The 57223-nt window shown below is 72.5% G+C and carries 47 protein-coding genes and 3 pseudogenes (2 of these 50 only partly in view); 26 read left to right on the forward strand and 24 right to left on the reverse strand.

Features of this window, described 5'->3' with window-relative positions:
* From AB0399_RS10910 to AB0399_RS10930, 5 genes are all read right to left on the reverse strand, one after another.
* Positions 1–1440: the 5' portion of an AarF/UbiB family protein gene (locus AB0399_RS10910; RefSeq protein WP_366411031.1), read on the reverse strand. 66 nt of this gene lie to the left of the window's left edge; the window shows 1440 of its 1506 coding nt (coding positions 1–1440); it begins with the start codon at positions 1438–1440; its stop codon lies off the left edge, out of view.
* A gap of 204 nt (positions 1441–1644) precedes the next feature.
* Complete coding sequence (locus tag AB0399_RS10915) at positions 1645–2241, reverse strand: hypothetical protein (RefSeq protein WP_366411032.1); 597 nt, start codon at positions 2239–2241, stop codon at positions 1645–1647.
* A 117-nt stretch (positions 2242–2358) separates the two neighbouring features.
* Entirely contained in the window at positions 2359–3123 is a 765-nt protein-coding gene (fabG, locus tag AB0399_RS10920) for a 3-oxoacyl-ACP reductase FabG (RefSeq protein ID WP_329370004.1), read from the reverse strand.
* Positions 3113–4546, reverse strand: a complete 1434-nt coding sequence (locus AB0399_RS10925; protein ID WP_366411033.1) for a radical SAM protein — start codon at positions 4544–4546, stop codon at positions 3113–3115. The genes fabG and AB0399_RS10925 overlap by 11 nt, the downstream gene beginning before the upstream one ends.
* A gap of 83 nt (positions 4547–4629) precedes the next feature.
* The gene (locus tag AB0399_RS10930) at positions 4630–8808 is read right to left on the reverse strand and encodes a beta-ketoacyl synthase N-terminal-like domain-containing protein (RefSeq protein ID WP_366411034.1); all 4179 of its coding nucleotides are present in this window, start codon (positions 8806–8808) and stop codon (positions 4630–4632) included.
* Positions 8809–9538: 730 nt separating this feature from the next.
* Between AB0399_RS10930 and AB0399_RS10935 the strand changes: the two genes are divergently transcribed.
* The 4 genes and pseudogenes from AB0399_RS10935 to AB0399_RS10950 all read left to right on the forward strand — a co-directional run bounded on the left by AB0399_RS10935 (position 9539) and on the right by AB0399_RS10950 (position 13987).
* Positions 9539–11056, forward strand: coding sequence for a pyridoxal-dependent decarboxylase (locus tag AB0399_RS10935; RefSeq protein WP_366411035.1), 1518 nt, complete (start codon positions 9539–9541; stop codon positions 11054–11056).
* Entirely contained in the window at positions 11053–11715 is a 663-nt protein-coding gene (locus tag AB0399_RS10940; protein ID WP_366411036.1) for a hypothetical protein, read from the forward strand. The genes AB0399_RS10935 and AB0399_RS10940 overlap by 4 nt, the downstream gene beginning before the upstream one ends.
* A 412-nt stretch (positions 11716–12127) precedes the next feature.
* A pseudogene (locus AB0399_RS10945) lies at positions 12128–13399 on the forward strand (glycoside hydrolase family 71/99-like protein); the annotation flags it as partial.
* Positions 13400–13474: 75 nt separating this feature from the next.
* On the forward strand, positions 13475–13987 hold the full coding sequence (locus tag AB0399_RS10950; RefSeq protein ID WP_329370012.1) for a GNAT family N-acetyltransferase: 513 nt from the start codon (positions 13475–13477) through the stop codon (positions 13985–13987).
* A 38-nt stretch (positions 13988–14025) separates the two neighbouring features.
* Here the strand turns inward: AB0399_RS10950 and AB0399_RS10955 are convergent, their stop codons facing one another.
* Complete coding sequence (locus AB0399_RS10955; RefSeq protein ID WP_366411037.1) at positions 14026–15042, reverse strand: Gfo/Idh/MocA family oxidoreductase; 1017 nt, start codon at positions 15040–15042, stop codon at positions 14026–14028.
* 107 nt (positions 15043–15149) lie between these two features.
* On the opposite strand from AB0399_RS10955, the gene AB0399_RS10960 reads away from it, so the two are divergent.
* From AB0399_RS10960 to AB0399_RS10970, 3 genes are read left to right on the forward strand one after another with little or no spacing between them, the layout of a single operon-like run.
* On the forward strand, positions 15150–16502 hold the full coding sequence (locus AB0399_RS10960; RefSeq protein WP_366411038.1) for a multidrug effflux MFS transporter: 1353 nt from the start codon (positions 15150–15152) through the stop codon (positions 16500–16502).
* A gap of 17 nt (positions 16503–16519) precedes the next feature.
* Entirely contained in the window at positions 16520–16714 is a 195-nt protein-coding gene (locus AB0399_RS10965; protein ID WP_328463400.1) for a hypothetical protein, read from the forward strand.
* Positions 16680–17906 (forward strand): serine hydrolase domain-containing protein, encoded by a 1227-nt coding sequence (locus tag AB0399_RS10970; protein WP_366411039.1) that lies wholly within the window; start codon positions 16680–16682, stop codon positions 17904–17906. The genes AB0399_RS10965 and AB0399_RS10970 overlap by 35 nt, the downstream gene beginning before the upstream one ends.
* 49 nt (positions 17907–17955) lie before the next feature.
* On the opposite strand, the gene AB0399_RS10975 is transcribed toward AB0399_RS10970, so the two are convergent.
* Positions 17956–18627: a TetR family transcriptional regulator gene (locus AB0399_RS10975; RefSeq protein ID WP_366411040.1), complete on the reverse strand. Its 672-nt coding sequence runs from the start codon at positions 18625–18627 to the stop codon at positions 17956–17958.
* Positions 18628–18718: 91 nt separating this feature from the next.
* Between AB0399_RS10975 and AB0399_RS10980 the strand changes: the two genes are divergently transcribed.
* Together AB0399_RS10980 and AB0399_RS10985 are read left to right on the forward strand one after the other, a co-directional pair.
* Positions 18719–19657, forward strand: a complete 939-nt coding sequence (locus AB0399_RS10980; RefSeq protein WP_366411041.1) for an aldo/keto reductase — start codon at positions 18719–18721, stop codon at positions 19655–19657.
* Positions 19658–19809: 152 nt separating this feature from the next.
* Positions 19810–20541 (forward strand): CDP-alcohol phosphatidyltransferase family protein, encoded by a 732-nt coding sequence (locus tag AB0399_RS10985; protein WP_329370024.1) that lies wholly within the window; start codon positions 19810–19812, stop codon positions 20539–20541.
* On the opposite strand, the gene AB0399_RS10990 is transcribed toward AB0399_RS10985, so the two are convergent.
* Positions 20513–21019, reverse strand: coding sequence for an adenylyltransferase/cytidyltransferase family protein (locus AB0399_RS10990; protein WP_366411042.1), 507 nt, complete (start codon positions 21017–21019; stop codon positions 20513–20515). The two genes, AB0399_RS10985 and AB0399_RS10990, sit on opposite strands and share 29 nt — an antisense overlap.
* 225 nt (positions 21020–21244) lie before the next feature.
* Between AB0399_RS10990 and AB0399_RS10995 the strand changes: the two are divergent.
* The 3 genes and pseudogenes from AB0399_RS10995 to AB0399_RS11005 all read left to right on the forward strand — a co-directional run.
* Positions 21245–22432 (forward strand): annotated as a pseudogene (locus tag AB0399_RS10995) (glycosyltransferase); the annotation flags it as partial.
* An 817-nt stretch (positions 22433–23249) separates the two neighbouring features.
* Entirely contained in the window at positions 23250–24935 is a 1686-nt protein-coding gene (locus tag AB0399_RS11000) for a lipopolysaccharide biosynthesis protein (protein ID WP_366411043.1), read from the forward strand.
* A 317-nt stretch (positions 24936–25252) separates the two neighbouring features.
* A complete protein-coding gene (locus tag AB0399_RS11005; protein WP_366411078.1) occupies positions 25253–26527 on the forward strand; it encodes a hypothetical protein in 1275 nt (424 codons plus the stop codon).
* A gap of 16 nt (positions 26528–26543) precedes the next feature.
* Here the strand turns inward: AB0399_RS11005 and AB0399_RS11010 are convergent, their stop codons facing one another.
* Entirely contained in the window at positions 26544–28730 is a 2187-nt protein-coding gene (locus AB0399_RS11010; protein WP_366411044.1) for an MMPL family transporter, read from the reverse strand.
* Between the two features lie 127 nt (positions 28731–28857).
* Here AB0399_RS11010 and AB0399_RS11015 point away from each other — a divergent pair, with 127 nt between their 5' ends.
* A complete protein-coding gene (locus tag AB0399_RS11015; RefSeq protein ID WP_366411045.1) occupies positions 28858–29448 on the forward strand; it encodes a TetR/AcrR family transcriptional regulator in 591 nt (196 codons plus the stop codon).
* 18 nt (positions 29449–29466) lie between these two features.
* Here the strand turns inward: AB0399_RS11015 and AB0399_RS11020 are convergent, their stop codons facing one another.
* The 6 genes from AB0399_RS11020 to AB0399_RS11045 form a co-directional block, all read right to left on the reverse strand.
* Positions 29467–30960 (reverse strand): hypothetical protein, encoded by a 1494-nt coding sequence (locus tag AB0399_RS11020; RefSeq protein WP_366411046.1) that lies wholly within the window; start codon positions 30958–30960, stop codon positions 29467–29469.
* 176 nt (positions 30961–31136) lie between these two features.
* Positions 31137–31619: a VOC family protein gene (locus tag AB0399_RS11025; protein WP_329370035.1), complete on the reverse strand. Its 483-nt coding sequence runs from the start codon at positions 31617–31619 to the stop codon at positions 31137–31139.
* Between the two features lie 151 nt (positions 31620–31770).
* A complete protein-coding gene (locus AB0399_RS11030; RefSeq protein ID WP_366411047.1) occupies positions 31771–35082 on the reverse strand; it encodes a glycosyltransferase family 2 protein in 3312 nt (1103 codons plus the stop codon).
* A gap of 94 nt (positions 35083–35176) precedes the next feature.
* Positions 35177–36319 (reverse strand): DUF6596 domain-containing protein, encoded by a 1143-nt coding sequence (locus tag AB0399_RS11035; RefSeq protein WP_366411079.1) that lies wholly within the window; start codon positions 36317–36319, stop codon positions 35177–35179.
* Positions 36320–36327: 8 nt separating this feature from the next.
* Positions 36328–36735 carry a YciI family protein gene (locus AB0399_RS11040; protein ID WP_328463373.1) on the reverse strand — a complete coding sequence of 136 codons (408 nt, stop codon included), beginning with the start codon at positions 36733–36735 and terminating at the stop codon, positions 36328–36330.
* Between the two features lie 118 nt (positions 36736–36853).
* Complete coding sequence (locus AB0399_RS11045; RefSeq protein WP_366411048.1) at positions 36854–38179, reverse strand: alpha/beta hydrolase-fold protein; 1326 nt, start codon at positions 38177–38179, stop codon at positions 36854–36856.
* A 243-nt stretch (positions 38180–38422) separates the two neighbouring features.
* Here AB0399_RS11045 and AB0399_RS11050 point away from each other — a divergent pair, with 243 nt between their 5' ends.
* The 5 genes and pseudogenes from AB0399_RS11050 to AB0399_RS11070 form a co-directional block, all read left to right on the forward strand.
* Positions 38423–39577 (forward strand): glycosyltransferase, encoded by a 1155-nt coding sequence (locus tag AB0399_RS11050; protein WP_329370041.1) that lies wholly within the window; start codon positions 38423–38425, stop codon positions 39575–39577.
* A gap of 125 nt (positions 39578–39702) precedes the next feature.
* A complete protein-coding gene (locus tag AB0399_RS11055) occupies positions 39703–40848 on the forward strand; it encodes a DUF4185 domain-containing protein (protein WP_329370043.1) in 1146 nt (381 codons plus the stop codon).
* A 99-nt stretch (positions 40849–40947) separates the two neighbouring features.
* Positions 40948–41127 (forward strand): CopG family transcriptional regulator, encoded by a 180-nt coding sequence (locus AB0399_RS11060; RefSeq protein WP_328463365.1) that lies wholly within the window; start codon positions 40948–40950, stop codon positions 41125–41127.
* A 1-nt stretch (position 41128) separates the two neighbouring features.
* Positions 41129–41473: a VOC family protein gene (locus AB0399_RS11065; RefSeq protein WP_329370045.1), complete on the forward strand. Its 345-nt coding sequence runs from the start codon at positions 41129–41131 to the stop codon at positions 41471–41473.
* A 31-nt stretch (positions 41474–41504) separates the two neighbouring features.
* A pseudogene (locus AB0399_RS11070) lies at positions 41505–41618 on the forward strand (SAM-dependent methyltransferase); the annotation flags it as partial.
* 211 nt (positions 41619–41829) lie between these two features.
* Here the strand turns inward: AB0399_RS11070 and AB0399_RS11075 are convergent.
* Complete coding sequence (locus tag AB0399_RS11075) at positions 41830–42384, reverse strand: GNAT family N-acetyltransferase (protein ID WP_366411049.1); 555 nt, start codon at positions 42382–42384, stop codon at positions 41830–41832.
* A 227-nt stretch (positions 42385–42611) separates the two neighbouring features.
* On the opposite strand from AB0399_RS11075, the gene AB0399_RS11080 reads away from it, so the two are divergent.
* Positions 42612–43379 carry a DUF899 family protein gene (locus AB0399_RS11080; RefSeq protein WP_329370049.1) on the forward strand — a complete coding sequence of 256 codons (768 nt, stop codon included), beginning with the start codon at positions 42612–42614 and terminating at the stop codon, positions 43377–43379.
* A gap of 163 nt (positions 43380–43542) precedes the next feature.
* Here AB0399_RS11080 and AB0399_RS11085 read toward each other — a convergent pair whose 3' ends face one another.
* The 4 genes from AB0399_RS11085 to amcB all read right to left on the reverse strand — a co-directional run bounded on the left by AB0399_RS11085 (position 43543) and on the right by amcB (position 46987).
* On the reverse strand, positions 43543–44691 hold the full coding sequence (locus AB0399_RS11085; protein WP_366411050.1) for a nucleic acid/nucleotide deaminase domain-containing protein: 1149 nt from the start codon (positions 44689–44691) through the stop codon (positions 43543–43545).
* A gap of 138 nt (positions 44692–44829) precedes the next feature.
* The gene (locus tag AB0399_RS11090; protein WP_366411051.1) at positions 44830–45516 is read right to left on the reverse strand and encodes a pentapeptide repeat-containing protein; all 687 of its coding nucleotides are present in this window, start codon (positions 45514–45516) and stop codon (positions 44830–44832) included.
* Between the two features lie 80 nt (positions 45517–45596).
* Complete coding sequence (gene amcA / locus AB0399_RS11095) at positions 45597–45788, reverse strand: multiple cyclophane-containing RiPP AmcA (RefSeq protein ID WP_329370054.1); 192 nt, start codon at positions 45786–45788, stop codon at positions 45597–45599.
* Complete coding sequence (gene amcB, locus AB0399_RS11100; RefSeq protein WP_366411052.1) at positions 45785–46987, reverse strand: cyclophane-forming radical SAM peptide maturase AmcB; 1203 nt, start codon at positions 46985–46987, stop codon at positions 45785–45787. Before amcB ends, amcA begins: the two co-directional genes overlap by 4 nt.
* A 152-nt stretch (positions 46988–47139) precedes the next feature.
* Between amcB and AB0399_RS11105 the strand changes: the two genes are divergently transcribed.
* Positions 47140–47670 (forward strand): NUDIX domain-containing protein, encoded by a 531-nt coding sequence (locus AB0399_RS11105; RefSeq protein ID WP_366411053.1) that lies wholly within the window; start codon positions 47140–47142, stop codon positions 47668–47670.
* Between the two features lie 8 nt (positions 47671–47678).
* Here the strand turns inward: AB0399_RS11105 and AB0399_RS11110 are convergent, their stop codons facing one another.
* Positions 47679–48803 carry a hypothetical protein gene (locus AB0399_RS11110; RefSeq protein ID WP_366411054.1) on the reverse strand — a complete coding sequence of 375 codons (1125 nt, stop codon included), beginning with the start codon at positions 48801–48803 and terminating at the stop codon, positions 47679–47681.
* Between the two features lie 572 nt (positions 48804–49375).
* Between AB0399_RS11110 and AB0399_RS11115 the strand changes: the two genes are divergently transcribed.
* From AB0399_RS11115 to AB0399_RS11140, 6 genes are all read left to right on the forward strand, one after another.
* A complete protein-coding gene (locus AB0399_RS11115) occupies positions 49376–49822 on the forward strand; it encodes a MarR family transcriptional regulator (protein WP_329370060.1) in 447 nt (148 codons plus the stop codon).
* Positions 49815–51230, forward strand: coding sequence for an MFS transporter (locus tag AB0399_RS11120; protein WP_329370062.1), 1416 nt, complete (start codon positions 49815–49817; stop codon positions 51228–51230). Before AB0399_RS11115 ends, AB0399_RS11120 begins: the two co-directional genes overlap by 8 nt.
* Before the next feature lie 11 nt (positions 51231–51241).
* Positions 51242–51790, forward strand: a complete 549-nt coding sequence (locus tag AB0399_RS11125; protein WP_329374349.1) for a cysteine hydrolase — start codon at positions 51242–51244, stop codon at positions 51788–51790.
* Positions 51791–51815: 25 nt separating this feature from the next.
* Positions 51816–52124 (forward strand): alpha-L-rhamnosidase C-terminal domain-containing protein, encoded by a 309-nt coding sequence (locus tag AB0399_RS11130; protein ID WP_366411055.1) that lies wholly within the window; start codon positions 51816–51818, stop codon positions 52122–52124.
* Positions 52125–52288: 164 nt separating this feature from the next.
* Positions 52289–54328, forward strand: coding sequence for a LamG-like jellyroll fold domain-containing protein (locus AB0399_RS11135; RefSeq protein ID WP_366411056.1), 2040 nt, complete (start codon positions 52289–52291; stop codon positions 54326–54328).
* 249 nt (positions 54329–54577) lie between these two features.
* Entirely contained in the window at positions 54578–55351 is a 774-nt protein-coding gene (locus AB0399_RS11140; RefSeq protein WP_366411057.1) for a glycosyltransferase family A protein, read from the forward strand.
* Between the two features lie 18 nt (positions 55352–55369).
* Here the strand turns inward: AB0399_RS11140 and AB0399_RS11145 are convergent, their stop codons facing one another.
* From AB0399_RS11145 to AB0399_RS11155, 3 genes are all read right to left on the reverse strand, one after another.
* Positions 55370–56251, reverse strand: a complete 882-nt coding sequence (locus AB0399_RS11145) for an NAD(P)H-binding protein (RefSeq protein WP_329370068.1) — start codon at positions 56249–56251, stop codon at positions 55370–55372.
* Between the two features lie 100 nt (positions 56252–56351).
* Positions 56352–57176 (reverse strand): glycosyltransferase family 2 protein, encoded by an 825-nt coding sequence (locus AB0399_RS11150; protein ID WP_329370070.1) that lies wholly within the window; start codon positions 57174–57176, stop codon positions 56352–56354.
* On the reverse strand, positions 57173–57223 hold the 3' portion of the coding sequence (locus tag AB0399_RS11155) for a hypothetical protein (protein WP_366411058.1). It continues 729 nt past the right edge of the window; 51 of the gene's 780 nt are visible here — the last part of the coding sequence; the start codon falls outside the window, past its right edge; it ends in the stop codon at positions 57173–57175. Before AB0399_RS11155 ends, AB0399_RS11150 begins: the two co-directional genes overlap by 4 nt.

The raw sequence follows: 57223 nt of genomic DNA on the forward strand, positions 1-57223 counted from the left end.
GGCGGAGGGGGAGCGCCCGCCGCCGCGGGCGCGGGGCAGGCGGGTGCCGTGCATGCGGACGGTGAGGTCGCGGTTGGCGCCGTCGTTGGCGACCGCGCGCCACTGTTCGAGCGCGGCGGTGCTGCCCAGCAGCAACTCGGTCAGGTTGGCGGCCAGTTGCTGCGGGGAGGCGTACTCGGCGAGCATGTGCCGCAGGATGCCGTTGACCTCCGTCTTGAACACCTCGCCCACCACGATGCCCGGGTAGAGGTGGCGGACGGAGCCTTCGAGGTTGCCGAAGGACTTGCCGAGCAGCGAGGTGGAGGGAGCGGAGGCGATGCCGCGCCGGGACGCCTTCTCCAGTACGGAGGTGAGCGCCCCGCCGAAGTTCAGCTGCTCGAGGCTGGCGCCGGACAGCCGCGGGGTGAGGGCGGCCATGTCCGAGGCGAAGCCGGTCAGATCGGCCCACGGCGTGGCGTGGCCCATCGCGGTCCAGGCGTTGGCCAGGCTGTAGCCGTCGTTGCGGGCCATGGCCATCAGCACCAGCGCCAGGTGCATGCTGGTGCGCTTGTCGATCCGGCCGACCATGCCCCAGTCGATCAGGGTGGCCCGGCCGTCCGTGGAGACGAAGACGTTGCCGGGGTGCGGGTCGGCGTGGAAGAAGCGGTCGACGAAGTAGCCCCGGTACATGAACCGCAGCAGGTCCTTGCAGATCTCCTCGCGCCGCCGGGCCGGGATCGCGTCACGGTCGACGTGCCGGATCGATTCGCCGTCGGCGAGCGACTGCACCAGCACCCGGGGCGTGGCGTGCAGCACCTCCGGCACTCTCAAGGTGCGGTACGAGCCGATCGCGTCCCTGGCCCGGTCCATGTTCGCGGCCTCGCCGGTGAAGTCGAGTTCGGGCTCCATCGCGTCGAAGAGGCTGCCGAGCATCGCGTCGAGGTCCATCACGGCGCTGAACCGCGGCGCGGCCCGGCCGAGCAGCCGCGCGGCCCTGCGCATCAGCGCCATGTCGGCGGCCACCGAATCCCGGATGCCGGGGCGCTGGATCTTCACCACCGCGGGCCGCCCGTCCGACAGCGTCGCCCGGTGCACCTGCGCGATCGAGGCGGTGCCGAGCGGCGTGACGGTGTCGAGGTCGTCGAAGCGCAGCTTCCAGTCCGGGCCGAGGTCCTGCTCCAGCACCGGCTCCAGCAGGTAGAACGGCAGCGCCTCCACCTTGTCGTGCAGGTGCTCCAACTCGGCGGCCAGCGCCGGCCGCGCCAAGTCCGGCCGGGTGGCCATCATCTGGCCCAACTTGATGTAGAACGGGCCGAGTTGCTCCAGCGCCTCCCGCACCGCCACGGCCCGCCGCCGCTCGGCGTCCGGGTGCTCGCGGGTCGCCTTGCGGGTCTCGTTCACCAGCAGGGCGCCCAGCACCCCTGTCACCGTACGAAGACGGTTGCGGATGGCACCCGCCATACGGTCGCGCCTCGCCTTCCGGGTGGTGGTGGGGTTCCCCGCGCCCCTCGGCGGTCGCCGTCCTCGCGCGGAAGCGGAGGAGGCGGCAGGAGCCGTAGGGGCAGGGGCGCGGGGGAGCCGCACGGGGGCAACCCGACTGGTCGGGGCCCTGTCGGGAGCCTGATCGGGCGCCCGGTGGGGGTCGGGTGGGGGTCGGGTGGGACGTCAGCCCTTACGGGCACCGGTGACCGTGGCCGCGCCCGGGAGCACGTCCAGCAACTTGGTGACCGCCTCGGTGAGTTTGGCGATCTGGCCCGGGAGCGACAGCAGGGTCTCCGCGAGGTTCGCGGTGCTGCCGGCGGCCCCGGCGATGCTGCCGAGGGCGTCCAGACCCGGCAGCCCGCCACCCGCCAGTGCGGCGAGCGGGTTGGCGGCTCCGGCGCCCCCGGCGAGTGCGGCGAGCGGGTTGGCGGCGCCTGCGCCCCCGGCGAGTGCGGCGAGCGGGTTGGCGGCGCCTGCGCCCCCGGCGAGCGCGGCCAGCGGGTTCGCGGCGCCCGAGATCAGGCCGGCCAGGGCCGGGGCGGCGGGGCCGGCATCCACCAGGGCCTGCACGGTTCCCAGCGGGAGCCCGGCCAGCCCGGGCAGCTTCGCCAGGGCCGACAGATCGGCACCGCCGCTCTTCCGCTTGTTCCTGGACTTCCGGTTGCCGCGGTCGTCGTCATCATCGTCGTCGTCCCGGTCGAGGAACTCGTCGACGGCTTTCTTGTAGTCGTCCGTGACGTCGCCGATGAGGTCTTTGAAGGTGTCGAACGTGGAGGCCATGGGTTCTCTCCTCGGAGGTGGGTCGTAGGGGCGGGGAAGTGGGAGGGGAAGGCGGGGGAAACGAGGTGCAGGGGGAGCGGGAGGCCCAGGCGGGCGGGGAAGGCCACCGGGAGCGGATCAGAGGGTGAGGCCGCCGGACATCTCGATGACCTGCCCGGTGATGTAGCGCGCCCGGTCCGACGCGAGGAAGCACACCAGCGCGGCGACGTCCTCCGCCGAGCCGAACTCCCGCGTCGGGATGAGGCTCTTGACGCGTTCGAGCTGCGGCTCGGGCATCGCGGCCGTCATGTCGGTGGCGATGAAGCCGGGCGCGACCGCGTTCACCGTCACCCCGAGGCCGCCGACCTCCTTCGCCAGCGCCTTGGTGAAGCCGATCACCCCGGACTTGGAGGCGGAGTACGCGGTCTGGCCCGGCGCGCCGTGGATACCGGAGGCGGAGGTGACGTTGACGACGGTGCCGCGCCGGCGCCGTACCAGCGGCATCACCAGCGGCCGGGTCACGTTGAACATGCTGCCGAGGTTGGTCTCCACCACCTCGTCCCACTGCTCGCGGCGCATCCGGGCGAAGCTGACGTCGTGGGTGACGCCCGCGTTGTTGACGAGGACGTCCACCTCCCCGTCGAGCGCGCGCAGCGCGTCCGCGGCGAACCGGCTCGCGTCCGCGGTGTCGCCGACCCGGCCCGGCAGCGCGGTGCACTGCTGGTCGGGGTAGGCGGCGCTCATCTCGTCGGACAGTTCGGCGGCGGCAGCGGCGCTGGAGTGGTAGCCGAAGACCACGTGGGCGCCCTGCGCGAGCGCGAGCCGGACCACCGCGGCGCCGATCCCTCGCGCGCCGCCGGTGATCACGCACTTGCGCCCGCTCAGCGGCAGGTCATCGGCCACTGCCGGCCCCCTCCCCGGCCATCACGAGCTTCGCCTTCTTGTTGTCGACCTCCCGCTCGCGCAGCGCGCGGTACCGCTCCTCGGCGAGCAGCGTGGAGACCATCGGGGTGTAGAACGGGCCGTCGCCGACCAGGGTGATCTTCTCCGGGGTGATCTCGGCCAGGCCGCGCGAGGCGAGCCCGTCCCAGACGGTGGCGAACTCCTCGTACACGTCGACGCCCATCGCGGCGCGCAGCCCGGTCCGGTCCAGTTCCATGCCGAGCAGGTGCCGGAAGACGGTGGCCAGCACCCAGTCGTCGGACTGGTAGCGGAAGGCGCGTTCCACCGGCAGCCGGCCCTCGTCGACCGCGGCCTTGTACAGCGACAGGTTGCGCTGGTTGATGTACGACCAGGAGCGGCCCGGGCCGAGGGTGGCGGCGCCGAAGAACGAGATGGCCGCGTAGCCGAGGCCTACCGCGTCGGCGACGTCGTGGAGTTGGGGCCGGTAGCCCTCGCGGAAGTCCCGGCTGGTCGGGTCGCCGGGCTTGCGGAAGCTGTACGCGCCGTGCTGCTCGTAGCCCTGGTCGAGCAGGTAGTCCCGGCCGACCCGGTACATCTCCAGGTTGCTGAGGGTGCTGGGCAGTTCGTGGAAGCGGTTGAGCGCGAAGTCGGTGGGGCCGCCGACGTTCAGCTCGTAGTGGGTGATGTCGTAGACGTCCCAGGAGACGAGGGTCTTGAGGTCCTCCAGCATGGTCTCGACGGTCTGCTGCGGCCAGCCGAAGATCACGTCGACATTGGCGGCGAGGCCGAACTCCCTTGCCCAGTCCAGGCTCTGGACGACGTGCCGGGTGGTCTGCTTGCGGCCGCTGAGGCTGTTCAGCCGCTCGTTGACCTGCTGGACGCCCATGCTGATCCGGTTCATCCCGGAGTCGCGGATGGCCTGCATCTTGTCGCGGGTGAAGAGCTGCGGGATGCCTTCGAGGGTGAGGTCGGCGCCCTCGGCGATGTCCGGGACGAGCCGGTTCACCAGCTCCATGATCTTCAGGTAGTGCGCCGGGCGGTACAGGTTGGAGGTGCCGCCTCCGAAGTACGCGGAGCCGAGCCGGGCGCCGGCCAACCGGTCCCGGTACAGCTCCGCTTCCCGCTCGACGTAGCCGTAGTAGTCCTCCAGGGCGTCGTTGCCCTTGAACTCCTCGACCGGGAACAGGCAGTAGCCGCACTTCCCCGGGTCGGTCTTGATGCAGTACGGCACGCCGATGTACAGGAACAGGTCGGGCGCCTGGCCGGCCTCCCGCAGCTTGCGGCGGTCCTCGCTGATCTCGTCGGCGGCGATGGTGGGTTCGGTCCAGTAGCGCGGCGACGGGAAGCCGTGCTGGATCTTGTTGACCTGGCGTTGTTCGAGGTGGCTGTCGATGTAGTCCGTGACGTACGTGGAATCCAGCATGGTCCGGCTCATTCCTCCGGGAGGTTTTCGCGGGTTCTGGGCGCTGGGGCGCGCCGGGTACGGCTGCGTACGGGCACGGGGGATCAGGCGGGCGCGGCGGCCGGTTCCAGGGCCAGCACCCGGTCGAGGAGGAAGTCCGCGAGCCCGTCGATGGTCTGGTAGTCGAGGGCTTCCATCGCCTTGTAGCGGAACTCCAACTTCTCCTGGATACGGCGCTGGAGCGCGGTGACCCGGAGGGAGTCCAGGCCGATCTCCAGCAGCGCGAGGGACGGGTCGATGCCGTCGGCGACCGAGTCCATCTCGGCGGACGCCTTGCCCAGCGTCTCCCTGACCTCCTCGGCGAGCCACTCGATCACCGTCTGCTTGCGGTCCTCGGGGCCGAGCGGTGCGAGCGCCTCCAGCAGCTCCCGGCGGTTGCGGCCCGGGCCGTTGCCGGCGCTCTCGCCGGGGTCGGGCAGGTCGTCGCCGGCCAGCGCGCCGGCGTGCCGGAACTCGACACCTTCGAGGTCGGCGACGATCCGGCCCTCGGCGTCGGTCAGCCGCAGGTCGACCACGAAGCCGGTCCGCGCGTCGTGCGGGCGGCGCCGCACATGCGCCCAGACCTCGCCCGGCAGCGGCCCGGCCAGGGTGAGCCGGCGCAGCGCGACCGGGATGTAGCCGCCCGCCAGCAGGGAGTTGGCGGGCTCCGTGCCGCCGGTCTCCGCGCCGTCTCCCGCGGTCGGGGCGGACGCTCCCGCGGGGGTGAGGAAGAGGGCGGCGGCGAGCTGGAGCGCGCCGTCGAGCACGGTGGCGAGCCGGTACGGGTGCGGCTCGGCGGGCGCGCCGTCGGGCGCGGAGGTGATCCGGCCGAGGGCCTCCTCGCGGCCGGGGTCGGCCAGCCGCAGCTCGCGCACGGTGGCGAAGTGGAAGCCGTGTTCGAGACCGCCGTCGCGCAGCGTGCCGTAGAGCTGGGCGGGGCGCAGCTCGTGGGGTGCCTCGGCGCGCAGCGCGTCCGGCAGCCGTCCGGCCCGCTCGGAGTGCGGGGCCGGTGCGATGGTGCCGTGGCAGTGCTCGGACCAGTTGCTGCCCGAGCTGCTGCCGGTGACGGTGAAGCGGCGCTCACCGCCCGGCTCCGGCGCGGTCAGGGTGACCCGGGCGGTGGTCGGCACGCCCGGTGGGAGCACCAGCGGGCGGTTGAACTCCACGTCGCTGAGGGCGAGTCGGCCGCGACCCTGTCCGTTGGCCGCGCCACCCGCCTCGGTGAGCGCGCGGACGGCCAGGTCGAGGTAGCCGGTGGCGGGGAAGACGGTCGCGCCGTGCACCCGGTGGTCGGACCAGGGCGCGGCGGCGGTGAGGCGGTGGTCGTGGATGCTCGCTTCGGGGCGCTGCGCGGGGATCGCGGTGGCGGGCGCCGGCGCGGCGGTGGTCGGGGTGGTCGCGGCGGCGGTCGGGGCCGGTGCGCTCACGGTTACCGGCGGGGCCGGGGCGATGGTGGCGGCCGCACCGGCGGCGTTCTCGGTCGGCGCGGACGGGTCGCCCCACCAGTAGCGGTCCTTGCGGAAGGGGTACTGCGGCGCGGCCGAGGTGCGCCGGTAGCGGTCACCGCGGTAGAGCCGGGACACGGCGAGGTCGGCGCCCGCGGTGAACAGGGCGCCGGCGGCGGTCAGTACGCGCCGTACGTCCTGCCGGTCGCGGTCGAGGGTCGGGATGACGGTCACCCCGCGGTCGGCGAACGCCTCGGCGATGTGCGAGGCCAGCGCGGCGTGCGGCCCGATCTCCACCACGAGGGTGCAGCCGGAGTCGACGGCGGTGCGCACCGCGTCGTGGCAGCGCACGGTCTCGCGGGCCTGGGTGGTCCAGTACTCCGGGCCCTCCTCGCCGGTGAGCGGGCGGCCGGTGGCGCCGGAGATCACCGCGCACTCGGGCCGGTTCGGCCGCAACTCGGCCGCGTGCTTGTGCAGTTCGGGCAGCGCGGGGTCCATCAGCGGGGAGTGGAAGGCGTGCGAGGTGTGCAGCCACGCGGTGTCCACCCGGGCCTTCGCGGCGAGTTCGGCGATCTCCTCGACGGCGTCGGCCGCGCCGGAGACGACCACGCTGCGCGGTCCGTTGACCGCGGCGAGCGCGACCCGCTCCTCCCGCCCGGCGAGCCAGCCGGCGACCGTGTCCGGGCCGGCGCTGACCGCCAGCATCCTTCCCTCGCGGGGCAGTTCGGACATCACCCGGCCGCGCTGCACGCTGAAGCGGGCCGCGTCCTCCAGCGTCAGCATGCCGCCGACGCAGGCCGCGACCAGCTCGCCGATGCTGTGCCCGGTCACCGCGGAGGGGCGCACGCCCCAGGAGCGCAGCAGCTCGGCGAGGGCGTACTCGACGGCGAACAGCGCGGGCTGGGCGAAGCGGGTGTCGTGGATGTCGGGGGCGGCGACGCCCTCGGCCTTCTCGGCGCCCTTCGCTCCCGCGGCGCCCTTCGCTCCTGCGGTGCTCTTCGCTCCCGCGGCCGGCTTGGCCCCCTCCGCGCCCTCACCCGCGTCGCCGAACAGCACGTCGCGCAGGGGCACTTCGAGGGTGCCGTCCATCGCCGCGGCGCAGCGGTCGATCGCGTCGGCGAACGCCGGCTCCCGCTCGTACAGTTCGCGGGCCATCCCGGGGTACTGGGTGCCCTGGCCGGAGAAGACGAAGGCGACCTCGGCGGTGCCGCGCGGGTGTCCGCTGGAGACGGCGGCCGAGGCGCGGCCGGTCTGCCACTGGCGCAGGCTGTTGGCGAGCTGGCTGCCGCCGCGGCCGGTCACCGCGATCCGGTGCCGCAGCGCGGCTCGTCCGGCGGCGGCGGTGAACACCGCTGCGGGAAGATCCTGTTGCTTGGTGCGGGACAGGAAGTCCGCCCAGCGGCCGGCGAGTTCCTGCAAGCTGTCGGCCGACTTCGCCGAGAGCACCAGCAGTTCGTCGGTACGCGACGGCGCGGCGGCCGGCGGCTGCGGATCGGCCGGCCGGGGCCGGGGTGCCTCGCGCAGCAGCGCGTGGGCGTTGGTGCCGCTGTAGCCGAAGGAGTTGACCGCGGCCATCCGCGGGGTGTCGCGGCGCGGCCAGCTCACCGGTTCGCCGGGGATCTGCACGGGGCTGCCGGCCAGGTCGATCTTCGGGTGCAGCCGGTTCAGGTGCAGGCTCGGGTAGATCGTCTCGCGGTCCAGCGACAGCGCGGCCCTGACCACCCCGAGCAGGCCGGCGCCGGCCTCGATGTGCCCGACGTTGCTCTTGCCTGAGCTGACGTAGAGCGGCTGGTCGGCGGGGCGGGCGGCGCCGTAGGTGCGCAGGATGGCGTCCATCTCGATGGGGTCGCCGACCGGAGTACCCGTGCCGTGCGCCTCCACGTAGTCCACCTGGGTGGGCTGCACGCCGGCCCCGGTCAGCGCGGCCCGGATCACCCGCTGCTGGCTGCTGCCGTCGGGCGTGGTGAGGGTGCGGGTGCGGCCGGTGTGGTTGAGCGCGGTGCCCACCACGCTGGCCAGGATCGGGTCGCCGTGCTCCTCGGCGAGCGACTGCCGCTTGAGCAGCACCGCCACGCAGCCCTCGCTGCGGACGTACCCGTCGGCGTCGGCGTCGAAGGTGCGGCACTGGCCGGCCCGGGAGAACAGGCCGAGCTTGGAGAAGGAGATGTGCACGTTGGGCGCGAGGATCGCGTTGGCGCCGGCCACGATCGCGGAGTCGCACTCGCCGGTGAGGATGGACTGCCGGGCCAGGTGCAGCGCGACCAGCGAGCCGGAACAGGCGGTGTCCACGGTCAGGCACGGGCCGCGCAGGCCGAGGAAGTGCGCGACCCGGCCCGCGGAGATGCTGTCGGTGTCCATCGCCTCGTAGGCGCTGATGTTCTCCAGGCCGCCGCGGTTCTTCATCGTGGAGTAGTCGTAGGACATCAGCGCCATGAAGACGCCGGTGTTGCTGCCGGAGAGCTCATCGGGGTTCTGCCCGGCGTTCTCCAGGGCGTGCCACACGGTCTGCAGCAGCATCCGCTGCTGCGGGTCCATGTGCACGGCCTCCACGTCGGAGATGCCGAAGAAGGCGGCGTCGAACCGGTCGATGTCGTCGACGAAGCCGCCGTGCCGGACGTAGGTGTGGCCGGGGCTGAGCGGGTCCGCGTCGTAGAGCGCATCGACGTCCCAGCGTTCCGGCGGGACCTCGCGGACGCAGTCGCGGCCCTCCTCGAAGACCGCCCGGGCCTCCTCCAGGGTGTGCACGCTTCCGGGCAGGGTGCAGCCGACGCCGACGACGGCGATGGGTTCTGTTTCCAACTGGAGTGCTCTCCTTCGAAGACGGGGAAACGGCGCGGATTTCCGGTGATCCGCGCCGCGTTGTCGACGGCCCGGCGGCCGGAGGATTCGCGCGCCCGGCGGCGTGGCGAATCGCCCGCGACGCGATTTCTCGACAGAGGTGCCGACCGGTGCCGGCGTTGTCGCCGACGGATCGGACGGAAGTGGCTCCGCGGGTACGGGAATTCGGGCCGGCGGAGCGGAATTCGGTCGGCGGATCGACTTTGTCGGCGTCCGGTGAACGGTATTCACCCGGACCGGTAACGGAATCTGGCGGTGATCGGCACTGCTCGGCGTGGCTCGGTGGTCGAATGCGTGCTCGGAAGAACCGGTGCTGGTTCTGCTCGGAACCGACCGGATGCCACCAAGTGAAGCAGCCAACCGCACCACCTACGCAACCCGTCGCGGCGACATCACCCGAACGGGTCCAACTACCTGGATTCGTCCGCGGATTGGGCGGTCCCGTGACATCGGACCGGCGTTCGGGGCAATTATGCGGCACCGCATAATTGCCCCTACGGGTGCATTGTTGCGGCCCGGATATTCCCGCCGTTCCGCATACGGGCACGGTGCCGGACTCCACCGGGTTATCACCGGATCGGCACACGCTGTACCTCGTTGGAATGAATGACACTTCCCTGGTGGGCGGGTCGGAAACAGCCGCCTTACTGTTCAGGGCGCAGTACGCGAGACGGCAGAGAGGGCGTAAGACGTGAGAGGACAGCAGGCGGTGACGGCCCACCCGTTCGCCAGGCCGAGGAACCCGTCCGGCCACGAGCCCGGCCAGGAGCCCCGCGGTGTGCTCGCCGAAGTCGCCGGCTACGCGGAGACGTATCTGTCCGCCGACCGCCCGGTGCGCGCCCACGACCCCGGCCGGCTGGCCGACCTGCTCGGCGGCCCGCTGCCGATCGCCGGCCACTCCGAACAGGCCACCGTGCAGCGGCTGATCGCGGCAGGCGAGGCCGGGGCGCTGGCCTCCGGCGCGGCCCGCAGCTTCGGCTACGCGGTCGGCGGCGCGCTGCCGGTCGGCGTCGCCGCGGACTGGCTGACCAGCGTGTGGGACCAGTGCGACGTCTTCCACGACCTCAGCCCCCTGTCCGCGGTCGCCGAAGAGGTCTGCGAGCGCTGGCTGGTGGAGCTGCTCGGGCTGCCGGACGGCACCGTGATGGGGCTGACCTCCGGCTGCACCACCGCCAACCTGGTCTGCCTGGCCGCGGCCCGCGAGCACCAACTCCGGCGGGCCGGCTGGACGGTCAACGAGCAGGGCATGTCCGCCGCGCCGCCGCTGACCGTACTGGTCGGCAAGGAGACCCACATCTCGGTGCTGCGGTGCCTGCGGCTGCTGGGCCTGGGCGGCGCGATCCGCTACGTGGAGGCCGACGACGAGGGGCGGATGGCGGTGCCCCACCTGCGCGAGCTGGCCGCGGCGGCGCCCGGCGGGCTGATCGTGTGCGGCCAGGTCGGGTCGATCAACTGCGGCTCGGTCGACCCGCTGCGGGCCGTCGCCGAGGTCACCCACGCGTACGGCGGCTGGCTGCACCTCGACGGCGCGTTCGGGCTGTGGGCCGCGGCCACTCCGCGCCGCCGGCGGCTGCTGGACGGCGCCGACCTGGCCGACTCCTGGTCCTGCGACGGCCACAAGTGGCTCAACACCCCCTACGACAGCGGGCTGGCGTTCTGCGCCCGGCCCGAGCCCTTCCACCAGGCCGTCGGCATCCACGCCGACTACATCCACAGCACCGAACGCACCGGCCGCGACCCGATGAACTACCGGGTGGAGATGTCCCAGCGGGCCCGTTCGCTGACGCTGTGGGCGGTGCTGCACCACCTCGGCCGGCAGGGCATCGCGGACCTGGTCGACCGCAACTGCGCCGCCGCCTGCCGCCTCGCCGTCCGGCTCGCCGCGGAACCCGGCATCGACCTCCTGGCGCCGGTCCGGCTCAACCAGGTGCTGCTGCGGATCGGCGACGACGCGCACACCAACCGGGTGGTGGAGCGGCTCAACTCCGAGGGCACCTGCTGGGTGACGCCCACCCAGTGGAAGGGGCGCGGCGCCGTACGGCTGTCGGTGTGCAGCTGGCGCACCGACGAGGAGGCGACCGGACCCGCGGTGGCCGCCTTCCTCGCCGCCCACCGCGGCTCCGGCTCCGACGACGGCATCCCCCGTACGCCCGGCGCTTCCCGTGCGCCCGGCGCTTCCCCCGACGAACGACAGGAGACGACCCCGTGACATTCGAGTTGGAGCCGACCGAGGATGTCGACGAGGTGGCCGACATCCTCACCTCGGCGTTCCACGAGGACCCGGTGATCGGTTGGATGGTCCCGCACGAGCTGCCCGGGCGGGACGCGTACGTGAAAGGGTTCATGCACGCCTGGGTCCGCTTCATGCTCGACCACGAGGGCACCGCGCTGATGTCGCCCGGCCGCGACGCCACTCTGGTCTGGGAGCCCTCCGAGCGCGAGCCCATCACTGCCGCGGACCAGGAGGCGTTCGAGGCGGCGATCACCGCGGTGACCGGTCCCGCGGCCGGCCGCTGCCGGCAGCTGATCGACCTGCTCGACGCGCACTACCCGACCGACCTGCCGCCGCACGTCCACGGCGCGCTCGCCGCGGTGCGCCCCGGCAGCAGCAGCCCGGGCGCCTTCGTCCGGCTGGCCGGGGCGATGATGCTGCACCTGTACCGGAACGGGCTCGGGGTGTACTGCGAGGCGTCCTCCGAGTCCAGCTCGGCGCTGTGGCAGCGGTTCGGGTCGCTGCCGATCCGGCCGCCGATCCTGCTGCCGTGCACCGACATCGCGCTGACCCCGCTGTACATGAGCATCGAGGACATCACCCGGCACCCGGCGCTGCCGGTGCTGCTCGGCGACCATCAGCCGTTGACCGCGTGACCGCGTGACCGCGTGACCGCGTGACCGCGTGACCGCGTGACCGCGTGACCGGGAGGCCGGGAGGCCGGGCGGGCACGGCCGGCCGTCGGACTCCGAACCCGGTCATCCGATCTTTCATCTCCGGAGGGAGCGCTCAACACCCCATGAATCCCCGTCGATTCGGGCAAAGGGCACGGAACTCCGGATCTGGTCTGGACCCTTGACGGGATGTTTGGTTCAGCAGTTGAATCCCCGGTGTTCGGGCAACCGCATTACCCAACAGTGCTCAGCGTGGCGTGAGTGGCGAGACTGCACGCCAACCCCCACCGCAAGCATGCGCAAACCTCGCGGAAACACACCGGCGAGCCGCGACACACACGGTATGTCCTGCCATGGGGCCTGAGTTCAACCACTGAACATCGGAGTCATCGACATGGGTGTGTCACGTCGTACGTTCCTCACCACCGTCGCCGGCGGTTCGGCCGCCGCGGGGATCGCGGCCGTCGGGCTGGGCGCGGGGACCGCGGGTGCGGCCACGACCGAGCCGGCGGCCGTACGGCCCGCGGCCAGCGGCGCCGGCGACGTCGTCGGCAAGATCACCGTGGGCTACCAGGGCTGGTTCGCGTGCGCCGGGGACGGCGCGCCGATCAACGGCTGGTGGCACTGGAGCCAGAACTGGGGCCAGGCGCCCTCCACGTCCAACAACGCCATCAAGGCGTGGCCGGACATGCGCGAGTACGCCAAGGGGTACCAGACCGGGTACGCGAACCTCAACGGAGGCGGGGCCGCCACCCTCTTCTCCTCCTACGACCAGCAGACCGTCGACACCCACTTCGCGTGGATGAAGACCTACGGCTGCGACGCCGCCGCCCTCCAGCGCTTCAACCCCAACAGCAGCGAGGGCCCGACCCGCGACGCGATGGCGCAGAAGGTGCGCAACTCCGCCGAGTCCAAGGGCGTCAAGTTCTACGTCATGTACGACGTCTCCGGCTGGACGAACATGCAGTCGGAGATCAAGGACGACTGGACCAACAAGATGAAGGCGCACACCGCGAGTTCGGCGTACGCCCGGCAGAACGGCAAGCCGGTGGTGTGCATCTGGGGCTTCGGCTTCAACGACGACAACCACCCGTTCAGCGCCGACGCCTGCCTGGACGTCATCAACTGGTTCAAGGGTCAGGGCTGTTACGTCATCGGCGGGGTGCCGCGCGAGTGGCGCACCGGCACCGGCGGCTCGCGGGCCGGGTACTCCGGCGTCTACCACGCGCTCAACATGATCTCGCCCTGGATGGTCGGCGCGATCGGCAACGCGGGTGACTCGGACAACGCGTACACCACCTACACGGTGCCCGACCAGGCGGACTGCAACGCGAACGGCGTCGACTACCAGCCGTGCGTGCTGCCCGGCGACGTCTCGGCGCGGCAGCGCGCGCACGGCGACTTCATGTGGCGGCAGTTCTACAACATGTGCCGGGCGGGGGTGCAGGGCATCTACATCTCGATGTTCGACGAGTACGGCGAGGGCAACCAGATCGCGAAGACCGCCGAGAACGCGTCCATGGTGCCCTCCGGGTCCGGTCTGTGGGCCCTCGACGAGGACGGTACGGCCTGCTCCTCGGACTACTACCTGCGGCTGACCGGTGACGGCGGCCGCATGCTCAAGGGCCAGATCGGCGTGACCGCGACCCGGCCCACCCCGCCGGTCGCCTGACGCCCACCGGTCTGACGCGCGGTACGCACGGTACGGCCGCTCGGCGCGGGACACCGTAGCCTCTGCGGTATGAACGACTCCGTACACGTGCGTACCGCCACTTCAGAGGACATCGAGGGCATTGTCACGTGCAGCGTGGCGCTGCTGACGGAGGACGCCGCGGTCCGCGACCCCCGGGTGGAGCCGCTGTGGACGCTGCGGCACGGCAAGGAGTCGTTCGCGGCGACCCTCGCGGACCCGTCGTGCCTGCTGCTGGTGGCCGACGACGGGGCCGGTGCCGTCGTCGGCTACCTGCTCGGGGTTCTCGCGGAGCCGGTCGGGGTGCTGCCGATCCGCAGCGCCACGCTGCGCGCGCTCTACGTCGCGCCCGAGCACCGCGGCGGCGGCACCGGCGCCCGGCTCACCGCGGACTTCTTCGGCTGGGCCCGCCGGCGCGGCGCCGTCCGCGCCGAGGTCAACGCGTACGCCGCCAACGAGGCGGGCCGCCGCTTCTACGAGCGCCAGGGCTTCACCACCCGCGCGGTCCGCCTCGACCTGGACCTCCCCCCGGCCCCCGATGCGGAGGACCGCCGCGACGGCTGAGCGTGACCCCAGCCGACCGGACGGGGCGGCCGGGCGGGTCAGTCCACCCCTGGGTAGCGGACGTCGATGCGCTCCCGGATGCGGTCCAGCGTCCCCATGATCGAGAGGGAGCCGTCGAGCGGGACGAGGGGCGACTCGGTCTCGCCGGCGCGCAGCGCCCTCATGACCTCCGCGGCCTCGTGCCGCATGCTCCCGCGGTCATGGTCGTCGCTGATGTCGGCCAGCCGCACCGTCTGCGGCGCGAGCCCCTCCCGATGCACGGTAAACCGATCCGCGTTGAAGAACCCGTCGGGAATCTCGATCCGCCCCCCGGTCCCGGCGATCGCCGCCGGTGCCCCGATATCCGCGGTGAACCCGCAGCTCAACGTGGCGACGGCCCCACCGTTCCAGCCGAGCACGATCCCGGTCGCCGCGTCCACCCGCTCGGGCGTCAACTGCGCCCACGCCTCGACCGTGTCGGGTTCCCCGAGGAAGAGCTGCGCGAAGGACACCGGGTAGACCCCCAGATCGAGCAGCGCGCCCCCGCCCAGCTCGGGATCGCGCATCCGGTGCTCGGGCGGGAAGTCGTTGAAGAACCCGAAGTGCGCGCTGATGTGCCGCACTTCACCGATCACACCCTCCTGCACCAGCGCCAGCAGATGCAGGATCAGCGGGTTGCAGTACGTCCACATCGCTTCCATCAGGAACAGGTCGCGCTCGCGGGCGATCCCCACCAGCTCCCGCGCCTCGCGGGAGTTGATGGTGAACGCCTTCTCGCACAGCACCGCCTTCCCGGCCTCCAGGCACAGCCCGGCGGCGGCCCGGTGCGCGGAGTGCGGCGTGGCCACGTACACCACGTCCACCTCCTCGTCCGCGGCGAGTTCGGCCCAGGTGCCGTACGCGCGCGGGATGCCGTACCGCTCCGCGAACGCCTTCGCGCTCTCGGTGCTGCGGGAGCCGACCGCGACCACCTCGGCGTCCTCCGGCAGCGACAGCAGGGCCTTCGTGAAGCTGGCGGCTATCCCGCCGGTGGCCAGGATGCCCCAGCGAATCCTGCCGGTCGTGTGCTCGCTCATCGTCCGTACGCCCTCGCTCGTTGCGGACCTCACATCTCGGTCCCCGGATATTCGTGCTCCGTGCTCCCCGCAGACTGAAAGGATAGGCAACGCTTCAACGACTTCCGATGGAGAGTGCCGCCGTGCAGGACGCCGGGCCGGATACCCCCGCCCAGTTCACCGCAACCCCCGCCCCCACCCCCACCCCTTCCCCGACCTCGACCCCGATCCCCGCTCCCCGTAGCGGCGGCCCTCGCGGTCCCCGCCCGGCGCAGGCCCGCGCCGGCTTCGTCGTCACCCTCGCCCTCGGCGGCCTCACCGCGCTGCCGCCGCTGTCGATGGACATGTACCTGCCCGCGCTGCCGCGGGTCTCGCAGGCCCTGCACGCGTCGTCCGCGACCGCGCAGATCTCGGTGACCGCGTGCCTGGCCGGCATGGCGCTCGGGCAGCTCGTGGTCGGCCCGCTCAGCGACCGCTGGGGCCGGCGCGCCCCGCTGCTGACCGGCATGGTCATCTACGTGCTGGCCACCGTGGCCTGCGCGTTCGCCCCCACGGTCGCGCTGCTGATCGCCTTCCGGCTGATCCAGGGGCTGGCCGGCTCCGCGGGCATCGTGATATCCCGCGCGGTGGTCCGCGACATGTACGACGGCCTGGCGATGGCCAGGTTCTTCTCCAACCTCCAGCTCATCTCCGGGGTGGCCCCGATCATCGCCCCGGCGATCGGCGGCCAGGTCCTGCGGCTGACCGACTGGCGCGGCATCTTCGTGCTCTGCGCGGTGGTCGGCACCCTGCTCACCCTGGTGTGCTGGCGCCGCCTGCAGGAGTCGCTGCCGCCCGAGGGCCGCCACGCCGGCGGGCTGACCTCCACCTTCGGCTCGATCCGCGGGCTGGTCGCGGACCGGGTCTTCACCGGCTACGTCCTCGCGGCCAGCTTCGCCTTCGCGGCGCTGTTCACCTACGTGTCCGCGTCGTCGTTCGTCGTCCAGGACATCTACGGCGCGTCCCCGCAGACCTACGGGCTGCTCTTCGGCCTCAACTCCGTCGGCCTGGTGGCCGTCGGCCAGTTCAACGGCAAGGTGCTGATGGGCCGGGTGGAGATGAACAAGGTGCTCGGCGTCGGGCTCGCCCTGATCACGCTCGCCTCCACCGCGCTCGTGCTGCTGACCACCGGCGTCCTCGGCCGGGCCACGCTGCCCGAGATCGCGGCCGCGCTCTTCGTGCTGATGGCGTCGATGGGCCTGGTGATGCCCACCGCGAACACCAGCGCGCTGCTGCGCACCCGCCGGCACGCGGGCGCCGCCTCCGCGCTGCTCGGCACATCCTCCTTCCTGGTGGGTGCCGTCCTGTCCCCGCTGTCGGGCGTGGCGGGCGACGGCACCGCGGTCCCGATGGCCGTCACGCAGCTCGGCTGCGTGCTGGTCGCCGTAGCCTGCTTCGTCGGGCTCTGCCTGCGCGGTCGGCGTACGGTGGAGGGACCGTAGACCCTCGGGAGGTTGCGATGTCCGACGATCCGGAGAAGACCTGGGCGTTCAAGACAGCCGACAGCTCACTGCACACGGGGTCGGAGCACTCCGTGGACCCGGAGGACCTGGTGATGGCCTCCGGCCGGGACTGCACCCCGGAACTGATCGAGCAGGCCCGCAAGGCACTGGAGGAACATGGCCCCGCCGCTGTCGAGAGGTTCCTGCCGTGAGGCCGACCTCGACACCGACGAATTGCACCGGATCGTCCCCGAGCTGACCTCCTGGCTGGAGCCCGGCCCCGACGCCGACCGCCCGCACCCCTGGTGCGCGGGCGCCGTCGTCGTGGCCGGGCGCGGCCGCACCGTGGCGCTGCACGAGGCGGTCGGCTGGGCGGTCCGCTACGCGGCGTACGACGAGCACGCCGACCGCGGGGTGGAGCTGCCGCGCGAGCAGTGGGTGCCCGCCCGGCCCGACACCGTCTTCGACCTCGCGTCGGTCACCAAGCTGTTCACGGCCGTCGTCGCCGTCCAGCAGATCGCGCGCGGCACGCTGCGCCTGGACGCGCCGGTCGCCTCGTACGCGCCCGAGCTGACGGCCGCCGCCGCGCACGGCATCACGCTGCGGCACCTGCTCACCCACACCTCCGGGCTGCGGCCGGAACTGCCGCTCTACGACGAGCCCGACGCGGCCGCCCGCGCCGCCCGGCTCGCCGCCGAACTCCCGCTCGCACCGCCGGGCAGCGGCCGCACCTACTCCGACCTGAACCTGCTGCTGCTCCAGACCGTGCTCGAACGCGCCACCGGCCGCACCGTGGACCGGCTGATCGCCGACCACGTCACCATGCCGCTGGGGATGGCCGACACCCGCTACAACCCGCCCGCCTCCTGGCTGCCCCGGATCGCCGCCACCGAGGACCAGCGCAGGCCGTGGGGCAAGCTCGACCGGGGCATGGTGCACGGCACCGTCCACGACGAGAACGCCTACGCGATGGGCGGGGTCGCCGGGCACGCCGGGCTCTTCTCCACGGGGTGGGACCTGGCGCTGTTCTGCCGCGCGATCCTCGACGCCGCCGCGGGCACGTCGGACACGCTGCTGTCGGCCGCGGGGGTGCGGCTGCTGCTCGGCGGTGACGCCGAGGGCGACGGCTCCGACGGTGAGGGCGGCGCCGACGGTGACAGCTCTGACGGTGGCCGTGGCGCGGCGCTCGGCTTCGAGCGCGATCAGCCGTGGTTCATGGGGGAGTTGGCCGGGCGCGGCGCCATCGGGCACAGCGGGTTCACCGGAACCAGCCTGGTGCTGGACCCGGCGACGGACTCCTTCCTGGTGCTGCTCACCAACTCCGTCCACCCGGTGCGCAGTTGGCGGGACGGCAGCAGGCCGCGGGCCGAGGTGGCGACCCGGTTGGCGCGCGCGGTGCGGTAGTTCGGCGCGGGTGCTCCGCGCGGCGGTTCGGCGGTGGTTCAGCGGCGGTTCAGCGTGAGGGCCCGGCCGGCCGCGGCCGCAGCGCGTCCATGACGAGCTCGATCAGGCGGTCGGCCTGCTCCGGGCTGTCCGAGGTGGCCGCGGTCATGAAGATCCCGAGGAGCATCATCGTGACGTCGTCCGCCGCGACGTCGCCGCGGATCGTGCCGTCCTCCGCGCCGCGGGCGAGGAGGGCGCCGATGGCCGCGCCGATCCGCCGGCGCGTGTCGGGGGTGGCGATCGCGCCGGAGGCCCACCCGGCGCGCAGGACCCCGGCCATGCCGCGCTTGGTGGCGACGAAGGCGGCGTAGCGCCGCATCCACGCGCGCAGCGCCTCGGCGGGCGCCAGTTCCTCCAGCAGGCGCGGGACGCTGCCGGTGACGGCGTCCAGTTCCGCCGCGTACACCGCTTCCACCAGCGCCTCGCGGGTCGGGAAGTGCCGGTAGAGGGTGCCGATGCCCACGCCCGCGGCACGGGCGATGCCTTCGAGCGCGGCGGTCTCGCCGGTGGCGGTGAAGGCGACGCGGGCGGCGTCGACGAGCTTGTCCCGGTTGCGCAGGGCGTCGGCGCGGGAGGCGCGCTTGCGTGCCGCGGGTGCGGGCCGTGGCTCGGGTGCGGACGGGGGGACGGACCCGGGTTCGCGCGCGTGCGCGGGGTCGGGTGCGGAATCGGCGCCGGACAAAGCGGAGGGACCTCCGGTAAGGCTGCTACAGTGGAAATGCGGAGGCTCCTCCGCTTACCTCATCGTCTCATGAGTGAGGACATACCCTTCCATGGCTGAAATCCCCGCCCCGCACGCGGGCGGCACCGCCGACCTCGGCGGCCTCGCCGTCTCCCGCATCGGCTTCGGCGCGATGCAGCTCGAACGCCTCCACGGCGACCGCGACGCGGCGATCGCCCTCCTGCACCGCGCCGTGGAACTGGGCGTGAACCACGTGGACACCGCGCAGTTCTACGGCGACGGCTTCGTCAACGGGGTGATCCGCGACGCCTACCGCGACGCGACCGGCGGGTCCGACAGCTCCGACGGCTCCGGCGTCATCGTCGTCAGCAAGGTCGGCGCCACCCCGGACACGGGCGGCCGTGTCCCGCTGCGCCTCGCCCAGCGCCCCGACGAGCTGCGCGCGAGCGTCGAGGACAACCTCAAGAGCCTCGGCCTCGACCGCATCCCGGTGGTGAACCTCCGCCGCGCGGACTCCGGCCCCGGGCTGCGCGCCGAAGGCGACCAGGTGGTCGACCTCGACGACCAGCTCGCGGTGATGACCGCGCTGCGCGACGAGGGCAAGATCGGCGCGATCGGCCTGAGCGCCGTCTCGCTCGACACCCTGCGCCGCGCGCTCCCGGCCGGCGTCGTCTGCGTCCAGAACTCCTACAGCCTGGTCGCGCGCGAGGACGAGGAGCTGCTCGCACTCTGCGTCGCCGAGAACATCGCCTGGGTGCCGTTCTTCCCGCTGGGCGGCGCCTTCCCCGGCCTGCCCAAGGTGACCGACGCCCCGGAGGTGCACGCGGCGGCCGAGGCGCTCGGTGTCACGCCCGCGCAGATCGGCCTCGCCTGGCTGCTGCACCACACCCCGAACACCGTGCTCATCCCGGGCACCGCGGACCCGGCCCACCTGGCGGCCAACGTCGCCGCGGGCGCGATCCGCCTGGACCCGGCGACACTGGCCGCACTGGACGCGGTCAAGTCCCGCACCGGCGACTTCGAACTCTGATCCCCCGTCCTGCCCGGAGCCGAAGGGGCTCGGGAGCGGCAATGGCGCGGGTGGTGCGTCCGTTCCGTCGGCCGGCGCGGGAGTCGGGGGCTGAACGGGGCACGGGGCGGGGGCCGCTCCGGCAGGATGTGGGGGGAGCGAGGGGGGACCGTATGGGTGGGAGGCCGCTCGGATACGGCGAGGCGCTGCGCCGGCTGCGGGACGCGCAGAAGAGCGCGAAGGGCGTGTCGCTCTACTCGCGGTACGTGAACCGGCCGGTGGGGCGGGTGCTGGCGGCCGGGGCGTACCGGGCGGGGCTGAGCCCGAACCAGGTCACCCTGGTCAGTGCCGCGTGCAGCGCCTTCGGGGTGGCCGCGGTGGCGGTGGCGCGGCCGTCCTGGCCGCTCGCCGTGGCCGTGTACGCCGCCCTCGCCGTCGGCTTCGCCTTCGACTCCGCCGACGGCCAACTCGCCCGGCTGCTGGGCAAGGGCGGCCCGGCGGGGGAGTGGCTGGACCACGTGGTGGACTGCGCGAAGATCACCGCGCTGCACGCCGCCGTGCTGATCACCTTCTACCGGCACTTCCGACTGCCGGGCGACGGCTGGCTGCTGGTTCCCCTCGGCTTCCAACTCGCGGCCGTCCTGGTCTTCTTCGGCGGTCTGCTGACGGACAAGCTGAAACCGAAGGGGAGTTCGGGCCCGGCGGCCGCGCCGTCACGGCTGCGCGCGGTCGCGCTGCTGCCGGTCGACTACGGCGTGATGTGCGCGGTGTTCCTGCTGCTCGGCAGCGAACGGGCCTTCCGCTACGGCTATACCGCGCTGTTCGCGGTGCACGCGCTGTTCCTCGCGGCCTTCCTCACCAAGTGGTTCCGCGAGCTCACCGCGCTTCAGCGCCAGGCGGGTTGACCGGCGGCGCCCCGGCCGCCGCCGCGCTCGCGCCGCTCCCGGCGCCGCCGGCCGGACCGGTGAGGAGGTCGAGGGCGCGGCGTAACTGGGTACTGGAGGTGTGCACCGTGTAGGGGAAGTAGACGATCTCCACGCCGACCGTCGCGAACCTCTCCTCCAGCCGCCGCCCCTTGTCGGTGCCGCGCCAGTCGTCGCCCTTGAACAGCACGTCGAAGCGCACCTGGCGCCAGGTCTCCAGCTTGTCCGGCACGGTCTCCACGAACGCGGCGTCCACGAACCGCACGCTGCGCACGATCTCCAGCCGCTCCACCAGCGGCACCACCGGGGTACGCCCCTTGGCGAGCCGGGCCATCTCGTCGGAGACCACCCCCGCCACCAGGTAGTCGCACTGGCTGCGCGCGTGCCGCAGGATGTTCAGATGGCCCACGTGGAAGAGGTCGTAGACCCCCGGCGCGTAGCCGACCCGGTGCAGCATCATTCGACCCCCAGCCGTACAACGCTCCCCAGCGCTGCCGAGTCTCAGACGATAGCCGGACGTATCGCGGTCAAAGGGGGATTCGCGGAATTCCGAACTTCAACGCTTGGCAAGCCCAGGTGTGGGGAGCGCGTGAACGACTAAGGTGTGCACTTGTCTGGATCGGGGGCACGTCCCGGGGGGAAGGAACACTTCGTGGGTTCGTCGGGTCTGCGCCGCCGGCTGCTGCTGGTCTCCACCAACTACGCGCCGGAGCACGCCGGGATAGGGCCGTACGCCACGCAGATCGCCGAGCACTGGGCGGCCGGCGGGGCGGAGGTGCACGTGCTCACCGGCATGCCGCACTACCCGGCGTGGAAGCTCGACCCCGCGTACGACGGGGTGCGGCGGGTCGAGGAGGACCGGGCCGGGGTACGGGTGCACCGGCGCGGACACGCGGTGCCCGCGCGGCAGACCGCGCTGCGCCGGGCCACGTTCGAGGTGAGCGTGCTGCGCGGCGGGCGCGACGAACCGGCCGGGATGGGGCGGCCCGACGTGGTGTTCGCGCAGATGCCGAGCCTGGCCGGCGGCGTGCTCGGGGCGCGGCTGGCCGAGCGCCACCAGGTGCCCTTCGTGCCGATCGTGCAGGACCTGATGGGCGCCGCGGCCGCGCAGAGCGGGATACGCGGCGGCGGGCCCGCCGCACTGGCCGCCGGGCTCGTCGAGAAGTACGCGCTGCGGCGGGCCGCGCTCGTCGGGGTGATCCACGAGTCGTTCACGGCGAAGGTGGCCGCGATGGGGGTGCCGCCCGAGCGGATACGGGTGGTGCCGAACTGGTCGCACGTACAGCGCCCTTCGCGGCCCCGCGCGGAGATGCGGGCCCGGCTGGGGTGGCGGCCCGGGCAGACCGTGCTGCTGCACTCCGGGAACATGGGGCTCAAGCAGGGCCTCGACGTCCTGGTCGAGACGGCGCGTTCGGCCCCCGAGACCCGGATCGTCCTGATGGGCGAGGGCAACCAGCGCGAGCACCTGCGCTCGCTCGCGGGCAGCCTGCCCAACCTGGACTTCCTCGCCCCGGCCACCGACGACGAGTTCCCCGAGGTGCTGGCCGCCGCCGACTTCCTCCTGGTCACGCAGCGGGCCTCGGTCCGCGACATGAGCCTGCCGTCCAAGCTCACCTCCTACTTCGCGGCCGGGCGCCCCGTGATCGCCTCGGTCTCCGCGGACAGCGGCACCGCCCAGGAGGTGCTGCGCTCCGGCGCCGGCGTCGTCGTCGCGCCCGAGTCCCCGGGGGAGTTGCTCGCCGCGGTCCAGGCGCTCGCCCTTGACCCCACCCGCACCGCCGTCCTCGCCGCGGCCGGCCCGGTCTACGTCGACGCGCACCTCTCCCGCGATGCCGGGCTCGGCCGTATCGACGCGTTGCTCTCCGAGGCGCTGGCCGAACGCGCCCCCGCGGCAGCCGAGTCCACCGCTCCCGCGCCGGGCCCGGTGCCTACTGCCGTGGCGGAGGCGGAAGTTGCCGAGCAGCCCGACGCGCCCGGAGTCCCGGCGGAGCCTGCGGTCGGGGCGGTCGGGGCCGGCCGGGGAGACGAGGCCGCCTCCGGGCAGCCGGTCGAGGCCGCGCCGGTCGTCTCAGACGGCGCATCGGATACCGCCCCCGGTAAGGACGTTGGGGCCGAGACCGGCGTTCAGGGGCGTACGGAGCCGGGCCCGGCGCCTGCCGTTCCGCCCGCTGTTCCGCCCGCCGTTGCCCCTCCCGTTCCGCCCGCTGTTCCGCCGGCTGTTCCGCCTGCGGTGGCGGAGCCGGACGGCCGGGCGGTGCCCGCGAGGCCCGCGCACGTACCGGCGGTGCCCGACGAGGCCCCGGGCGCGGAAGGCGCGCCGCCGTCGGCAGGAGCGGTCGCGCCGCCGCGGCCCGTGGCTCCGCCACCGCCGGCCGCGCCGCCTCGCCCTTCTGCCCCGCCGCGCCCCTCCGCTCCGCCCCAGGCCGGTGCGGAGCCGCCGGAGGCGGGGCCCGACCCGGAGCCGACCGGTACCGACGCCGGCCTGGCTGCGGACGCGGACGCCGAGCCGGACCCGGACCCGGCAGCGGTCGGCGCCGACCCCGTCGCGGGACCGGGCGAGGCGGACTCCGACGCGGGCCCGGAGACGGGCCCGGAAACGGAAACGGGCGAGGCGGACCCCGAAGCCGTCGCCGGGAGCGAGGAGCCGGAGGTGCCCGCGGGGGCGCCCGCGGGGGAAGGCGGGGCCGGCCGTGAGCGGTGAACTGCGGGACGACGGCGAGGACGTGGACCTCGTCCGCGACCAGGTACGGCAGATCGTCCGGTACAAGGGCCTGATCGCGGCCGGCCTGGTGGTGGGCCTGGCCGGCGGCGCCTTCCTCGCCCTGGGCGGCGCGAACACGTACGCCGCGAGCAGTTCCGTGATGGTGCGGGCGGCGACCGCGGACCCGTTCGCCGCGGGCGCTACGCCCGACAAGGGCATCGACATCGGCACCGAGCGCCAGTCCGCGATGAGCACGACCGTCGCCGAGGCCGCCGCGAAGGAGGTGAAGCAGCCGGTCAAGAAGCTCCAGCACTGCCTCCAGGTGACGAACCCGCCCAACACGCTCGTCCTGCGCTTCACTTGCGCCGCTCCCGACGGCGAGGACGCGGCCGCGTGGGTCAACGCGTTCACCAAGTCCTACCTGAACGACCGGGAGTCGGCGACCAAGGCCACCATCAAGAAGATGGTGAAGGGTTACCAGGACCAGCTCGACCCGCTGGTCAAGCAGCGCAAGGACCTGCTCGACCAGATAGACGCCACCACCGACAGCCAGGTCATCGGCACCCTCGTGTCCGTGCAGACCAACCTGCTCAGCCGGATCACCGAACTCAACGGCGACATCAGCGGGTTACGGGCGCTCGACACCACCCCGGGCGTGGTGATCAAGCCCGGCGCGGTGCCGGACGCGCCGACCGGCCCCGGGACGACGCTGATGCTGGGCCTCGGCGCCGCCGTCGGACTCGCGCTCGGCCTGCTCGCCGCGTGGCTGCGGCTGGTCTTCGACCCGCGACCGCGCTCCGCGGGCGAGGTCACCCGCGTGATGGACGCACCGGTGCTCGGCACCCTGCCCGGCGGGCGCGGCCGCCGCGGCCCCCGCGGCCGGCAGGGCCCGGCCGGCCCCCAACCGCTGCTCGCCGAGGGCCAGTCCACCGGCCGGCTCGCCGAGGAGTACCGGGCGATCGCGTTCCGGCTCAGCCACGACCGGCGGTTCGCCGCACGCCGCAGGCTGCTGGTGGTGGAGCCGCGCGGCAGCAGTGACACCGCGGCCGCGGTCGCCGTCAACCTCTCCGCGTCCTTCGCCGAGATGGGCAAGGAGGTGCTGCTCGTCGAGGCCGACCTGCGCACCCCGTCGCTGTCCGGGCGGCTGCGCTCGGCCGACCCCGGCCGCCCCGGCTGGGCCCGCACCCCGGGCCTGGCCGAAGGGGGTTGGCCCGCCGGGCTCCAACTGCCGGTGGACACCGGCGAGTACGGCTCCTTCGACCTCGTGCCCGGCCGCCGTGTACCCAACGTGGCCCGCGCCCTGACCTCCGGCCAGGCCGGCCGGCTCTTCGCCGAGGCCGACGACCCCGGCACCGTCGTGGTCGTCCTCGCCCCGCCCGTGCTGTCCTACGCCGACGCGCTCGCGCTCGCCGACCGGGTGGAGGGCGTGGTCGTGGTCTGCGACCCGGCCGAGGTGCGCCGCGAAGACCTGGCCCGGGTCAGGGAGTTGGTCGCGGGGGCTGGCGGCGCCGTACTCGGTGCGGTGCTGCACCGCGCCCCGGCCGCGCCCGGCCGCTCCCGGTTCCTGCCGGGCCGCCCGCGCTCGGGCCGCCGCGCCGCCGCGCCCGCCTCCGCCCGTGACGTCGCGCCCACCGAGCCCTTCCCCGCCGCCCCGGAGCGCCACCCGGTCCCTTGACCGGCCCCGGACCGCGGCCCGCCGCGGCCCCCGGGGCCGAACCCCCGCAGCGCGCTGCCCCGTACGGCGCCTCCTACGGCAACGCGTCCGGCAGTCCTTACGACGCTCCCTACGACGACCTGTACGGCGATCCGCGCGAAGCCCCGTACGAAGGGCTCGCCGAGACCCCGGACCTGGTCGAAGTCCCGTACCGGCAAGCCCACTTGGCCGTCGATGCCGACTTCGGCACCGACGTCAGCACCGACAGCGGCACCGACAACGACAGCGACACGGACGCCGGCACGGACCCGGACGGGCCGCGCGGCAGGCGCCGCGGGTTGGCCGCCGTCGTCAGCTCCGTCGCCGACCAGGGCGTCGCCGCCTTCACCAACATCATCGTGCTGGTGGTCGCCGCCCGGCTCTCCACGGCGGCCGGCTTCGCGGTGTTCTCGATGGTCTACATGGTCTTCACGGTGCTGCTCGGCGTGAACGTCTCCTACGTCGGCCAGGCCCTCGTGCTGGAGCGCGGCTCGCGCCGGGTACGGGCCGCCTGCCGGTCCGCCGTGGCGTTCACCGCGACCGCGTCCGCCGTCCTCGGCTGGGGCATGGCCGCCGGGCTGCTCCTCGTCCCCGGCTCCACCGCGCGCGGGCTGGCCGTACTCGGCCTGGTGCTGCCGGTGGTGCTCACCCAGGACGGCATGCGGTACTGCTTCTCCGCGCTGCGGCTGCCGCACCTCGCGCTGGCCGCCGACACCGTACGGCTGCTGGTCGCGGTGCCCGCGCTGGCCGTGCAGCCGCACGGCGCGGGCGCGGTACGGCTGGTGGCCGTGTGGGGGGTGTCCGGGGTGCCCGCGCTGCTGGTGGGCGCCGCGCTGCTGCGGAGCCGGCTGCGGGCCGCGCCCGGCGAGGTACGGCCGCCGGTGGACATCAGGCCGTACGTCCGGCGCGGCCACCTCGGGCAGCGGTTCGTGGTCGAGTTCGGCGTCGGCAACGCCACCAGCCAGCTCGCCGTGGTCGGCCTCGGCCTGTTCGCGGCGCCGCTCGCGGTGGGCGCCCTGCGCGGCGCGACCACCCTGTTCGGGCCGATGAACGTGCTGTTCAACTCGGCCACCGCGTTCGGGCCGCCGCTGCTGAACCGCGTGCGCGGCACCACGCGCAAGGTGCGCGCCACCGCCGTGCTCGCCGTCGCGCTCGCCGCGGTCGCCACCGCGTGGACGGCCGTGCTCATGCTGCTGCCCGCCCACGCCGGCCGGGCGCTGCTCGGCGACACCTGGGCCGCGTCCTCCGGGCTGCTGCCCGCCTCCGGCAGCCAGTACGCGTGCATCGCGCTCGGCACCAGCGCCCTGCTGACCCTCCGCGTGCTGCGGCCGCGCGCGACCCTCCCCATCCAGGTGGTCTTCTCCCTCGCCTCGGTGCTCTTCATGCTCGGCGGCTACCGCCTCGACGGCGTGCTCGGCGCCGCCTGGGGCCTCGCCCTCGGCTCCGCGCTCAAGGCGATCGCGCTGTGGCTGCGCATCACCGCCGAGCGCCGTAGGCCCGGGAGGAGGGTCACTTCCGACCCCCTCCCGGGCGGGTCCGCGGCTCCGGAGGACCTGTCGGCCGGTTCTGCCTGAAGCCGGGCGGCTGCGGTCAGACGCCGGCGAGGTGCTGCTTGCTGTCGTCGAGTTTGTCGTCGAGCCGCTCGCCCTCGATGTCGGGGTCCGGCACGTAGCGGGCGAACCAGCGCGGGTGGTGCCAGGCCCTGGCGCCGAGGATCGCCATGGCGGCGGGGACCAGGGTGAGGCGGACCACGAAGGCGTCGACGAGGACTCCGACGGCGAAGCTGAAGCCGATCTCCTTGGTGGTCGGATCGGGAGCGAAGATGAACGCCACGAAGATCGACGCCATGATCAGCGCGGCCGCGCTGACCACGCGGGCGGACAGCCCGGTGCCCAGGACCGCCGCGCGGCGGGCGTCGCCGGTCCTGCTGAACTGCTCCTTGATCCGCGAGACGACGAAGACCTCGTAGTCGCTGGACAGCCCGAACATGATCGCCAGCAGGATGACGGGCAGGAAGCTGAGGGTCTGGGTCGGCTCGATGCCCAGCAGGCTCTTGCACCATCCCCACTGGAAGACGGCGACCTGGGCGCCGAACGCCGCGCCCGCCGAGAGCAGGAAGCCGAGGATGGACTTGATCGGCACGATGATGGTGCGGAAGGCGAACGTGAGCAGCACGAACGCCAGGGCGACGACGGTGACCAGGAAGGTCGGCAGGGCGTCGGCGAGTTTGGCGGACACGTCGATGTTGGTGGCGGTGACACCGCCGACCAAGAGGTGGGCACCGGTGCCGGCCTCCAGGGTGGTGCGCTGGTCGCGGATGTGGTGGACGAGGTCGGTGGTGGCGGCGTCGTTGGGGCCGGTGGTCGGGATGACGTTGATCAGGGCCATGTCGTGCGTCGTGACGGCGACCGAGGACGAGGCGACGCCGGGTACCTTGCTGATCGCGGCACTGATCTGCTGGGCCTGGCCGGTGGTGGCCACGTCGTCGGCCACGACGGTCAGGGTGCCGTTGTAGCCGGGACCGAAGTGCTCGGTGGTCAGGTCGTAGGCGCGGCGGGAGGTGTCGCTGGTGGGCAGGGCGCTGCTGCCGGGCAGGCCGAGGTCCATGCTCGCCGCCGGGATGGCCAGCCCGCCCAGGGCTATGACGCCGATGGCCAGGACCGGGACGCGGCGGCGGACGACCCAGCGGGCCCAGCGGGTGCCGGCCAGCTTGTCGGGGTCGGTGGCGGCGGTGCGGGCGGCCGGCTGGGCGCGCCGCAGCAGCGGCAGGCGGCTGAAGCGGGCCGCTCCGCGCCTGCCGAGGATGCCGAAGACGGCGGGTACCAGGGTCAGGGCCACCAGCAGGGCCAGGGCGACGGTGGCGGCTGCGGCCAGGCCCATCGTGGTCAGGAAGGGGATGCCGACGACCGCGAGTCCGCACAGGGCGATGATGACGCTCAGCGCGGCGAAGACCACCGAGCTTCCCGCGGTGCCGGCCGCGCGGCCGGCGGCTTCCTCGGGGTCGCGGCCCTCCAGGAGGAAGGTGCGGTAGCGGGCCAGGATGAACACGGCGTAGTCGATGCCGCAGGACAGGCCGAGCATGGTGGCCACCGAGGTCGATGCGGCGGCGATGTCCGTGACCGCGGACAGCGCGGTGATCCCCATCATCGTGGTGACCAGTCCGAACACGGCGGTGACGATCGGCAGGCCGGCCGCGACCAGCGAGCCGAACGTCAGGCACAGGATGACCAGCGCGACTCCGATGCCGACGGCCTCGGAGCTGGCTCCGGCGGCGGCCTTGGGATAGACCGAGCCGCCGAACTCCACCTGCACTCCTGCGTCGCGGGCGGCCGAGACGGCCGGGTCCAGCTGGTCCAGGGTGCCGCTCTTCACCTCCGCGGCCTGCGCGTCGTAGGTGACGGTGCCCAGCGCGATCCGCTTGTCGGGTGAGACGGTCCTGGCCTGGAAGGGGTTGGAGGCGCTGGTGACCTGGCTGACCTTGCCGAGCGCGGTGACCGCCCGGTCGATCGCGGCCTGGTTCCCGGCGCTGGTGATGTTCCCGTCCTTGACCGCGAACACCACCTGCGTGGAGGCCCCGGAGGCGGCGGGCAGCTTCTCCTTCAGCAGGGTGAGGGTCTGCTGCGCCTCGGTACCGGGGATGGTGACCGTGTCCGTGGTCTTGCCGCCGCTCGCGCCGGCGATCACGATCGCCGCGACGACGACCGCCACCCACGCCGCCAGCGTCTTCCAGCGGTTGCGGAAGCACCAGCGTGCAAGGCGGTACAGGTAGGTGGACAAGGCGGGACTCCTTGCTCGTCTCAGGAAAGGGGGGCGCAGCGGTCGCGTCCCCCACCACCGCCTCGATTGCCACCATAGGCAAACTTATCCTGAGTGGCAAATATGCCGCCCCTGCTATACTCCCGCCATGGCTGAAGCAGTGACGTCGCTCCGCGAACGGTCCAAGGCCAAGCGCCGGGCCGCCATCCAGCGGGCCGCGCTGCGCCTGTTCACCGAGCGCGGCTACGAGGGTGCCACCATCGCCGACATCGCCGAGGCGGCCGAAGTCGCTCCCCGGACCGTGCGGATGTACTTCCCCAACAAGATCGATATCGCGACGTCGGCCGCCGACGACATCGCCACGCACGTGACCGCGGTGTTCAAGGCGCACCCCGACCTGTCGTTCAGCGAGGCCATCGACCGGTGGATGCTCGCCGAAGCCGACACCACCGATCCGGAACTGGCGCAGCTGGTGGCCGCCATGTACGACGCCAACCCGACTCTGCAGGCCGTCTCCGGCACACACTCGGCCGCCGCCAGCCAATCCGGCGAACCCGCCCTCCTCGCGGAACTCGGCCTCGCCCCCGACGACCCCCTCCTCCCCGTCGTCACCGCCGCCATCAGCTCCGCCATCGGCGAGTACGTGACCACCGCCCTCAAGAACGGCGTCCCGCACGAGCCCCACCAGCGGTTCATGCGCTACCTGCGCAGGATGATCAGCGCCGCCCGCGACAGCTGACCTCACACGGCAACACGGCTAGCGCAGCGTTCGGCGGGGGTTCCTGGTGAACGTGGCGACCAGTGCCAGGCAGAGCAGGGCGATGCCGATGCGGCCCGCGGCCTGGAGGAGGGGGCCGCGCAGGAGGATGAAGGAGTAGCCCGCGGCCATCGGCACCACGACGGCCGCGAGCGTGCCCGGGCGGCTGCCCTCGGAGGTGCGGCGCGCGTAGCGGATGTCGATCCGCGAGCAGGCGTACCCGAGCAGAAGGAAACCGCCGGTCATGCCCAACGGGCCGAAGTCCAGCCATAGTTCGGCCCACAGCGGGGACGAGAGGTTGGTGTTGGTCATGCCCATCCAGCGGCCGACCAGCACCCCGGAGTCGAGCGGCTTGCCGTGCCACACCGAGCGCGGCACGAAGAAGAAGACGTCGGCGGCGAGTTGGCGCCCGTGCGTGTGCCCGGTGCCGGACTCCACGTAGGTGAGGGTGTTGGCGAACATGCCGACCTGGTCGTAGTCCTTGATGGTCAGCGGGTCGAGCACCGAGGTGGACTGCACCGGGTGGTAGCCGCCCGAGTCGTAGCGGAACCGGTCCAGGAACGGGAAGAGCAGCAGCGCCGCGACGACCCCGCCGACCAGCGCGGTGCGATAGACCGCGGGGCTGCGCGGGAACGCGGTGAACAGGATCGAGAAGACCACCGTCAGGAACCAGTAACGCGGGTTGGAGACGGGGTTGTTGACGATGACGTTGATGACGACCAGGCCGCCGAGCGCGACCAGCGCGGGCAGGTTGCGGCGGGCCCGGCGGGAGGTCGTCATCCAGCGGATCAGGATCAGCAGCGCCAGCAGCGCGGGCACCGTGCCGAACCCGCGGATGAACGCCGAGCCGACGTGGCTGTCACCGCCGGCCCCGGTCAACCCGCTGGCCTGTACGGTCTCGCTGATGTCCTGGCGGCTGGTGAAGAACACCGCGGGGCCGCCGAGTTCGACGATGCACAGCGCGCTGCCGGCGTACGCGAGGAGGATCAGCAGCCACAGCCGCTGCCGGGCCACCTGCGCCTGCGGGCGGGGCCGCCGTAACCGGTCGGGCGGCTGGAAGCGGGCCGCCAGCGCGCCCACGTCGTAGGCGACGCAGCCGACCAGGGTGAGCGAGATCGCCAGCACCGTGTCGGAACGCGTACCGACCACCGGGGTCGGCACCTGCCCGATCACCTCCTGGGCGAGCGGCGCCACCCCCATCGCCACGTAGCCGAACAGCCAGAACGCGCCCTGTACGAGGCGCCGCCGCCGGCTCAGCACCATCGCGCACAGCCGCCCGCCCGCGTAGCAGGTCAGCGCCAGTTGCAGCCAGAACCCGGTGTCGCGCAGGCCGGGGCCCGGTTGTGTCAGGACGTAGCCGGGCAGCAGCACGACGACGGAGATCACCAGGGGTACGGCCAGCGCCCGCGACAGCACGGCTCGCGACAGTACGACCCGTGGCGCGGCCCGCGGGTCCTGCGTGGCCCGCGCCTCCCGCGACACGTCGAGCGCCATGGCCCCCCTTCCCCTGCGCGAGTCTAGGCCGCGCGGGCGGGGGAGGGGGCGGGTACGCGAGGGTCGGCCCGGCACCGTTCAGGGCCCGGCACCGTTCAGGCCCGGCACCGTTCGGGGCCCCGCACCGTTCGCGGACCTGTCCCGTCCAAGTCCCGGCGCCGCGATCCCCGCCCGGGTCAGGAACCGTCGAACGCCGCCTGGAGCGCGGCGATGTCGAGCTTGCCCATCTTCATCATCGCCGCCATCGCGCGGTCGGCCTTCTCCCGGTCCTGGTCGCCGAGCAGCGCGCTCATGACGCTGGGCACGACCTGCCAGGACACCCCGAACCGGTCCTTCACCCAGCCGCACGGCCCCTCCTGCCCGCCGCCCTCGGTCAGCCGGGACCAGTAGTAGTCGACCTCGGCCTGGTCGGCGCAGTCGATCTGGAACGAGATCGCCTCGCTGAAGGTGAACTGCGGCCCGCCGTTGAGCCCGAGGAACTGCTGCCCGTTGAGCGTGAACTCCACGGTGATCACCGCGCCCGTCTCACCGGGCCCGGACTCCGTGTAGCGGGCGACCGAGCCGCGCGAGGAGTCCTTGAACACCGACAGGTAGAAGTCCGCCGCCTCTTCCGCCTGGCCGTCGAACCACAGACACGTGGTGAGCTTTCCGCTGGTCATCGCTTCCTCCGTGGTCGTACGCGGGTGGCGGGCAGCGGATGCCGCCGCGCCGTCGTCCCGCCGTCGCGTCCTTGCACCCCTTAGGACGGTCCGGCGCCGCGAAACTCATCGGCCGCGCGGAAGACGGCGCCGCGGTGCGCCGCCCGCGTCGTCAGCCTTTCCTGCCGCGGAGCCTGCGGACGAGCCCGCCCAGCGGGGTGCGGCCGCCGCTCGCCGGGCCGGCCGAGGGCGGCGCGCCGCGCCCCACGCGCACGGACAGGTCCTCCCCGCCCTTCGTCCAGTACGGCTGTACGGTCCGCTCGCCACCCGCCGGGTGCGGCCGGGCCGCCGGGGGCGAGACCAGCTCCGGCGCCCGCCGCCCGCCGAGCCGGGCCGTCTTCGTCCAGCCGAGGGCGGCCAGCCGGACATGGAAGTCCCACGCCCCGTCGGCGAGCGGCCGTCCTGACACGACGCTCGCCGGGTCGAGGACGGCGGTGCCGGACACCGTCACGGTCTCGACGCCGACGTCCCCACCGTCCCCACCGTTCCCGACGTCCCCACCGGCACCCGCGGAAACGCGTTCCACCGTGCAGTCGGTCTCCAGCGGATACCGCGCCCCGGTCTCCCGTTCCCGCAGCACCAGCGTCGCCCGCGCCCGCTCGGCGCAGGCCGCGCCCGTCAACTCCCGCTCCCCGAAAGCCCGGTGCAGCTCGGGCGACACCCCGGAGGGCGCCAACCGCTCCTGTCCCGGGACGAGTTCGACCGGCCGACCGTCGGCCACCAGGGTCGCGGTGAACGTCACCGCCAGCGTGCCGTCCGCCCGCCAGGCGACGTCGAGCAGCGTCGGCAGGCAGGCCAACGACCTTTCCCAGCGGACGAGTTCGACCAGATCATCGGTCCGCCCGGTGCGCACCAGCGCCAGCGTCAGCCGCTGGTGGGCCGGCAGCCCCTCGGCGGCCGTGGCGGACGCACTCTCCTCCAGGGTCCGCCTGATCTCGGCGAGCAGCGCCGCCCGCTCCGCCTCGTCCGCGTCGAGCAGCCGGGCGCCGCCGATCCGGTCCAGCACCTCCACCCGCAGCCAACGGCGGTGCAGCCGGTCGCGGGCCGCGCCCGGCGCGGTGAGCGCGTCGGCCGCCGCCATCACCTCGCGCAGCCCCGCGTAGTACGCGGCCGGAGTGGTCGGCATGGCGGGCGTGGCGGGCGTGGCGGGCGCCGCACCGGCCGGCTTCCGCGCGGGCGCGTAGGAGCAGCAGACGTACGACCCGAGGACGGCGGTGCGGCGGGCGCGCAGCAGCGCGGCCACGGTGAACGCCTGATCGTCGAAGGGCGCGGCGCAGGAGCCGAACCGCAGGCCGTGCCGGCGCACCATGGCGGTGTCGAAGAGCTTGTCCGTGGTGAGGCTGTCGCCCAGCGGGTCCCGGCTGAGCTTGGCGTCCGGCCGGTCGCGCGCGTACAGCTCCTGCGGGACCGGCCGCCCCTTCGCGCCCGCCAGCCGGCCCGCCACCACGTCGGCGTCGTGCTCCAGGCCGTACGCGTACAGGCGGCGCAGCGCCTCGGGGGCGAGCCGGTCGCCCGCGCGGAGGAAGAGCAGGTACGCGCCGCGGGCCTCGGCCGCCGCCGTGTCGCGCGGGTCCGCCCCGGTCCGTACGACGCGTACGCCCGCGGGCGGCGGTTCCGGTACGGCGTCGGTGGGGCGGGCCGCGACGAGGGTTTCGACGGCGCCCTCCGCCCAGTCCTGCGCGGCCACCGACGCGAGGCTCGCCGCCACCTGCCCGGCGTCGTCGCCCGCCCGCACGATGACGCTGACCCGGGGGCCGGCCGGCAGCGCGGGTTCGTGGCCCGGCTCCACCAGCAGCACGACCGCGGCAGCCGCACCGCCACCATCGGCGGCGCCGCCACCGGGCGCCCCCGCCGCGCCCCGCGCAGCGGATTCCTCGGGGGCGGCGCCGACGCGCAGCCCGCCCACCGCCGCGGTCGGCACGGCCGGCCCGCCGGCCGGCGCCGTCAGGTCCGTGGTGCGGTCCAGCCCCGGTCCCAGCACGCGGACCTGGACCTCCCAGGCCCCCGCGTCCGGCGGGCTGCCGCCGGCCGCGCGGCGCGGGTCCACCGTCGCCGTCGCCCGTATCACCGGGCGCAGCCGCTCCACCCCGTCGGCGCGCGGCGGCAGTTCCTCCCACACCACCTCCACGTCCCGCGGGAGCATCCACTTCACGGCGGTGCCCCGGTGGCGCAGCAGCACGTCCACGCGGAAGCGGGTGAGGTGGTCGGTGAGGTCCACCGGTTCCAGGCCCGGTTCCAGGCCCGGCTCCAGGCCCAGGCCCAGGCCCGGCTCCAGGCCCCGGCCCAGGCCCTCGGTCAGTCGTGGGTCGAGCAGGTACCTGCCGTCGCGCCGCTCCACCGTCAGCGCGGTGCCCTCGTCTCCGTAGCCGAACGACGCCTCGAACTCCAGGCGCAGCCGCTCGCGGTGGAAGGAGGCGCCGGTCAGTGTCGCGTCGGCGCGCAGGGTGTCGGCGCGGCGGCCCAGGGTGAGCAGATCGGCGGTGCGGGCGGCCCGCACCAGGTCGGCGCGTACGCGTTCCAGCCCGACGAGCCCGTCGTGGACCGCCGGCGTCAGGTAGTCGGCCGCGACCGAGCGCAGCGCCTCCACCAGCCGGTCGCGGTAGTCGCCGTCGGGGTAGGCGGGGAAGATCGGCTCGCTGAGGTACTTGACCATGTCGGCCCGCCAGAACCGGCGCAGCCACGTGTCGCGGACCGGGCCCGGCTCGGTCTCGGCGAGCAGCGCGTCGAAGATCTCGCGGAGGTTGCCGGCGTAGGAGTCCGGGTCGAGCCGGTCGGGTGTCGCGTGCCCGCCGTCCTCGCGTTCGAGGTAGTAGTAGCAGGGGTAGTCGCCGACGATCGACACGGACGCGGCGCGCAGCACCGCCGGCACCATGAACAGCAGGTCCTCGCCGACGTAGTGGCCCACCGGGAAGCGGATGCCCTGCTCGCGCAGGAAGGCCGTGCGGTACATCTTGTGCACGGTGAGGCTGTCGTGCAGCGGGGCGGTCCGGTAGGTCACCGACTCCCGGTTGCGGCTCATCAGCGCCTGCGGGGCCCCGCGCAGCCGGTGGGTGATGGTGACCTTGCCGATCACGATGTCCGAGCCGTTGCGGCGGCCCACCGCGTACATCCGCTCCAGGGCTTCCGGGCCCAGGCTGTCGTCGTGGTCGACGAACTGGACGTACTCGCCGCGCGCCATGTCGACGGCCACGTTGCGCGGGTGTCCCGGCCAGCCGGTGTTCTCCAGCCGCACCACGCGGAAGAGCGGGTCGGCGGCGGCCAGTTCCTCCAGGCGGTCGGGGGTGGAGTCGGTCGAGCCGTCGTCGACGAACAGCACCTCGAAGTCGGCGCGTGCCATGGTCTGGCTCTTCAGTGCGGCGATGAGTGGTTCGATCAGTGCACCCGTGTTGTAGGTGGGCACGATGACGGTGACCTGCAATGACACGCTGTTCTCCAGGAAATGGTGCAGAAACTCGCTATCGAATGACCGTCCTGTATGTGCGCTTTGGTCTCCTTTCGGCCGCGCCGGCCCGGCGGCATCAGCGGCCACCGGTGTTGAGGCGGGCGGCCTGGCGGGTGAGGTGGTTGCGTTCGGCGAGGGTGGGGGCCTTTCGGGCGGCTTCGGCGTAGAGGCGGGCCGCGGTGGAGCGGTCGCCGTCGCGTTCGTGCAGGTAGGCGGCGACGGCGGTGTGGCGGGGGAGGGAGTCGTCCAGGTCGGCGAGCGCGGCCAGGCCGGCCCGGGGGCCGTCGGCCTCGCCGACGGCGACGGCGCGGTTGAGCCGGACCACCGGGCTGTCGGTCAGCCGCACCAACTCGTCGTACCACTCGACGATCTGCACCCAGTCGGTCTCCTCCGCGACGGCCGCGTCGGCGTGCAGCGCCGCGATGGCGGCCTGGGCCTGGAACTCGCCCAGCCGGTCGCGGCCGAGGGCCGCCTGGAGGATCTGCACGCCCTCGGCGATCGCCCGGGTGTCCCACTTGCCGCGGTCCTGCTCGGCCAGCGGCACCAGGCTGCCGTCGGGCGTGGTCCGGGCCGCGCGGCGGGCGTGGTGCAGCAGCATGAGCGCGAGCAGCCCCGCCACTTCGGGGTGGTCGATCGCGGCCGAGAGCTGCCGGGTGAGCCGGATCGCCTCGGCGGCGAGGTCGATGTCGCCGGAGTAGCCCTCGTTGAAGACCAGGTAGAGGACTCGCAGCACCGTGGCCACGTCGCCGGGCCGGTCGAACCGTACGCCGGAGACGGTCCGCTTGGCCCGGCTGATCCGCTGCGCCATCGTCGGCTCCGGCACCAGGTACGCGGCGGCGATCTGCCGGGTGGTCAGCCCGCCGACGGCGCGCAGCGTGAGCGCCACCGCGGAGGACGGGGTCAGCGACGGGTGGGCGCACAGGAAGTACAGCCGGAGCGTGTCGTCCACCGCGGACGCGGGCCCGGGCGGCGGCTCCTCGTCGACGCGGTCCTCGCGCCGGCGCCGGGCGGAGTCCGCCCGGGTCGCGTCGAGGAACCGCCGCCAGGCCACCGTGACCAGCCAGCCCTTCGGGTCCCGCGGGGGATCGGCCGGCCAGACCCGGACCGCCTCGACCAGCGCGTCCTGGACCGCGTCCTCGGCCGCCGCGAAGTCCGCTCCGCGGCGGACGAGGATGCCGAGCACGCCCGGGGTGAGGCTCCGGAGCAGGGCCTCGTCCATGTCGGCGGTCACTCGGTGATGGTGGGCGGCTCGGTCAGGAACGGGCGCAGCTCCAGCCACTCGTGGATCGGCTTCCCGCCGGCGCCGGGCGCGGCCGACAGCTCCCCGGCCAGCTCGACCGCGCGCGCGTAGCTGTCGACGTCGATCACCATCCAGCCGGCGATCAGGTCCTTCGTCTCGGCGAAGGGGCCGTCGGTGACCGGCGGCCGGCCCTCGCCGTCGTACCGGACGAAGGTCCCCTCCGGGGCGAGCGCCTGGCCGTCGACGAACTCGCCGGTCTTCTCCAGCCGGGCCGCGAAGTCGTTCATGTACCCGATGTGGTCGGAGATCTCCTGCGGCGTCCACTGGTCCATGGGTACGTCGTTCACTGCGGCCGGGGCGCCGCGGTAGTGCTTGAGCAGCAGGTATTTGGCCATGGTGGTTCTCCTTGGTGCGGGGCGGCCCATTCTGGCCGCGCTCACCCCGGGGACGGAGCACGCCGCGGGTTCTCGACACGACCGCCGGAAATTCTTTTCTGGACGTCCCCAACACCGCCTACGGGCGCCGCTCGTCCCGGGTGGGCGTCACGCCGGGGGCGGGCGGGCTCTGGTCCGTCGAGTGCTTCTTGCCCCGTCCGGTGGTGGACGACAGCGGTTTCCCGCCCGCCCGCAGCTCCGTCTTCTTGTGCTTGCCCTTGCCCTTGGCCGCGTGCGACGGCACCACGTCCTGCGGGAAGATCAGCTGCTGGCTCTGCCAGGTCAGTGCCGCCGGCATCTCGCTCGTCCAGGTGCTGAAGTTGTGCACGCCGTGGTCGGGGAAGATCGACGCCGTCCGCATCGGCGGCTTCGCCATCCGCAGGAACTCCTGCGCCTTCGGGTAGATGTGCTCGTCCCCGTGCTTGCTCGCGGCGACCAGCACCGACACCTGCGGGATCGGCAGGTGCTTCAGCCGCCAGAACAGGTCGTGGGAGTCGATCCGCTTCTGCCGGGAGATCCCGCTGCCGAACAGGTTGCCGGTGGTGATGTCCTGCTTGATCACGAAGTCGGGGGAGAGCGCCGCCGCCGAGGTGAACACGTTCGGGTCACGCATGGTGAGCTGGAGCGCGCAGGTGCCGCCGGAGGAGTAGCCGAGCGCGCCCCAGGCGGTGGCGCTGTGGCCCACCCGGTAGGTGGCCCGGAGCGCGTCCGGCAGGTCCTTCGCCAGGAACGTCTCCGTCTGCGGCCCGCCGGGCACGTTGACGCACTCGGTGTCGCGCGGCGGCGCGATCGTCGGCCGGATCTCCACGATGATCGTCGGCTGCATCTTGCCCTGCTTCATCAGTTGCTGGGAGATCTGCCAGACCCGCAGCCCCTGCGCGAGGTTGTAGATGCTGCCCGGGTAGCCGCTCATCGCCAGGATGACCGGGAAGCGCTGGCGGGCGTACGCCTTCTGGAAGTACTGCGGCGGCAGGTAGACGAACGCCGGGTCGATCACGCCGGTGCGCCGCCCGATCACCCGTACCGACTCGACCCGGCCGTTCGCCGAGGCCGGCGCGCTCGGGATGCCGCTGACGCCCTTGAGCAGCGAGGTGTCACCGGGCTCGATCAGGGGGGTCCGGCTGACCACGGAGGTACCGGAGGCGTTCGGGCTGAGCGCGACCGGGGCGGTCTTGCCGGTGCCGAACAGGTCGCTCCACGAGCCGTAGAACTGGTAGTCGGCGTTGACGGCCGCGAGCAGCGCGGTGATCGTCACGAGCTGGGTCACGCCGATCACGGCGAACCGGGCCGTGACCCACGCCCACCCGGTGCGTGCGAGGCGCGGCCACGTCCACACCGTGAGCACCACGCACGCGGCGGCCAGCCCGGCCAGTACGTACGCCGTCGTCCAACTGGTGAGGTTCATGTCGCTCCCCCTTCTCTTTCCGTTTCCACAGTGCTAGAGGGCTGAGGGGGCCGGTGCGTTCCGTGCGAAGAGTGTGACGATGTCCCAACCGTCCCCGAGCGCCCCCCGATCACCGGGATGCCCTACCCCGGACGGCCCCCGCGGCTAGGCTGTCCGGACGGTGCCCGGGGGCGCCCAACGGTGCCGGGGGCGGCGCGCGGGCGCCGTACCAGGGGAAGCAGCACAGGGGGAGGCGTCACGTACGTGAGAGTCCTGCATGTGGTCACCCTGCACACGCCCACCAACGACTTCGGCGGTCCGACCAGGGTCGCGCTGAACCTGTCGCGGGGGCTGCGGGCCAAGGGCGTCGACGCCCGGATCGCCACGCTCGGCGACGGCTTCACCGGCCCGCTGCCGACCGAACTCGAAGGCGTGCCGTCCTTCGTCCACCAGGCCCGGCACCTCCTGCCCGCGTTCGAGGTGAGCGGGATCACCTCGCCGGGGCTGCTGGCGAAGGCGCGCCGGATGGTCAAGGGCGCGGACGTGGTGCACGTCCACCTGATGCGGGACCTGATCACGCTGCCGTTCGCGCTGATCGCCCTGGAGGCCGGGGTGCCGCTGGTGGTCCAGACGCACGGCATGATCGACCCCACCGAGAAGGTCTTCGCCAAGGCCGTCGACCTGCTCGGCATGAAACGGGTGCTGCGCCGGGCCGACGCGATCCTGCACCTCACCGCCATGGAGCGCGACGGCGTCCAGGCGGTCGTCCCCGACACCCCGCTGACCACCTTCCACCGCCTGGTCAACGGCGTCGTCCGGCAGGACCGCCGCCCGCCGCGCACCGGCGACCGCCCGCCGACGGTCCTCTACCTCGCGCGCGTGCAGAAGCGGAAACGGCCCGAGGACTTCGTCGCCGCGATGCCCGCGGTGCTCGCCATCCACCCCGACGCCCGCTTCGTGCTGGCCGGACCCGACACCGGCGCACTCACCGAACCGCTGCGCGCCCTCGCCGCCGAACTCGGCGTCGGGCACGCCCTGGAGACCCCCGGCCCGCTCGGCCACGACGACGTGCTGCGCCGCCTGCGCGACGCCGACGTCTACGTCCTGCCGTCCGTGGTCGAGCCGTTCGCCGTCTCCCTGCTCGAAGCGATGTCCGTCGGCGTGCCCGTCGTCGCCGCCGCGACCGGCGGGCTCTCGCCGGACATCGAGGCGGCCGGCGCCGGCGTCATCACCCCCAGCCGCCCCGACGCCGACAACGGCCCCCTCGTCGCCGCCGCCATCCTCGAACTCCTCGAACCCGACGCCAACGCCCGCGCGTCCCGCGCGGCCTGGCAACTCGTCGAGGAGCGCTTCTCCCTCGACGCCGTCGTCGACGACCTCCTCACCGTCTACGCCCGGGTCGGCGCCCGGCAGCCGTAGCGCGGGACTCGCCGTTTCGCCGCGCCGCCGTCCGTCCCCCCTCTACCGTTCGACCAGAAGACGTGTGCGCCGGGGCGGGCTGCGCCGGCGGGCACCGGGAGCCGACACGGTTGGAGGACCGCCCCATGCCCCACACAGGACGACCGAGCCGCCGATCCGTTCTCAAAGCCGGTACGGGGTTCGCCCTGGCCGGCGCCGGTGCGCTGAGCGCCGGTCTGTACGGTGCGGCTCCGGCCGCCGCGGCCCAGGCCGGCACCCCGCTGTGCGACCAGCCCGGCGACTCCGCGAGCGCGGTGGGCCTGGGCTCCGGGGACCTCGGCATCCCGTACCACCGCGAGCACGACGGCAGTTGGGGCTACGTCTTCGGCGACTCGTGGGCGGGAATGCAGCAGGCGGACGGCACCTACCTCGGCTCACCGGTGATGCTGAACCAGGCGGGCTTCGACCCCTCCGGCGCGACGCCGATCTCGTTCACCTGGGCCGAACCGGGCGGCAGGGCAGCCCAGTTGTTCGACTACACCCACAACGCGGACAACGGGTACGGCACCGAGGTCAGCCGAATCCCCAACGACTGCATCGAGTTCGGCGGCCGCACGTACATCCAGTACACCTCCGTGGCCACCTGGGGCCCGCCCGCCGGGTACGACGGCTCGCTGATGTCCGGTGTCGCCTACTCCGACGACTACGGCGCGACCTGGACCGACTTCCCCTACCACTGGGACGGTGACGTGCGGGGCGTCAACCAGTCGATGTACGGCATGTGGTCGTTCGCGGGAATCGACCCCGACGGCTGGCTCTACATCTTCTCCAAGCGCTGGAACGGCACCCACAACAACACCGCCGACGGCGGGGCGATCCAGCTCTTCCGCATCCAGCCGGGCGACTTCCACAACGGCGACTTCGGCGCCCAGCAGAACTGGGCCTACCTCGACGGCTCCTGGCAGTGGACCACCTCCGCGCCGCCGTCGGTCATCCTGTCCGGCAACAACACCGGCGAGTTCTCCGTGAAGCTCATCAACGGCACCTACTGCATGAGCTACTTCGACGTGGTGCTGGGGGCGATCTGCACCCGGACCGCGCCCCGCCCGGACGCGGTGTGGAGCACCCCCGTCCCCCAGATCACCGCGCTGACCGTCCCCAACCTGTACGGCGGCTACATCCACCCGGGCAGCCCCGCCGCGACGTCCCTCACCCTTGTCGTGTCGCAGTGGAACGGCACGGTGGGCCAGGCGCCTTACTGGGTACGCCAGTTCGACGGCATCAACGCGTAGGGGGAGCGCGGGGCCGTTCTGCGCCTCTTGGAGTGATGGCGTGATGGCATGATGGAGCGATGCTAGCTTGCTAGTGGGCTAGGGTGCTAGCATCGCCCTGTGAGTGGCGAAGAGGTCAAGCAGTTCAACGTGTACCTGCCGGTCGGGCTGATCAAGCAGGTCAAGTACCACGCCATCGAGTCGGGCTCGTCCCTCTCCGCGCTGGTCGCGGACGCGCTGCGTGCCTACCTCGACGACACCGACGGGCAGCAGCGGAAGACGTCCGAGAAGGAGAGCTGACATGACGACCGAGGGCATCGAGGCCGTGTTCCTGACGACCCACAACTGGGGCAGGACGGCGAAGTTCTTCCAGGCGCTGGGCTATGAGCTGGAGTTCTCCACCGACCACGACTCCGGTCAGCTCCGCAACGGCGACGGTCCCTACGTCTTCGTCGCCGAGGTCCCCGAGGACCGTGAGCCCGAGACGCGGATCGTGCTGAAGGTGCCGGACGCGGACGCCTTCCGGGCCGATCCCGCCGTCGAGGTGGTCTCGCCGTTCGAGGAGACCCACTTCGGGACCAGGGAGATGACCGTCCGGGACCCCGACGGCCGGCTGTGGAGCCTTCAGGCTCCCGCCAAGGGCTGACGGCGACGAGAAGCCCGGGGCGCCGGACCGTATCGGGGCGCCGGACGGCTCCGGGGTGCGGACCGCCCTCTGGCGGGCGTCGCACGTGCGGGTCGACGCGCCGCCCCACGGGATCGAGGACGGGATCGGCCTGCGGCTGGCGGCCACCCCGCGCCGGCTCGCCGGGCTCGCCCCCGGCTCGATGTTCGCGATGACGTTCATTCAGCGGTCGGACCGGCGGACTCCGCCCGTCGAGCGGTGAGGACCTGCTGGTGGTCACCGCCCGGCGTCGAGGGCACGGGCCGGGTCCGTCTTTCGGGGTCGGGTCCGTTCGTCGGGGCGGGGCGGGGCGGGGCGGGGCGGGGTCGGGGTCGGGGTCAGCTCATGCCGCTCGGGCGGTCCAGGCGCCAGATCGCGAAGGTCCCGCTGCCGGCGGCGGCCGTGGGCGGCGTGCCCTGCTCGTGGCGGAGTTCGGTGAAGCCCAGCCGGCGCGGCACCGCGGCGCTCGCGGTGTTGGCGATGTCGTGCTCGATCTCCAGGTACTCCACCTCCGGCAGCGTGAACATCTCGGCGACCAGGGCCGCCGTCGCCCTCGTCGCGATGCCGCGGCCGGTGGCGGCGGGGTGCAGCCAGTACCCCAGGCGCCGGCCCCGAGGGTCGGCGTACCGGTAGGACTGGCACATGCCGAGGAGCGCGCCGCCGTCCGCCTCGATCGCGTAGTTGTACACGTCGCCGCTCGCCCAGTTCGTCCCGGCCTTCGCGAGGAAGTCCCGGGTGGCGGCCTCGCCGTGGCGGGCGACCCACGGCTCCCAGGGCAGCAGGTGCTCCACGGATTCCTCGATCAAGGTGAACGCCGAGGCGTAGTCGCTCTGCCCCTGCCAGCGTCGCAGGACGAAGTCCCCGCACTCGATGATCTGCCTCGGTCGTGCCATGCCGACCATGATCGTTCGTGGGACGGCCCGCCGCAACGGACCGGGCGGGCGGGCCCCTCCCGTGGCCGCGGCGGCGATAAAGCCGTTCCTGGTGCCGCTCCCGGTGCTGCTTCTGCCGCCGCCGCGATGAGTTTCGCCCGGCGCGCGAGTCCCTTCTGGTGACCGCCGGCGCACGCCGACGCATGCCGTACGGCGCCGCCCGGCACCGGACACCCCTGGAGGACACCATGACGACCTCGCCCGACGACCCGACCCGCCCGCCCATCGTGGACATGGACACCTGGCAGACCGCCCGCGACGCGCTGCTGGTCCGCGAGAAGGCCCACACCCGCGAGGGCGACGCGATCGCCGCGGCCCGCCGCCGGCTGCCGATGGTGGAGTTCGACGGGACCGTCAAGGTCGTCGGCCCCGACGGCCCGGTCCCCTTCCTCGACCTGTTCCAGGGCCGCGACGAGCTGCTGGTCTACAAGCACATGTGGTGGGACGGCGCGCCGCACCAGGGCCAGTGCGAGGGCTGCACCGTCTCCGCCTGGCACCTGAAGGACGCCGTCTATCTGAACGCCCGCGGTGTCTCGTTCGCCATCCTGACGCCGGGCCGGTGGGACGAGGTGGCCCCCTTCGTCGAGTTCATGGGCTACACCCAGCCCTGGTACTCGGTGCGCGACGTGGCCGAACCGATCGGCGGGGCGATGGGCCACCTCACCGCCTATCTGCGCGACGGCGACCGCACGTTCCTCACCTACTCCACGACCGGCCGCGGCACCGAGGCCGCGAGCGGGTCCTTCGACCTGCTCGACATGACCCCCTACGGCCGCGGCGAGGCGTGGCAGGACAACCCGGAGGGCCGGCCCGAGGGCCACGGGCCCTGCTGGTACTGGCGCACGGATGTCGACGGGAACGCCACCTGGGGCCCGACCGGCCGCCCCACCCCGCAGTGGACCCGGCCCGGCGCGACCCCCGAGGAGAGCCTCGGCCGCGAGGGGCAGCACCACTGACGCGCGCTCGCTGTCCGGGAGGGAGCGGTGCGGCCGGTCCGGCTCACCGCTCCCAGGACGACGCTCGTATCCGCACCGGGGCCGTGACGTGCCGTGCCGCGTGTTGCTGTGCCGCGTGTTGCCGGGCCGGGGCCGTGCCGGGTCGTGACGTGCCGTCAGGCGTTCACGCTTCGTCCTCCGAGGAGTCGGACAGGTAGGGCTCGTCGCCGCGGTGCGGAGGGTTCAGCCGGTGGGTGCTGCCCTTCTCGGTGATGCCGAGGAGGACGTCGTCCTCGACCTGGTGGCCGCTGCTCTCCACCTTCTGCTTCATCGCGGCCTTCGCCTCCGCGTTGTCGACCATCCACGCCGGCATCCTCCAGTTCGGGAAGAAGCCGCCGTGGCTGCCCGACGTCACGATCCGGTACCCGAGCGCGTTGGCGATGTGGGTGTTGAAGACGGCGTGCGCCCAGTGGCAGGCGATGCAGTCCCGCTTCCGGCCGCCGATGGGCCAGTCCTGAAGCTCCCCGGGGCGCGGGTTCGGCCGCTCCCGCATGGACCTGGCGACCGCGTCCAGCAGCGCCATCTCGCCGTGGACCTTCGCTTGCTTGGGTCCGGGGGCCTTCACGGTGTTGTGCCACGTCAGGCTCTCGGGGTCCGCCACGGCCTTCTTGATGGCGTCGAGATGCGCGTGCGCCGTCGCGTCGCCGGTTTCGGCGTGCCGCTTGCCGTATCCGCCGCTGAGCAGGGCCGCGAGCTTCTTCTCGTCGTGACCGCCCGGGCCTGCCAGCGCCTCCGTCAGGCGGCCCAGCGCGGCATCCCGTTTCCCTTGGGACATGCCGGTGTTGCCCGCGATGTGCACCTTCCCGTCGATGACGGTCAGCGCCAGGTGGGGGGTTCCGGCCCGGCCCAGGGGCAGGCCCCCGTCGTCCGCGTAGTGCGCCCCCATCATGACCCGGGCCACCCGGTTGAGCATGCGGGTGGGGACGTCCAGCTCCGAGTGGACCTCCTGCCCGGCCGCCAGGTCGAGGTCCGGCGCCGTCACCTGTCCCGGGCTCGGCCGCTTCTGCCGTTCACCGGTGGCCGGCCCGGCAGCCCGCTGCACCGCGGCCCCGTCCGCCCGCCCGCCGTACCGGTCCTGCCGGTCCTGCCGGTCCTTCTGGTCCGCGTCTTCCGCCCAGGGGTGCCCGGCCTCGCGCAGCATCTGCACGACGGCGGCGTTGCCGGCGGCGGGTTGCAGGGCGAGCAGCGCATGCCGCGGCCGCCGCGTCCCGCCCGCGGGTGAGCGGGTGACGCCCCGGCGTTCTTCGGTCGCCATGTCGGCGTGGTCGCGCATGCGTGATCCCCTCGTGAAGCACCTCCCCTCCTTACTAGGCGTACGACGCCACGCCGTCCAGGTATGCAGGGGCAGAAGCCGATGGCTGTACGGGCAGGCATTCCCGGCGCGACCCCGCCGTACGGGGAGCCGCGCCTGCTACACGTCGTCCAGGTCCGCTCCGAAGGTGACGTCCAACTCACCGGCGAGCGCGTCGGCCAGCTGAGGCATCTGCACGCGGTCGATGATCACCCGTTTGAGCGCCGAGACGCCGCGCACCGCGGAGAGGTCGTTGCCCCGTAGGTCCAGGCCGCGGTAGGTGCCGTCGCCGAACTCGGTCAGCCGCAGATCGCAGTCGTCGAACAGGGCGGCGCGCAGATCGCTCCCGATGAACGCGGCCTCGCGGAGCGAGCACCCGGAGAAGATCACGGGACCCAGGGCACGTACGCGGGCGAAGGTGGCGTAGTCGAGCTTGCACTTCTCGAAGAGGACGTTGTCGAGGGCCAGCCCCTCCAGGGCTGCGCCCATCAGCCGGCACTCTCGGAAGACGATCCGGGAGAGCTTGCTGCCGGTCCAGCTCAGGGCCGGCAGTTCGCAGCAGCTGAACTCGACCGAGTCCGCCCTCACCGCGTCCAGTCGCGTGCGCTCGGCAGTGCACCCGCTCACGCGCCCCTCCACCAACTGCGCACCGGCCAGATCGAGTTCGCGCACCTTCGCGTCGGCGTAGCGGAACCCGCTGACCCGCCCGTGCATGTCTTCCAGCGACGTCACGTCGGACAGGGCGAGTCCGGGCTCGTCCAGCGACGGGAGAGCGACCTTCGTGCGGCGGATCGTACGGGTGTCCATCACGCTGCCTTCCCCTGAGAAGCCGTACTCGTGCCGTCGACGGCGGCCCACCCGGCAGCGAATCCGCCGGCAACGGCAGGTCAGCTCCTCTTGCTCCAGTTGTCCCAGGTGGGCCTGTTGTCGAAGGGCGCTGGGCTCTTCGCCCAGTTGTCCCAGGTGGGTCGGTTGTCCCACGATGCCTCCACGATCGCGGGTGCGGAGACCTCATGAGCGGAGATCAGGTCCATCACGGCGGACGTGTCGGACGCGGCCAGTCGTTCCAGGAGGGTCATGCTGCATCTTCCTCCGCTGCGAGGACGGACAGGGCCGTGACCAGCGCCTGCCGGGAGACCCGGCAGTAGTTGGTCGCGGTGGTTGCGAGGCTGCCGTTCTCGAAATACCGGTTGGCAGCTTGAGCGCCTCGGCAGAAGTCGAAGAATTCGCAGCCGGATCGGCAGCGGTCCAGGCCGGTGAGGAACTCCTGGACGTAGTGCAGCCGGTGCGCGCCGCGGAGGATCTCGGTCAGCGGCTGTTCCAGGATGCTGCCGGCCAGGAAGCCGCCGTAAGCGGGGTCGGGAGTGTCTCCGAGTTCCGGAGAGAGCAGCACCACGTCTCCCGCGGCGGACACGGTCGGGATGGGGTCGAGCCGGCGACGGTCCCACTCGGAGTGCTGTCCGGCGCGTATCAACCGGAGGTATTCGGAGAGCCTTTCGAGCTCCCGTACTTTCAGCCGGCCGCCGTGATGCCGCGTCCAGATGAGGGTGCGACGCCAGAACTCTTCGGCCTGTTGCGGGGTGGGTGAACGTCGCTCGGCGTTGACGCCCTCGATCTCCTCGAAGTTGACGCCCGCCGATTCACACCCCAGGCCCGCCAGGAACTCCAGTAGTTCCTCCGGCGTCGCTGTGTTCTCGGCGCCGACCACCGAGATCACGGAGAACGGGACGCATCGCTCGCGCAGCCGGTTGATGCCTCGAAGGATGCGGTCGAAAGCCGGCCGTCCGCGGAGGTCGACACGCCCGGTGTTCGCCGCGGCCGGGCCATCGATGCTCACCCCCACCCGAATGTCGTGGGCACTGATCAGATCACACCATGTGTCGGTGACCAGGGTGGCGTTGGTCTGCACGTAGTGGCGGACACGGCCGGCACGGCGCATGTCCTCGAAGGGACTGAGCAGCGTGGTGAACGTCTTCGGCCCCACGGCCAGCGGTTCGCCGCCATGCCAGACGATCCCCAGGGGCGGGCCGCCGGAGGCCAGCGGTGCGACCGACTCCGCCAGGGTCCGGGCGACCTCCGGGGTCATCGTGCGGTGGAGCTTGCGGAAGGGCAGGTAGCAGTACGCGCAGTCGAGGTTGCACCAGGTGGTGGGCTGAACCACCACGGTCTGCGGGGCTGCGAACCACTGGTTGTAGCGGGAACGCCAGACGGATGTGTCGGTACGCATCGCGGTCCTTCCCCTGCGGTGACGGAGACCTCGTCCTGTCCCGAGGCACATCGGGACGGGCAGGGTTCAAGCATCCGGCGGTCCATGACGTCGACCCGGTGACATCGCGATGTCACCGACCATGACGTGTCATCGGCCATCGCTGACAGCGTGCCCAAGCCGGTTGCCTGACAGATGAGTTCGGCCGGATGGGGTGGGCTATCGTGGCGAACGTGCCTCGCTCGATTCTGATCCAGGACGGCCAGACGATCCGCGACACCGGATTCGTCTACATCTGCTCGGGCTATCTCGTCGAGCACGGCAAGGTGCTGCTCGTCCACCACAACCGATTCGACAAGTGGGTTCCGCCCGGTGGCCACATCGAGCCCGGCGAGTCATTCGCCGGAACGGCGGTACGCGAGTTCAAAGAGGAGACCGGTCTTCTCGTGGAGGCCATCTCCAGCCAGCCGGCGATCCATGCCGCCGACGCCAACGCCACTCCAGAGCCGGTGCCGTTCTACGCGGACATCGAGCGCGAGGGCTTCGCCGCTCCCGCCCTTGTCCAGTTCTTCTTCGTGCGCCGTCAAGCCGGATCGGATGAGCAGGTCGTGGAGGCGCAACTCGACGAAGTGCACAGTGCGGCCTGGTTCGGCCTGGACGACATCGACATGTTGCGGACGTTCGATCAGGTGCGCTCTCTGGCTCGTTTCGCGCTGCTGAACCACCCGGACGCCGCCGGACGCACGCGACCGTAGGGGCGTGGCTACCGTCCGGCGAGCCGGTATCCCCTCCCGATCCCGTCCGCGGACGTTGCCGCGCACAAACGTATCGGGGTGTCGCCGAACGCTGTGGACACCGCCTGATTGAGGCGCTGGACGTACTTGGGCACCGAGGACGGGGCGACGAACAGGGCCTCGGCGATCCGGTGGGTCGGAAGACCTCCGGCGGGCCCGTCGTGCAGGACCTTCACCAGGTCGAAGAGACGCTGGGAGAGCTCGCACCGCACCGGTGACTCGCGGTCGGGTACGCCGAGGACGATCGTGCCTCCGGCGCCCAGCACGACACTCGTGATCCGAATCTCCGCGGTGATGACCTTGTCGCTGCCGCCGGGGGCGTCCAGTCCGATACGCGCCAGACGGTCGATGGCGGCCCGGTAGGCACAGACCGTGCTGTACACGGCGCGGACGGTGGCACGCCTGCCGGAAGCCCCTGGTTCGTTCCACATCCCGGCCTCGGCGTCCCACAACTCGTCCATCAACCGCCACGCCCTGGACAACCGGGGATCACGCGGATTCGAGCCGGCTCGGACGACGGCCTCCGCCCCCAACGCGTATGCCATGTGTTCCCACGCGGTGCCCTGGACGTCCTTGTCGTCCTCGACGAAGGTCTCCCAGCGGTGGTGATTGCGCAGGAGCCACTGCCGGGCCTCGGTGACCACCTCCGGAAGTCGCCTGAGTCGGACCTCCCCGTGCACCCCGCCGGACTCCTGCAGCTCGTCCGGGTAGGTGGGCGTGTTGCCCGCACCGATGCCGGAGCAGACCGAGGAGAGCGCCAGTAGGCACAGCGCGGTCTTGCTCGGGCTCGGTTCGGTGTCCACGTAGGTGCGCCAGCCCCATGCGCCGCTCGGGCGGCGGTGGTAGAGCAGGCCGTGTACGCCGTGCGAGATCATCGACTCGGTCCGCTTCAGCAACGAGGTGGTGTCCACTCCGGGAGCGACCGGGAGGCCGGGGCCGAACTCGTGAAGGGTGTCCCGAAGACGGGCGAGGGCACGAAGGGCGAGTGCGGTCTGGTGCAGTGAGGTGTCGTCGAGGCCGAGCACTTCCGGCCAGCCGTGATCGACCCGGTGATCCTCAAGCCAGTCCGCGCACCAGGACACCGCCTCGGCCACGCCGTCATGGTGAAAGAACCGTGGATGAGCCAACAGACCGGTCAGGCCGAAGGCGACAAAGCGGGTGTGCTCACCCCGGCCGCCCTTCTGACGAGGCCGACAGTGTTCCGGGACCGCGGTGGTCAGGAATCCGAGTGCTTGGCGGACCGGTTGGCCGGCCACCCCAACGGCTCGGAGTACCTGCAACACCTCGCTGGTGTTGACGATCGAGGACACGGATGTGAGCGTCAGCCCCCACCCTCCGTCGTAGCCCTGGCTGTGCAGCAGGGTCCGCGCGGCTTGCCCGGCTTTCGTGTCGAACGATCCGAAGCCCTCGCGCGCCTTCTTCACGACCGACCTCCGCTGCCGCACACGGATCTTCCGGACATGACGTACCCAACTCCCTTTCCACAGAAGCCGCTTCGCACAGGAGTGGCTGAGTTGTGACCGGTGGGCACGAGGGGGCGTCGTCCTGTCCGTCCGGCCCGAACGGATTCCGCCGGGCGCCCCGGTTCGTCGCGGTCGCTCACATATCCAGTTTACCTGCGCAGGTAAACTGGACAACCTGGGCTGATGATCCTACGGTGGGACCCATGAACGGAGATCACGCACCCTCGTCCTCGGCCGTTCGCGCCTCGCAGGAGGTGCGCGCGGTCATCGGGCGGCTGCGGCGCCGTATCCGGGCGGCCTCGGGCGCCGACGGCGTCAGCTTCACCCAGCTGTCGGTGCTCGCCCGGCTCATCGACAACGACGGGCTCACCACGAGTGACCTCGCCGCGATCGAGGGCATGCGGCACCAGTCGATGGCGACCGTCGTCGCCGGGCTGGCCGACCAGGGCATGGTGGAGCGCCGCCGCGACCCCGGCGACGGTCGCCGGCTGCTGATCGCGCTCACCGCGGAGGGGCGCCGGCAGGCGGAGGGGGACCGGCAGGCGCGTGGCGAGTGGCTCGCCGCCGAACTGGAGGAGAAGTGCACCGAGGAGGAGCGGCAGACCGTGATCGCGGCGATGTCCGTACTGGAGCGGCTCGTCCATGACTGACCAGACCACCGCCGCCGCTCCCGGCGACACCGCGAAGGAGGGCTTCGACCGCCGGCTCATCCCCCCGATGATGCTGGGGTCGGTGCTGAACCCGATCAACTCGACCATCGTCGCGGTCGCGCTCGTGCCCATCGGCAAGGCGTTCGGGGCGCCGCCGTCGCAGACCGCCTGGCTGGTCTCGGCGCTCTACCTGGCCACCGCCCTGGGGCAGCCGATCGTCGGGCGGCTGATCGACCTGTTCGGCCCGCGCCGGCTGTTCCTGCTGAGCACCAGCCTGGTCGGCGTCGCCGGTGTCGTCGGCACGCTCGCCCCCGACCTCGGGGTGCTGATCGGCGCGCGGGTCGTGCTCGGGTTCGGCACCTGCGCGGGCTACCCCGCCGCCATGGCGCTGCTGCGCAGCGAGGCCAAGCGGACCGGGCACGACAGCCCCGCGGGCGTGCTGACCATGCTGGCGGTCGCCAACCAGACCATCGCCGTGATCGGCCCGCTGCTGGGCGGCGCGCTGATCGGTCTGGGCGGCTGGCGCGCGACCTTCGCGCTCAACATCCCGCTGGCCGTGGTCGCGGTCGCCCTCGGCGCGCTGCGGCTGCCCAAGGAGCCGAGCACCCGCACGGTGGACCGCGGCGAGCTGGCCGCGATGATCGACCTGCCGGGCATGGGCCTGTTCGCGGCCATGCTCTTCTCGCTGCTGATGTTCCTGATGAACCTGCACGCCGCCAACTGGTACCTGCCGGTGATCACCGTCGCCGCCGGAGCCGCCTTCGCGTCAAGGGAGTTGCGCGCGCCGACACCCTTCATCGACCTGCGGGTGCTCGGCGGCAACGCGCCGCTGCTGGGCACCTACGGCAGGGCGCTGGTCGCCTACGTCGTGTCGTACGCCTTCCTCTACGGGTTCACGCAGTGGACGGAGGAGAGCTACGGCCTGTCGCCCTTCCACGCCGGGCTGGTGCAGATACCGATGTTCCTGGTGGGGATAGCCGTGTCCGTCACCGTCGGGCGGCGCAACGGGGTGTTCGCCAAGCTGATGCTCGGTGCCGCCGGGCAGATCGCCGCGTGCGCGCTGATGCTGGGCCTGACCGCGGCGAGCCCGGTGTGGATGCTGCTGCTGATCGCGGTGGTCTTCGGGGTGCCGCAGGGCTCCAACAGCCTGGCGCTGCAGAACTCCGTGTACTTCCAGGCCGATCCGCAGCGCACCGGGTCCTCGGCGGGCCTGCTGCGGACCTTCGGGTACCTGGGCTCGATGGTCGCGTCGTCCGCGACCGCGGCGTCCTTCGGGCAGCGCGCGAGCACCGGTGGGATGCACCACCTGGCGTGGCTCATGCTCGGCGCCGGGGTGCTGTACCTGCTCATCACCGTCTTCGACCGAAGCCTGCGACGCCTCTCGGTCGACCCTTCCGACCCGTCATGAAAGGCACCACCGTGTCCCGTACCGCCCTGCTCGCCATGGACCTCCAGGTCGCCACCGCCCGCATCGCTCCCGACGGCTATCTGCCGCGCGTCGTCAGGACGTTGGAGACCGCCCGCGCCGCCGGGGTGCTCGTCGTCCACGTCGCCCTGCGACTGCGGCCCGGCCACGTGGACGTGCACCCCCGCAACAAGCTCTTCGGCGCCCTGCCGGCCGACCGGTTCACCCCCGACGACCCCGCTGTCGCCATCCACCCGGACATCGCCCCGCGCGGCGACGAGATCGTGGTCCACAAGAACCGCATCAGCGCTTTCGCCGGCAACGACCTCCGGCAGATCCTCGACGCGCAGGACGTCGACCACCTCGTCCTGATCGGCATCGCCACCAGCGGCATCGTGCTGTCCACCGCCCTCCAGGCGATCGACCTGGACTACCAGGTCACCGTCCTCTCCGACGCCTGCGCCGACTCCGACCCCGAGCTCCACGACGTTCTGCTCACCAAGCTCCTCAACCGCCGCGGCGACGTCCTCACCACGGAGGAGTGGGCAGCCACCCTGGCGTGACGCCCGAGGGCGCGCCGGCCGCGGAGTGCCCGACCCGGCGCACCCCGGCTACGCGCGCTTCCGCATCCGGCCGCAGCCCGGCGGTGGGCTGACCCACGCCGAGGCGACCCCGCGCTCGCCGCACGGCACGATCGGCAGCAGCTGGCGCGACGCCGGGAAGGGCCTGGTCATGCAGGTCACGGTGCCCCGCGGCAGCACCGCGACGATCTACGTCCCCGCCACCTCGGCGGACCAGGTCACGGCCTCGGCGGGGGCCCGTCCCGCCCAGTGGGCCGACGGCTACGCCGCTTACACGGTGGCAGCGGGCCACTACACCTTCCGGGTCCGCGGCTGAGCGGTAGCGGGTCCGCGACCGGGCCGTGGCACCGCGTGACCAGGCCGCCCCGGGCGGGCCCGCTGTTGGGGGAGTGTTCGGCCGGTGGCCTCCGCAGGGCCGTCCTGCGGTGCGGGAACGATCTCTAGCGTGACGCCGTTCGAATCCTCACCTTTGGAGTACAGATGCACGGCTCACCCGACGATGCGCCCGGGGCGCACGAGACGAACGACGGCCAGGACGGCCACGGCGAGGGGTGTTCCTGCCCGCGCACCGCGGACCTGGACGGCGCGGGTCTCGCCGCGTCGAGCCGCCGCACCTTCCTGCGCGGCGCCGGTGTGATCAGCGCGGGCGCGGCCGCGGCGGGACTGCTCGGCGCGGCGCCCGCGTACGCCGCCGGCGAGGCGAAGGGCGCCGCGAAGGGCGGCGGCAAGGACGACGACCCCTACGGCCGGACGTCGATGACGCCCGCGCCGCGCGGCAAGTGGAGCCCGGACCCGGACGACCCGCGGTTCACCGTCGTGGTGATGCCCGACACCCAGTACATGTTCGACCAGGACCGCATCCACCCGGTGCCGGTCGAGGCGTCGTTCCGCTACGTCCTGGACCCGGCCGGCCGCGCGGGCGGCAACGACGAGAACATCGTCTTCCTGGCGCACCTCGGCGACGTCACCCAGAACGGCCTGACCGAGGAGTACGCCGCGGCCACCAAGGTCTTCGACCTGCTGGACCGGGCCGGGGCGTCGTACGGCGTGCTCGCCGGCAACCACGACGTCTCCGACACCGACCAGCGCGGCTCCACCCCGTACCTGAAGACCTTCAGCCCGGCGCGGGCCAAGCGGACGCCCAGCTACCACTCCTCCAGCCCCGACGGCTACAACACCTGCCACATCTTCAAGGCCGGCGGCCGGTCCTGGATGCTGCTCTCGCTGGACTGGCGGCTGTCGGAGCAGGGCTTCGCCTGGGCGAACTCGGTCATCAAGGCGAACCCGAAGATCCCGGTGATCGTGACCACCCACGAGATCGTCAACGCCGACGACAGCAGCGAGGCGTCGCTGTCCGAGTACGGGCAGCAGCTGTGGGACGGCCTGATCAAGGACAACGACCAGATCTTCCTGACCCTCAACGGCCACTTCTGGCCGCCCGGCAGCACCGTGCTGAAGAACAGCGCCGGCAACGACGTGCACCTGCACATCACCAACTACCAGGACCGGTACTACGGCGGCGCGGGCATGATCCGCTCCTACCGCTTCGACCTGAACCGCGGGGTGATCGACGTCGCGACCTTCTCGCCGTGGATTCGCGAGCTCGCGGCCAAGGGCGAGCTGAACGAACTGGCCGCGAAGGAGATCGAACTGACCTCGCCGGTCGACTACTTCTCCGTCGCGATCGACTTCGAGCAGCGGTTCGCGGGCTTCGCGCCGGTGCCGTCGCGCGCCGCCCGCCCGGCGCGGCGGATGCTGGTGCCCGGCACGCTGGCGTACTGGCGCTTCGACGAGGGCGGCAAGGCCGGCAAGGACGTGGCCGCCGGGACCGTGGTCAAGGACCAGGCGGGACACGGCAACGACCTGGAGCTGCGGAGCGTTCCGGGCACCGCCGCACACGCGCTGACCTGGACCGGGGACCACCACCCCGACCAGCCCGGCCACGGCAGCCTGGTCTTCGCCGGTCAGGGCAACCCGGTCACCGGGGCGTACTTCCGGACCGTCGACGGCGCGCCGATCAACGCCCGGACCTTCGCCCGCGGCTACACCTTCGAGATGTTCTTCAAGGTGCCCGCCGACTGGGACGGCGGCCGCAACGGCTGGTCGTCGATGCTCAGCCGCAGCGGCAGCGCCGGGAAGGCGGGCAAGAACGGTCCCGCGGCGACCGCCGAGGAGCCGGTGCTGACGCTCAGCCTCTCCAGCGGGATCGAACTCCAGTGGAACGTCTACCCGCTCAACCAGACCGGCGCGGCCACCAACTGGAGCCACCTGCTCCAGCAGGAGGAGTGGTGGCACGTCGCGGTCGTCAACGACGGGCGGATCACCAAGCTCTACGTCAACGGGTGCGAGGAGGGCCGCAACCCCAACAGCACCAACATCGGTCTCACCTCCCTCGACCTGCCCTTCCTGCTGGGCGGTTACGAGTGGGACGGCGCGATCAACCAGGTCTTCCACGGCTCGATCGGCGATGTGCGCATCGTGGACCGGGCGCTGCCGCCGAGCAGCTTCATGAACGCCTGAGCCTCGACGCCTGAGCCTCAGCGCCCGAGCCTCGACGCCCGGCCCTCCCCGCGGACGGCCACTCCGGCGGCGGCGCGGACGAACCCGCCCCGCCGCCGGAGCGGCGCCTGCCCCCGGCCGCAGCCCCCGCACCTGCCCCCGGCGGCAGCCCCATACGGCTCTGACCAGCGACAACGCTATGCAGGGCTGCTCCTGGTCGATCGCAGTGCTTGAATGGACCGTCGTTCCGGCTGAGCAAGGAGAAACGCTGTGCCTCTGGTGTCTGTCGTGATGCCCGTGTACAACTCGGCTGCCACGCTCGGCGCGGCCGTCCGGTCGGTGCTCACGCAGACCCACACCGATCTGGAGCTACTGGCCACCGACGACCAGTCGTCCGACGACTCCATGGACCTGCTGAGGGAGTTCGCCCGGCAGGACGAGCGCGTGCGGCCGCAGACGGCACCCGAGCGGGGCGGCGCCGGCCGGGCCCGCAACCTCGCCATGGAGCGGGCCCGGGGGGACTACATCGCCTTCCTCGACAGCGACGACATGTGGCTGCCGGAGAAGACGGAGCGGCAGCTCGCCTTCGCGGCGGCCGGTAGCGCGCCGCTGACGTTCACCTCGTACTTCAAGATGGACGCCGACCACGACGGCGAGAGCGTCGACTTCGTCCCGAACGGACGCGTCGTCCGCGCGCGGGAGCACGTGGACTACCGCGCGATGCTGATCCAGGACCACATCGGTGCCCTCACCGCCATGTACGACCGCAACGTGCTGGGCACGAGGCTGATGCCGGAGATGCGCAAGCGGCAGGACTACGCCCTGTGGCTGTCGATCATGCGCGACGGCGCCGACGCCCGGGGCCTGGCCGAGCCGCTTGCCGTGTACCGGGCCCACCAGGCGGGTTCGCTGTCGTCCAACAAGCTGTCGCTCGTCCCGTACAACTGGGAGCTGTACCGCGAGCACGAAGGACTGTCGGTCCCGCGGGCGACGCGGGCGCTGACCGGCGCGGTGTGGCAGTCGCTGCGCAACTCGCGGATCTGATCCTTTCCGGTCGGGGCGCTAGCTCGCCTCGACCGCGGGCTTGAGGACGTCCCGCATCCACTGGCGGTAGGTCGTGGGTGCGGTGTTCTCCGGGGTGCGGGCGACCGCGTGGTCCAGGCCGCGCTCCTTGGCGATGTCCATGTCGATCAGGCTCTGGGCCATCGCCTCGGAGAAGCCGTAGCCGACGAACTGCTTCCGGTCCTGGTCGCGGTCGCCCCGCTCGTAGCGGACCGGGGTGCCGAGCACCTCGGAGGCGAGGGCGGCGACCTCGTCGAAGGTCAGGTCGTCGGGGCCGAGGAGGTCGAGGGTGTCCTGCCCGGTCCAGCCGCGGTCCCGCAGCAGGCGGGCGGCGCGGTCGGCGATGTCGCGGGTGGCGGTGAAGGGCAGCTTGAGGTCGCCGGGGATCGTGCCGGCGATCACCCCGCGCTGCCTGATCAGGTCCACCTGCCGGGTCAGGTTGTCCATGAAGGTCGGCATGGCCAGCGCCCGGAAGTGCACGCCGGTGCTGCGGATCAGGTCCTCCATGGCCAGCGACCCGGAGACGTGGCCCGCGTAGAGCTGCGTGCCGCGGCCGAGCGCCGAGACGGTGACGACGCGCTGCACGCCGTGCCGCACGACCGCGTCGGCGAAGGGGATGCTGAAGGTGACGTAGGCGTCGTAGACGCTCGGCGCCCGCACGTCCGCCGGGACCAGCCAGAACACGGTGTCCGCCCCGTCCAGCGCGCGGTCCACCACGTCCCGCTCCCGGTGCGACCCGGTCACCACCTCCACCCGGCCCCGAATCCCGGCCGGCAGCCGGTCCGGGTCGCGTACCACGACCCGGACGTCCTCGCCGTGCTCCAGCAGGTCCGCCAGGACCCGGCTGCCGATGTGCCCCGTCGGTGCGGTGACAACGATCATGATGCGGCCTCCTGCTCGCTCGAAGTAAACTCTACCGTACCGTTTACTTCGACGCCGGGCAAGATCGGCGGCCCGCTCGGCGCCGCGTCGGGAGATCCGCTCAACCCCGCTGGTTCTCCCGCGCCTTGAGGCCGATCTGCCAGCGGTAGAAGCTCATCGCCAGCGCGTAGTCCAGGCCGGCGCGGCCGTCGAGGAAGCCGCGCCGGTAGACGTAGGCGTAGGCGAAGGAGACCAGCGGTTTGAACGGCGCCTGGTGGAAGAGCTGCCCCTGACGGGACTTGACCTTGCGGATGGCCTCCTTCACCGAGGGGTTGAGTTCGAGCCACGCCTCCCAGTCGGAGTAGCGGTTGTGCCGGTCGAACCAGGTGCGCACCGGGTCGAGGTCCTCGTGCTCGATCGGGGCGCGCAACCGGGCCGCGGACGGCGCGACCGGCTGGTAGTGGCCCTCCTGCTCGCCCATCCCGGGGGCGTCGAGGTCACCGAGTTCCGGGAAGTGGCAGCGGGTGCGGTCCAGCAGGACCCGCTTGACGATGGTGTGGCCGTGCCGCAGCCGCCGCCCGGCGAACCAGTAGCCCAGCGGGATGTCGAACGCGGCGACCGACGGCGGTCCGGCCGCGAACACGGTCCGCAGCTCGCCCAGCAACTCGGGGCTGGGCGTCTCGTCGCCGTCGAGGAAGAGCAGCCACGGGATCTCGGTGCGCACCCGGTCCAGGCACCACTGCTTCTTCTTCGGATACCGGCCGTCCCAGGTGTAGTCGACCACCTGCGCGCCCAGCCGCGCCGCGATCTTGCAGGTGTCGTCGGTGCTGTGCGAGTCCACCACGACCACCGCCTCGACGTGGTCGATGACCGAGGAGACCGTACGGGCGATGTTCTCCGCCTCGTTCTTGGTGGGGATGACCACGACCAGCGGGAGCTTGTTCACGAGGTCCCTCCGGAGGGGGTGGGGGATGCGGTGGCGGAGCGGGCCGG

Source organism: Streptomyces sp. NPDC088194 (assembly GCF_040702025.1).
Classification (GTDB): Bacteria; Actinomycetota; Actinomycetes; order Streptomycetales; family Streptomycetaceae; genus Actinacidiphila.

What these genes read in the sequence shown, in the direction of transcription:
- AB0399_RS10915 (WP_366411032.1), bottom strand. Translation starts at nt 2,241, where the DNA reads ATGGCCTCCACGTTCGACACCTTCAAAGACCTCATCGGCGACGTCACG.
- AB0399_RS10925 (WP_366411033.1), bottom strand. Translation starts at nt 4,546, where the DNA reads ATGCTGGATTCCACGTACGTCACGGACTACATCGACAGCCACCTCGAA.
- AB0399_RS10950 (WP_329370012.1), top strand. Translation starts at nt 13,475, where the DNA reads ATGAACGACTCCGTACACGTGCGTACCGCCACTTCAGAGGACATCGAG.
- AB0399_RS10955 (WP_366411037.1), bottom strand. Translation starts at nt 15,042, where the DNA reads ATGAGCGAGCACACGACCGGCAGGATTCGCTGGGGCATCCTGGCCACC.
- AB0399_RS10960 (WP_366411038.1), top strand. Translation starts at nt 15,150, where the DNA reads ATGGAGAGTGCCGCCGTGCAGGACGCCGGGCCGGATACCCCCGCCCAG.
- AB0399_RS10965 (WP_328463400.1), top strand. Translation starts at nt 16,520, where the DNA reads ATGTCCGACGATCCGGAGAAGACCTGGGCGTTCAAGACAGCCGACAGC.
- AB0399_RS10970 (WP_366411039.1), top strand. Translation starts at nt 16,680, where the DNA reads ATGGCCCCGCCGCTGTCGAGAGGTTCCTGCCGTGAGGCCGACCTCGAC.
- AB0399_RS10980 (WP_366411041.1), top strand. Translation starts at nt 18,719, where the DNA reads ATGGCTGAAATCCCCGCCCCGCACGCGGGCGGCACCGCCGACCTCGGC.
- AB0399_RS10985 (WP_329370024.1), top strand. Translation starts at nt 19,810, where the DNA reads ATGGGTGGGAGGCCGCTCGGATACGGCGAGGCGCTGCGCCGGCTGCGG.
- AB0399_RS10990 (WP_366411042.1), bottom strand. Translation starts at nt 21,019, where the DNA reads ATGATGCTGCACCGGGTCGGCTACGCGCCGGGGGTCTACGACCTCTTC.
- AB0399_RS11015 (WP_366411045.1), top strand. Translation starts at nt 28,858, where the DNA reads ATGGCTGAAGCAGTGACGTCGCTCCGCGAACGGTCCAAGGCCAAGCGC.
- AB0399_RS11020 (WP_366411046.1), bottom strand. Translation starts at nt 30,960, where the DNA reads ATGGCGCTCGACGTGTCGCGGGAGGCGCGGGCCACGCAGGACCCGCGG.
- AB0399_RS11025 (WP_329370035.1), bottom strand. Translation starts at nt 31,619, where the DNA reads ATGACCAGCGGAAAGCTCACCACGTGTCTGTGGTTCGACGGCCAGGCG.
- AB0399_RS11035 (WP_366411079.1), bottom strand. Translation starts at nt 36,319, where the DNA reads ATGGACGAGGCCCTGCTCCGGAGCCTCACCCCGGGCGTGCTCGGCATC.
- AB0399_RS11040 (WP_328463373.1), bottom strand. Translation starts at nt 36,735, where the DNA reads ATGGCCAAATACCTGCTGCTCAAGCACTACCGCGGCGCCCCGGCCGCA.
- AB0399_RS11045 (WP_366411048.1), bottom strand. Translation starts at nt 38,179, where the DNA reads ATGAACCTCACCAGTTGGACGACGGCGTACGTACTGGCCGGGCTGGCC.
- AB0399_RS11055 (WP_329370043.1), top strand. Translation starts at nt 39,703, where the DNA reads ATGCCCCACACAGGACGACCGAGCCGCCGATCCGTTCTCAAAGCCGGT.
- AB0399_RS11065 (WP_329370045.1), top strand. Translation starts at nt 41,129, where the DNA reads ATGACGACCGAGGGCATCGAGGCCGTGTTCCTGACGACCCACAACTGG.
- AB0399_RS11075 (WP_366411049.1), bottom strand. Translation starts at nt 42,384, where the DNA reads ATGGCACGACCGAGGCAGATCATCGAGTGCGGGGACTTCGTCCTGCGA.
- AB0399_RS11080 (WP_329370049.1), top strand. Translation starts at nt 42,612, where the DNA reads ATGACGACCTCGCCCGACGACCCGACCCGCCCGCCCATCGTGGACATG.
- AB0399_RS11085 (WP_366411050.1), bottom strand. Translation starts at nt 44,691, where the DNA reads ATGCGCGACCACGCCGACATGGCGACCGAAGAACGCCGGGGCGTCACC.
- AB0399_RS11090 (WP_366411051.1), bottom strand. Translation starts at nt 45,516, where the DNA reads ATGGACACCCGTACGATCCGCCGCACGAAGGTCGCTCTCCCGTCGCTG.
- amcA (WP_329370054.1), bottom strand. Translation starts at nt 45,788, where the DNA reads ATGACCCTCCTGGAACGACTGGCCGCGTCCGACACGTCCGCCGTGATG.
- amcB (WP_366411052.1), bottom strand. Translation starts at nt 46,987, where the DNA reads ATGTGCCTCGGGACAGGACGAGGTCTCCGTCACCGCAGGGGAAGGACC.
- AB0399_RS11115 (WP_329370060.1), top strand. Translation starts at nt 49,376, where the DNA reads ATGAACGGAGATCACGCACCCTCGTCCTCGGCCGTTCGCGCCTCGCAG.
- AB0399_RS11120 (WP_329370062.1), top strand. Translation starts at nt 49,815, where the DNA reads ATGACTGACCAGACCACCGCCGCCGCTCCCGGCGACACCGCGAAGGAG.
- AB0399_RS11135 (WP_366411056.1), top strand. Translation starts at nt 52,289, where the DNA reads ATGCACGGCTCACCCGACGATGCGCCCGGGGCGCACGAGACGAACGAC.
- AB0399_RS11145 (WP_329370068.1), bottom strand. Translation starts at nt 56,251, where the DNA reads ATGATCGTTGTCACCGCACCGACGGGGCACATCGGCAGCCGGGTCCTG.